Origin of the sequence: Zymomonas mobilis subsp. mobilis ATCC 10988, assembly GCF_000175255.2 — a bacterium.
Classification (GTDB): domain Bacteria; phylum Pseudomonadota; class Alphaproteobacteria; order Sphingomonadales; family Sphingomonadaceae; genus Zymomonas; species Zymomonas mobilis.
This window is the reverse complement of the sequence record NC_017262.1, coordinates 1326444-1384114: the sequence shown is the minus strand read 5'-3', so window position 1 is coordinate 1384114 and position 57671 is coordinate 1326444. Positions and strand designations below refer to the sequence as shown.

Here is a 57671-nt window from a genome sequence, read left to right as displayed (position 1 = left end):
GGATACGACGCAGCACCCACATTTTGGAAAGCGTGTCTTTATCAACCAGCAATTCTTCCTTGCGGGTACCAGATTTACCCACATCCATAGCTGGGAAGATCCGTTTGTCAGCGACTTTGCGATCCAGAACGACTTCGGAGTTACCCGTTCCTTTGAATTCTTCAAAGATGACTTCGTCCATACGGCTGCCGGTGTCGATCAAGGCCGTGGCGATGATAGAAAGCGAGCCGCCTTCTTCGATATTACGGGCTGCCCCGAAAAAGCGTTTTGGGCGTTGCAGGGCGTTGGCATCAACACCCCCCGTCAAGACTTTACCGGAGGACGGCACCACCGTGTTATAAGCACGGCCAAGGCGGGTCACGGAATCCAGCAGAATAACCACGTCTTTTTTATGTTCGACCAGTCTTTTCGCCTTTTCAATGACCATTTCGGCCACCTGCACATGGCGTTGTGCTGGTTCATCAAAGGTAGAGGAAATCACCTCCCCTTTAACTGAACGCTGCATATCCGTGACTTCTTCAGGACGTTCATCAATCAGCAGCACAATCAGGAAAACTTCGGGGTGATTTTCCGAAATCGCCCGCGCGATATTCTGTAATAAGACCGTTTTACCGACCCGTGGTGGCGCAACGATCAAGGAACGCTGCCCTTTACCCTGTGGGGCAACAATATCAATAACGCGTGCCGATTTATCCTTGTTGGTCGGATCACTGATATCGAGATTGAGTTTTTCGGAAGGATAAAGCGGCGTCAGATTGTCAAAATTGACGCGATGACGGACATTATCGGGATTGTCGAAATTAACCGAAATCAGCTTGGTCAGGGCAAAATAGCGTTCGCTATCTTTGGGCCCCCGAATTTCGCCTTCTACGGTATCGCCCGTCCGTAGGCCAAATTTTCTGACCTGATTGGGAGAAACATAGATATCATCGGGACCGGCTAGATAGTTAGCCTCGGGGCTGCGCAAAAAGCCGAATCCGTCAGGCAAAACCTCGATCGTCCCCAAGCCCATAATCTGGTCGCCTCTTTCGGCCTGAACCTTGAGAATGGCAAAAAGGAGGTCTTGCTTGCGTAATGTCGAAGCCCCCTCGATTCCAAGTTCTTCGGCCATTTTGACGAGTTCAGAGGGCGTTTTTTGTTTGAGATCTTTTAGATGCATGTCGGGGAGTCCCGTAGGGGCAAGATGAAAGTTATTGCCTGAGAAATGATAGAAAGGATCAGAATAGTGATGTGAAAAAGATTACCCTTTGGATAGAAAAGCGGGCACCGTTGGGAAACCCGCTTAAAGATATTATTTTTCAGAGTCAAGATCAGGAAGCCGGACTCTTTTTGCCTTTGGCGTCAAAAAGGTTTGATGATCGCCAAGATCACCGCAATGGCAGCGATAATGCCCGGGACTTCGTTCATCAATCGGAGACCGCGCTCACTGGCCGGACGAAAACCCTTGGCCAGCTTTTTGGCATAAGCGACAGACCAGCCATGATAGGCCGTTAAAATGATGACGGCCAGCAATTTGACATGAAACCAATGGCCGATCACGAAAGCACCGATATGCACAGCCAATAACAGGCCAAAAACCCAAGAGAGGATAAGCGAGGGTGTCAAAATGATATGGCGCAACCGAGTTTCACGATTTTGCCATTTCAAATCCTCGACAGAACCCGGGGTGGTTTGGCTGTGGTAAATGCAATAGCGCGGTAAGGTAAAAAGACCAGCCATCCAGAAAATCACAAAAATAACATGAGCCGATTTGATCCAAGGGTAAAGATTATCAAGAAAACCCATCCATTCAATCACAGGCTAATCCTCAAATTATACGTCTTTGTTTGGTCTATTCTTTACCAAAATTTGAAAAATTGGCATAGAGAACCGCCAGCCTCTTTTGGTTTTCAGGTTATCCCCGTATTTTTTCCAGAAGATGGCTGACATGGGTGAGCGGTGTTTGGGGAAGAATCCCGTGACCTAGATTGAAGATATGCGGCCTTTCGGAAAAAGCGTCAAGAATAGTCGTGATAGATTGATCCAAAGCCTCGCCACCTGCAAGAAGCACCAAGGGGTCGAGATTGCCCTGAACCGGAAAATCAGCGGGTAGATATTGATCTGCCCAATAAGGGTCGATAGTTTCATCAAGACCGATCGCCGTGACTTGGGTATCGGCAATATAAGCCTTGATCCGGCTAGCGGCACCTTTGGGAAAGCCGATGATCGGAATATTGGGGTGCTTTTCCCGTAATTTTTCAACCAGACGTGCCGTTGGGTCGATGACCCAGCGTTCAAATTGTTGTGGCGATAAGGTTCCTGCCCAACTGTCAAAAAGCTGCACCGCATCGACACCGGCTTCGATCTGACCATCGAGATAGAGAACCGTCAGATCAATGATCGCTTCGATAATTTCTGAAAAAGCCTGTGGGTCACGATAGGCCATTGCCCTTGTGACCGCTTGATCGCGGCTACCTTCCCCTGCGACCATATAGGTGGCGACAGTCCAAGGGCTGCCCGCGAAGCCGAGAAAGGTTGTTTCAGGAGAAAGTCTATGGGCTACCCGACGGACGGTTTCATAAATCGGAGTTAGGCGATCGGGAAGCTTTGTCAGAAGATCCAGACGATGATTGACCAAAGCCGGGGTAAGCTTGGGCCCTTCCCCTTTGACGAAAGTAAGATCCTGTCCAAGGGTATAGGGAATAACCAGAATATCCGAGAAAAGAATAGCGGCATCGAAATGAAAACGGTTGATCGGCTGCAAAGTCGCTTCAGCGGCGGCTTCGGAATCTTCGACCAGCGGTAAGAATCCCGCCTTCTGTTCTCGTAATTTTCGGTATTCGGGCAAATAGCGTCCCGCCTGCCGCATAAGCCATATCGGAGGCGTTGTTAGCTTTTGGCCTGCGAGGAGCTTTAACAGGGGTGCGTCAGGCTTTTTTCGCGATTTACCCATAACTATCCTTAAGAATCTTTAAATGGTTGTTGCTGTTGTTGGGGCTGTGGATAATGGGGATAACATTTTTATCCACGGAGTTATCCACAATTTATGCTTGTTGCGACTCATTGAGTCTTACGGAGTCGTATGAGTTATACACATAATAGATTGTCTTTGTATAAAATGGCTTATCCTGTGGATAACTCTGTGGAATGGATGTGGATAGTTGGGATAACTTTGTGGATAACTGGGGAGTCAGTAGTTATCCCCATTTTTATACCTTAGTTATCCACAGGCTTATCCACAGAAATTGAGTGGATAAAAGGGCTGTCCTTTTTTCTTTCCGAAAGAGGATGAAATTGAGCACCTCAGGGCGTTCCATAGGGCTGAATGAAGGATAAATAACTGTCGAGTCGTCGCTATCCGACTCGAAAGAAGCGACTCGATAAGGGAAAGCTGTCTGTGGATTTGTCTCTTGTTAACGGCGGTATATTTTTTAGATGAAAATAATCTGAAAATTTTAGGTTATTGAATAGGTCTTTTTCAAAAAAACTCTTAATTCCAAATAAAGTTAATTTTTTATTTTTAAAATTACTGTAAAATAGATTTTGTTTTATTTTTTTATTTGTTTAATTATTTTAATTTTAATTAGTTTTTTATTTTTAATTTAGGGTGATGGCATCCTTTTTTATCCTTTATTGTATAGTCGATCTCTTTATTTTTCAAAAGATGAAATATAATATAACATTATTTAATAATTTATATCCAATAAATAAATACTTTATACCCATAAATTATATTTAAATTTTATCATTAAATAAAATAATTATATTAAAAATTATCGAGGAGAAGCAAAATTATCTAAAAATTAAAGAGGGGGCGTATGAAAAATTTTATTAAAAAAGGAGGTTTTCTTTTTTCCTTTTCATGGTTTTTCTTACAATATCCGGTAGAAGCCGCGACTGATACTGTTAGTAATACTTCTAATAATGATGCCATTATCGTTACCGGCACCCGTGAAACGCATAAGAAAATAAGGGATAGTCTTTCCCCTATTGAAGTTTTGAATAATCGAGAATTGCTGGAAACCGGCCAGACGAATGTTACCTCGGCTTTGGCGCAATTAGTGCCTTCTATTACGCAACCGGCTGTCGGGCAATTTGTTGCCGCACCTACCAATTTTGTCAGTTTACGGGGTCTTAATCCAAATCAGACCTTGGTTTTGGTCAATGGCAAGCGCCGTCATAATAGCTCTTTCCTCTATATTGATGGTTTTGCCGATGCGGCTACGCCAACCGATCTTGATTTGATTGCCCCCGAATTGATTGACCATATTGAGGTTTTGAAAGATGGCGCCGCTGCCCAATATGGTTCCGATGCCATTGCCGGAGTCGTCAATATCATTTTGAAATCTGACAATCATGGTGGCAGTGCCAGAAGTCAGATCGGACAGACCTATGCCGGAGATGGATTGGTCGGACAGGCCGGTTTTAATAAGGGATTCAAAATTGGTCATTCCGGTTTCTTTGATGTTGCCTTCGATTTTCGTCATCAAAATCATACCAGCCGTGATGGTATCGATAGCCGAACCCAGCGCCATAGTTTGAAAGTTGTCGGTGATCCGATGGCGACCCGCTATAATCTGGCGATCAATGCCGGTTATGATTTTGGAAATGGCATCGAAATTTATACGACTGATAGCTATTCGCATCGCAATAGTGAGGTTAATCAGGTCTATAGAACGGCTGATCGTTTTCCCGAAGCCTATCCTGATGGCTTTATGCCGATACAAAAATTGTCTGAAAACGACTTTTCGGCTTCTCTTGGGTTGCGTGGTGATAATGCCTTGGGAATCCATTGGGATGTCAATTCCACCTATGGCGGCAATTTCATTCGGAATGACCTCGATAAAACCGCCAATCTTGGCCTTTATGCCGCAACGGGTTCGACCCCTTTATCGGTGCATCTGAATAATTATTCGACCACTCAACTGAATAATACCCTTGATCTGAGCAAAGAATTGGCTTTGCCCATGATCTATAGCCCGCTGACCGTGGCGGCCGGTTTCGCCCATCGTTATGAAACCTATAAAACCGGAGCGGGTGATCCGGCCTCCTATTTATATGGCGGAACCCAAGCCCGAACCGGTATTATACCCGCTGTTGCCGGATCTCATTCCCGTAATGTCTATAGTGGTTATCTTGATCTTTCTGCCCATTTGACAAAGCGTTGGCAGGTCGATTTAGCCGGACGCTATGAATATTATAGCGATTTCGGTAGCACGCTGAATGGTAAAGCTTCGACCCGATATGACTTTACCGATCAATTCGCGCTTCGGGCGACCTTTAGCAGTGGGACAAGAGCGCCAAGCCTTGCCAATGAATATTTTAGCACCTTGTCAGTGGGGCCTGATAGTGCCAGCGGCACTTTGGGCGCTAATTCGGCTGCGGCCAAGCTATTGGGGGCGGTGCCATTAAAACCGGAAAAGGCTACCAATATTACGGCCGGACTGGTCTATTCACCTTTGAAAAATCTTCATTTTACCCTTGATAGCTATCAGATCGCTATCCGTAACCGGATTGTCAGTGGCCCCGGTATATCCGGTGAGGCGGCTTTGGCGGCTTTGAACGCACAAGGAGTGACCGTAGCTTCGACGCTTGAGGCTCAAAATATATCGGCATGGTTCTTTACCAATGGTGCCAGCACCCGCACCCGCGGTTTGGATTTTACCGCCAGTTACCATAGTCGTTTTGAGAATTTCGGTATTGTTGACTGGGATATTGCCTTGAATATCAATGCGACCACCATTCGGCATGTCAACCAACTGGCGAATGGGATGTCAGCCTTGAATGCCCAGACACGGGCTTATTTGACCAGTAGCACCCCGAAAAATCGGATTACTTTTGGCGGAAGATGGGAATCTTTTTCCAAAAAATGGGATGTCAGCCTGCATGAGCAGCGTTTTGGCCAGACTACCGATGAAATGACCTGGTATCAGGGCCCGAATGCCTATTCGATGACTGATTTTAACCGCATTCATAATCATCCGCGTTGGATTACCAATTTAGAAATTGGATATCGTCCTATTGAAAAATTACGGGTCGCTATCGGCGCCAATAATCTTTTCAATGCCCATACCACCCGTATTCCCGCCGCCAATGGCTATTATGGTTCCGGCAAATATGACGGGGCTGCCAGCCAGATCGGGGTGAATGGCGGATTTTATTATCTCCAGACTTCTTATCAATTCTGATTTTATCAGAGCTTTATCAGGATGAAGCCTTTGTCCAGCATCAATAAACGGCAATTTCTTTCGCTTTCTGCTCTGACTGCTTTTTTACCGATGGCAACCCAAGTCTTGGGTAAAAATTCCGGTAAAGAGGCCTCGAAGAATTTGGTCTATGCCAATTTGAACGAGAATCCTTTCCCGCCATCGCCCTTGGTGAAGCAGGCGATTGAGGCTGAGCTAGATCAGATTGGGCGTTATAGCGAACCAGCGGCGGCGCAAAAATTGGTCAACCAGATTGCTAGCCTGGAGAATATTGATCCCGATCAGATTATTTTGGGTGAAGTGTTGGGTAGCCTTGGTCTGTTCTTAGCCGGAATAAAGCCCGATCAGGGGAATATTGTCTATTCTGTTCCGGGCTATACTGCCCTCGTCGATGCCGGAAAACCTGCTGGTTTGAAGGGTATTGGCATAGCCTTGAATAAGGCGTTGCAGAATGACCTGCCTGCCTTGGAGAAGGCGATTACAGCGGAAACCAAAGCGGTCTATCTGGTTAATCCCCATAATCCCAGCGGAACCGTCAATCATCATACCGATTTTAGTGAATTTTTGGCGAGAGCCTCGCAAAAGACATTGATTATTGTCGATGAGGCCTATCTTGAATATGCCCGTTTTGCCCAAACCGCGGCCAGTTTTACCCAGAAGGGTGCCAATGTCGCTGTTTTTCGGACTTTGGATAAAATTTATGGTTTGGCCGGTATGCCGATAGGCTATCTTTTGGCACCGAAGGCCTTGGCGGCTTCCTTGCGGGAAGCGGGTTTAGGTGATCCCCATGATTTGGGTCGTTTGACGGTTGCCGCCGCGAGAGCGGCATTATCCGATCAAAAAAGGCGGTTGTTTATCCATGACTATACTGTGAAAAATAGAGTAAGGCTGACCGCTGCTTTGGATAAGTTAAAGCTAACCCATACAGAAAGTGAATCCAATTTTGTGTTTTTTAAAACGCCGATTCCGTTTTCTGAAGTACGAGAGAAATTCTATCAATCGGGTATTGTTGTGGCGCGGCCTTTCCCGCCTTTGAATGACTGGATCCGCTTGTCTTTGGGGCGTGATGAAGAGGTTAGCCGTATTATCACGGCGCTTAATCGGATTTTCGGGGCTTAATAGGAAAAAAGCCTTCCCGTTTAAGGCGGGAAGGCTTGGGATTTTATAAGGTGATTTTAAGATAGGGTTCCAAGGCTTCCAGTAATTGCGCGGTAAGCGCTGTTAAGGAATCTTGTCCGTTGAGGTGAATTTCAGGATGTTCCGGCGCTTCATAGACGGAATCAATACCGGTGAAATTTTTCAGCTCCCCTGCCCGCGCCTTTTTATAAAGACCTTTGGGATCGCGCGCTTCGCAAATAGCCAAGGGCGTATCGACAAAAATCTCGATAAAGCGGTCTTTGCCCATCATATCCCGCACCATTTGGCGTTCGGCCTTGTGAGGCGAGATAAAAGCAGTCAGCACCACGAGACCGGCATCCGCCATCAATTTCGCGACTTCGCCGACGCGTCGGATATTTTCTTTGCGATCGGCATCAGAAAAACCGAGGTCGCGGCACAGGCCATGCCGGATATTGTCACCATCTAGTAAATAGCTGCTGACATTCCGGCTATGAAGCACTTGCTCCAAGGCTCCGGCAACGGTTGATTTGCCCGACCCCGAAAGGCCGGTAAACCACAAGACGAGCCCTTTATGATGGTGCAATGCCTCGCGACTGGCTTGCGTTACCGGATGATGATGCCAGACGATATTATCATTATCGACGGGCTTGTTATCACGGGAGGACGGTTCAGTCATAATGTCCCCCCCTTAGCGTCCAGCGAGGAGGTCGCGGGCTTCCCAATGAGGGAAGTGGCGACGGATAAGGGCGTTTAATTCCAGTTCAAAAGCGCTGTATTCACTGGGCGTTGTCGTCTGGTCTTCGATCAGTGTTTCTACCAATCCGGCACCGACCGTAACATTGCTGAGACGGTCGATAAAGATCAGTCCGCCGGTTACCGGATTATCTTGATAGCGATCGAGCAGAAGCGGTTCGTCAAATAAGAGATCAACAAGACCAATCCCGTTTAACGGCAATTCTGTTGCCGGTTGTTGGGTCAGGTTATTGATGTCGAATTGATAATGAATTTGGGTAATGCGCGCGCGGCTTTTTTTGCCCGCAATCTTGATATCGTAGCTTTGTCCGACGGTGAGAGGCTTTTCAGCCATCCAGACGACATTGCATTGTGCCGATTGAACCGCTTGCATTGTTTCGCGGCTGTCGACGATCAGATCGCCACGGCTGATATCAATTTCGTCTTCCAAAACGAGGGTTACAGCTTCGCTGGCAACGGCCTCGGTCAAGTCCCCGTCAAAGGTAACAATGCGGGCAATGGTTGATTCAACGCCGGAGGGTAAAACCTTGATACCTTCGCCTACGCGGACAATACCGGATGCAACGGTTCCGGCATAACCCCGAAAATCCAGATGAGGCCGGTTCACATATTGCACCGGAAAACGCATCGGTTGTTGTTCGGCCGCTCTTGCGACCTCGACCGTTTCCAATATTTCCAAGAGCGACGCGCCTTTATACCAAGACATATGCGCGCTTTCATTGACAATATTATCGCCTTCCAAAGCGGAAAGCGGCACAAAGCGGATATCAAGATCAGGGACAAGTTTGCCCGCAAACTCAAGATAGTCTTTTTCGATCTGGCGGAAGGTGGCCTCGCTATATTCCACGAGATCCATTTTATTGACCGCAACCACCAGATGTTTAATGCCCAATAAAGTGGCAATAAAGCTGTGGCGGCGCGTTTGTGCCAGCACGCCTTTACGAGCATCAATTAATAAAACCGCGAGGTCGCAGGTTGACGCGCCTGTTGCCATATTGCGGGTATATTGTTCATGGCCGGGGGTATCGGCGATGATGAATTTCCGCTTTTCAGTCGAGAAATAGCGATAGGCAACGTCAATGGTGATGCCTTGTTCACGTTCCGCCTGTAAGCCGTCGACCAGCAAGGCAAGGTCGAGCTTTTCCCCCTGTGTCCCATGCCGTTTACTGTCGTTATGTAAGGAAGATAACTGGTCTTCGTAAATCTGGCGAGTGTCATGTAATAAGCGGCCGATAAGCGTGCTTTTGCCGTCATCGACGCTACCGCAGGTCAAGAAACGTAACAGCCCTTTATATTGCTGGGCTTTCAGATAGGCTTCAACCCCGCCCTTTTCGGCAATCTGTTTGGCAATACTATTATTCTGCATGGCTTGAATCCTAGAAATAACCCTGACGTTTTTTCAGTTCCATTGACCCTGACTGGTCGCGGTCGATAACACGGCCTTGGCGTTCACTGGTGGTTGAAACCAGCATTTCTTCGATGATTTCGGGAAGCGTTTGGGCTTGGGATTCCACGGCTCCCGTTAATGGCCAGCATCCTAATGTTCGGAAACGCACCATCCGTTCTTCGACTTTTTCGCCTTCTTTGAGATCAATGCGGTCATCATCGACCATCATTAACATGCCGTCACGTTCGATAACCGGGCGTTTGGCTGCGAGATAAAGCGGCACAATGTCGATATTTTCGAGATAAATATACTGCCAGATGTCGAGTTCCGTCCAATTAGAGAGCGGAAAGACGCGGATGGATTCACCCTTGTTAATCTGACCATTATAATTGTGCCATAATTCGGGGCGTTGGTTTTTGGGGTCCCAGCGGTGGAATTTATCGCGGAAAGAGTAGATTCTTTCCTTGGCTCTGGATTTTTCTTCATCCCGTCTGGCACCGCCAAAGGCTGCGTCAAAGCCGTATTTGTCCAAGGCTTGTTTGAGGCCTTCGGTTTTCATGATGTCGGTATGTTTGGCGCTGCCATGAATGAAGGGATTGATGCCTAAGGCCTCCCCTTCGGGATTTTTATAGACGAGCAAGTTGAAATCGTATTCTTTGGCTGTCCGGTCGCGGAATTCATACATTTCGCGGAATTTCCAGCCGGTATCAACATGCAAGAGCGGGAAAGGCAATGTCCCCGGGAAAAAGGCTTTTCGCGCCAGATGGAGCATGACAGAAGAGTCTTTGCCGATGGAATACAGCATAACCGGATTGCCGAATTCGGCGGCGACTTCGCGGATGATATAGATGCTTTCCGCTTCTAACTGCCGTAAATGGGTGAGCCGTTCTTCCTGCATCACTAATCCTTTAAGCCAGATTGATAAGAGAAGACTTGGTGTCTTCTTTGTCTGTTTTTGAAGAAAACCATGAAAGATCGGATTGTAATCCGCCGACCTCGCCAATGATTAATAAGGCTGGTGTTTCGGCCTGTTTGGCGAGGCTTTCCAACTGATCCAGCCGACCATTTAATATTTGTTGATTGGGAAGGGTTGCATGGGCAATAATCGCCACCGGTGTATCGGCTTTCCGGCCATGTTTAATCAGGGCTTCGCTGATTTTACCCGCATTCATGACCCCCATATAGATAACCAGCGTTTGATGGGGGCGCGCCAAAGTTGCCCAATCCAGTCCGTTGCCGTCTTTTTGGCAATGGCCAGTAATGAAAACAACATTTTGGGAATAATCACGATGGGTAAGCGGAATACCCGCATAAGCCGCCGCCCCTGACGCCGCCGTGATACCAGGAACGACTTGGAAAGGAATACCGGCCTGTTTTGCGGCCTGTAACTCTTCCCCGCCGCGCCCGAAAATAAAAGGATCGCCACCTTTCAGGCGGACAACTTTTTTTCCCTGCTGCGCCCATTCAATCAAGCGGCGGTTGGTTTCTTCCTGCGCTACCGAATGATGTCCGGCGCGTTTCCCGACACAGATTTTTTGAGCATCGCGACGGATCATTTCCAAAACGGCCGGACTAACCAGATAATCATAGAGCACAATATCGGCTTGTTGTAAGGCCTGTAAGCCACGCAATGTCAGCAAGCCTGCATCACCGGGCCCTGCCCCGACAAGGATAATTTCGCCTTGTTTCGGGTTGTCTTTTTCCAGTTGTTCGGCCAGCGTTTTTTCAGCGGCTTCCCAATCACCGCTAGCGACTTTATGGGCGAAGAGGCCATTAAAGGCTTTCTCCCAGAAAAGACGGCGGTCTTTGATTGCAGGTAATTTTTCTTTGATTCTTGGCCGCCATTTCCCCGCTATTTCGGCCATTTTCCCCAAAGATTGCGGTAATAAGGCTTCCAGCTTTTCACGGAGCATCCGCACCAGAACCGGAGACGTCCCCGCAGAGGATAACGCCAAAGTTATCGGAGCGCGGTCAACAATTGACGGGAAAATAAAAGAGCATTTTTGTTGGTCATCAACCACATTGACCAAGCGATGGCGTTGTTCCGCGGCTTGATAAATCTGTTGATTTAAAAGGCTGTCATTGGTGGCAGCGATCACTAGAAAGACGTGGTCGAGCTGTTCCGGTGAAAAACTTTTCGCCAGCCATTCTATTTCGTGACTTTCCTGTAAAATCTGTAATTCAGGGTGGATATTTTTCGCGACAATTTTGATGATTGCCCCTGCTTTTTTGAGCAAGGCCACTTTCCGAGCCGCCACTTCACCACCGCCAACGACTAAAACCGGACGTTGTCTGATATCTGCAAAAAGAGGAAGATAATCCATAACAACCTTTGGAACAGAGCCCCTAACCTATTATCCAGTTTTGTCGCAGATTGCAGCTCTATTCCTGTTCATTCAACGAAGCCTGAAAGTAAATAGAGAGGCAAGCCTTTGATTTTGAATAGGACTTAGCAGTCCCTATCTTTGAAAGGACAGTTAGCTTTTCTTTACTGCCCTAAAGTTTAGGTAAAACGCCTTTGGCCGGCATTTAAAATATTTAAAGCCGGCTGTCTTTTTCAGGTAATTTTTTAAAAGGCGGTTAGGCCAATTTACTTATCCTTCATGTAGCCCACATTCCCTTTTTAAACCGAAAAAGCGGGTTTCTTCCTCGCTCATCCCCTCTTCCCATTTGCGGGTTGTATGGGTGTCGCCGACAGAGAGATAGCCTTCATCCCAAAGCGGGTGATAAGGGAGGTCGTGCTCTTTCAGATAATAGTGGATTTTGCGGTTATCCCAGTCGATGATCGGCAGGAATTTGAAAACCCCGCGCTGGATTGCCAAAATCGGTAGATGTGACCGACTTTTCGACTGATCGCGCCGTAATCCGGCAAACCATGTTCCAGCTTCCAAGGTTTTTAAAGCGCGGTTCATGGGTTCGACTTTGTTGATGTCGTTATACCGTTCGATACCTTCGACACCCTGTTCCCATAATTTACCATAGCGAGCTTCTTGCCATGCCGGAGACAAAGCCGCCCGAAAGACTTGAAGATTCAAATCGAGTTTTTCGGTCAGGGCATCAATAAAGCGATAGGTTTCAGGAAAAAGATAGCCGGTATCGGTAAGGATAACTGGAATATCGGCTTTCTTTCGGGTCACCAGATGCAGCATCACAGCTGCCTGAATGCCGAAGCTGGATGACAGCACAAATTGACCCGAAAGATTGTCAAAAGCCCATTTGAGACGATCTTCTGCGCTCATCTCTTCCAATTGCCGATTGGCTTCGGACAAAGCCGCCTCTTGTTCGGCTTTGGGGAAGGATTTTAAAGTTTCGAGATGAAACGCAGACATGAACGCCTCCTTAGTCATAAAAGTCGATAGCAGGATCGGTAACGGCTTTGACGATACCGGCGCGGACAACAAAGTCGCCAAAGGCTTCTTTGCCATCGCGTTCTTTTGCCCAACGGCCAATCAGGCTATCAACTTCGGATAAAATTTCGTCTTCGGTGATATTTTCGCGGAAGAGGCGTGGAATACGGGTGCCGACCCGATCGCCACCGATATAAAGATTATAGCGGCCTATTGCTCTTCCGACCAAACCGATTTCAGCCAGAAGCGAGCGGCCACAATTATTCGGGCAGCCTGTTGTCCGGAAAACGATATATTCATCGGCAATATCGTATTTCGTCATGACCGCTTCGACCTTGGTCAAGAAATTCGGCAGGAAACGTTCCGCCTCGGCCATCGCCAAAGGACAGGTCGGGAAAGAAACGCAGGCCATCGAATTTTTGCGCAATTCGGAAATATTTTCCAAAAGGCCATGATCGCGGGCGATCTTTTCGATGGTATCTTTATCTTCTTCCGAAACGCCAGCGACAATCAGATTTTGGTTGGCTGTCAGGCGGAAATCGCCTTTATGCACCTTGGCAATTTCGGCAATGCCGCTTTTCAATGGTCGATGAGGATAATCCAATAGGCGACCATTTTCGACGAACAGCGTCAGATGCCACTGATTATCAATGCCTTTCACCCAGCCGAAACGATCACCACGCCCCGTCAATGTGAAGGGGCGTGAGGCTTCGAAAGTGACGCCTGCCCGTTTTTCGACTTCGGCTTTGAAAACATCAAGGCCGACCCGTTCCAGCGTGTAACGCAAGCGGGCATTTTTACGGTTGCTCCGATTGCCCCAATCGCGTTGGGTCGTCACCACCGCTTCTGCAACGGCGAGGACTTTCTCTTTCTCGATATAGCCGATGTCTTTCGCCACCCCCGGATGGGTGGTTTTATCACCGATCGTGATCGACAAGCCGCCGCCAATCAGAACATTGAAGCCAACCAATTGGTCATTTTCAGAAATAGCGATGAAGTTGAGATCATTAGCGTAGATATCAACATCATTCTGCGGCGGAATAACGACGGTGGTTTTGAATTTCCGTGGCAGATAGGTCGCGCCCAGGATCGGTTCCTGATCTGTCGTTGCCAGCTTTTCCTGATCGAGCCAGATTTCTGCATAAGCATGCGTTTGCGGCAGCAAATGTTCTGAAATCTTTTTTGCCCATTCATAGGCTTCGGCATGGAGATCCGATTCCACCGGATTAGAGGTGCAAAGCACATTCCGGTTAACGTCGTTGGCCGTTGCCAGTGAATCCAGACCGGAGTCATGCAAAAGATGATGAACCGTTTTCAGGTCTTTTTTCAAAATACCATGAAATTGGAATGTCTGGCGATTGGTTAGGCGGATGCTGCCATAGAGCGTTTTTTCGCTGGCAAAGCTGTCCATCTTTAACCACTGTTCGGGGGAGATAATGCCCCCCGGCAAACGGCAGCGCAGCATCATCGCATAGCGCGGTTCCAGTTTTTCCTCTGCGCGTTCGGCGCGGATATCGCGGTCATCCTGCTGATACATGCCGTGAAAGCGGATCAGGGTTGAATTGTCGCCGTTAAATCCGCCGGTCAGGCCATCATTCAGGTCTTCGGCAATGGTGCCGCGCAGAAAATTGCTTTCCCTTTTTAGCCTTTCAGCATCGGATAAGGGGGCATCGACCACCAGCGTCTGGGGATGTTTTTGGGTCATTAGTAGACATCTCGCTGATAACGGCGCTCTAGGCGCAGCTCGGTTAAAAATTCGTCGGCGGCTTCTTCATCCATGCCACCTTCTTGGCGGATGATATCAATCAAGGCTTTATCGACATCTTTTGCCATATGTGTCGCGTCACCGCAGACATAGAGATAAGCGCCGTCCTCTTTGATCCATTTCCAGATTTCGGCTGCTTTCTCGCGGAGTTTATCCTGCACATAGACTTTTTTTGCCTGATCGCGTGACCATGCAAGGTCAATATGGGTCAATAAGCCCTGTTTGACATAAGCCTGCCATTCGACCTGATAGAGGAAATCTTCGATAAAATGAGGATTGCCGAAGAAGAGCCAGTTTTTACCCTTTGCCCCGTCATTATCCCGTTGTTGCATAAAGGCGCGGAAAGGGGCGATCCCCGTGCCGGGCCCGATCATGATAACGGGAGCATCGGGATTATCTGGCAGCCGGAAATTGTCATTATGTTCGACAAAAACCCGAAGATTGCCATTTTCAGCAAGCCGGTCAGCCAAGAAGCTGGAGGCACCGCCTGCTCGTTTATGGCCGTCGATTTCATAACGGACAACGCCAACCGTCAGATGCACTTCGTTTTCGACTTCGGCCTGTGATGAGGCGATCGAATATAAGCGCGGCGTTAAGGGGCGCAAAAGGCTGACAAATTGTTCTGCCGTCAGTTTGCCGCCCGCTTGTCTAATCATATCGACAATAGGCGTATTCTGGGCATAATCCTGTAACGCGGCTTTATCGGAAATGATTTTTTCCAAAGCCTTGTTTTGCGTCAAGGTCGCGTAGCTTTCTACCAGTCGGGTATTGTTGACCGTCAGTTCGAAAGATTGCTGTAAGGCCTGTGCCAAGGGCAGGATTTTGTCATTGACCTTGATGCTTTCTTCGCCGGACAAGCCGAGAAGATCAAGAGATTCGCGGATAAGTGCCGGATCATTTTCATACCAGACACCCAAGGCATCGCCCGGTTTATAGTGTAATCCAGAATCCCCCAGATCAATTTCGATATGGCGGACATCTTTATCCGAATGACGACCGGTGATTTTCTGGTTCACCGAAAGCGTGGCCGTTAACGGGCTTTCTTTGTCATAAGGCGTGCTGGAAACTTCATCTACCGGACTAATGGCTGTGGCCGCTATCTGGGCAGAATTGGCCGATGGCACCCGTTTTTCGAGAAGTTCGGTGACTTCTTTCCGCCATGCTTCGGCGGCTTCTTCGTAATCGACATCAGCATCGACGCGAGGCAATAGGCGTTCACCGCCTAATTCCTCAAAACGACGATCGAAGTCGTTACCAGCCTGAGCAAAATGTTCGTAGGTGATGTCACCCAATCCGAAAACGGCAAAAGCGGTATGCGTCAGTTTCGGGGCTTTTTTCGAAAACAGGAATTTATAAAAAGCGACCGCTTCTTCTGGGGGTTCGCCTTCGCCTTGGGTTGACGTGACCATCAGAATGATCTTTTCGCGATCAATCTGTTTGAATTTGTAATCGCCCGTATTGATCAGATTGACCTTGAGATGCGCGGCCAGAAGGTCATCGCGCAATTCTTCGGCAATCCTGCGCGCATTCCCTGTTTGGGAAGCCGACAAGATCGTGATGACGGTCGGTTCAACGGGCTGTTCTGTGGCTGGAGAAGTGGGAAGCGATTGATTCGTCGTATCAGCGCCGCTGCTTCTGCCCCAGAGATAGCCTGAAATCCACGCTATCTGTGCGGTCGACAGGCCATTGGTAACTGTCTGTAATTGTGCCAGTTTTTCCGCTGGCAACGGAATAGGAGTGAGAGATGCCTCATTCGTCATTATACAAGGACTTTCAGTATCAGCGATCCGTTTTTATAACAGATAAAGAGGGATTAAAGATGAGGTGGCATCATAGACTTTGAAAGTTGACCTGTCGATCCACAAAGAATGTTTATCCTCTTTTTATCGTTATGGAGGGGGTGAATGATAACAATATTTTGTTTACACTCTAAAATATATTTTTTCTTTCCTAGGCTAAGGCCAGAGCGGCTGTCTTTCTAAAAAAGCTGTGATGAGATGGAAAGGCGGTAAAGCGCAAATTATCTCCAAGATTATTCGATAATGCGTCTTAAATACCGAGAAATGGGCGTGAAATTTTTTTTGAGTGTTAGATAAGAGCCTATGGCAAAAGAAGCGGCGAGCGATATTATTCTTGCAGGGGTTGTGATCCATATCCTGCGGAAAGAGATTAAAAATCTTTATATCCGGTTGTCCCCTGATGATGGTTCGGTTGTGGTTTCGGCACCCCGAAATATGAAAGAGGCGACGCTTCGTCATATTCTCGCTGGCCGCATGGCATGGATAGAAAAACGTCAAAAACGCTACCAAAAAGCAATCGAGATAAAAGCCCAAGATCGCGGTGAAGAAGCCTATTGGTTATGGGGTGAGAGATATCATTTGGAAATAGTGGCAGGTTCGTTGCAATCGAAAATTCTGCCGCTGTCACCCTCTCGATTGCAAATGCATACGGCGATTCCGCCTTCTGCCGAGAAGAAAGAGAAATGGTTAGCCTTGTGGTTTCGAGCGCAATTAGAGCAGGCTATCCCCGATTTAGCGGCGCGTTGGGAAAAAATTATCGGCGTGGAGGTCGCTGTTTGGCGGGTTAAGACCATGAAAACCCTGTGGGGTAGTTGTAACGTCAGGGCAGGGCGTATCTGGTTAAATAGCGAATTGGTGAAAAAACCGCCTGAATGTCTTGAATATGTTGTGGTGCATGAGATGGTGCATCTGTTGGAGGCTTCCCATAATCGCCGTTTTTATGCCTTTATGGATCGCTTTTTGCCCGATTGGAAAGAAAGGCGGAGGCGGCTTAATCATTTTCCGATTATGTGAGTTTTATTAAGGGACGGTTCTTTTTATTGTTTCGAAACCGCCATCAATTTTTGGTAATTTTATTTCTATATCTTTTGCATAGAAATTATCGCCGTTGACGAAAACAGATAAGAATTTTTTTATGCCTTCCATATTTTCTTTAGATAAAAGAGATATTTTTCCTGCTAATCCCAATGTTTCTAATATTAAAGGTTCTCTTTTTTGAATAAATTCATGAAATTCATTTTCATTTTGAGAAAAATAATCCAGATCAGCATCTCTCCAAAATAAATCGTGTTTATTAATATATTTTTTAATATAATTAAAATTATTATTTATTTGAAGAAATAAATTTTCATACATATTTGATGTACAAAAATCTGTAATATGAAAAATATCATATATTTCATTATCTGATATATCGCTTTCTTTAAAAGAAAATTCTATATCTTTTATTAAAGAAAAAATACGTTTAGGTATTATTTGTGGATTTTGGTAAATTTTTTGATTAAATTTATTATATAGTTCTAATGAAATATTATAATATATATTTAAATTTCTTATAATTTTTATTGATTTTCTATTAAGTTTTTCTTGTAATATTTTTTTCGCTTTTCGTTTTCAAAAAGATAGTTAGCAAAATAAGTTGCCCCTACACCAACGGTAGTGCTAATTAATGTAGTAAAGAAAGTAAAATAATCATGGTTAGCCATTATATTAATCATCACCATTCGAATAATGAAAGTAATAGGAAATATCATTATCAATAAAATCATAAACTAATTTCTCTTATTAAGGCATCTGTTAATAGAGCGCCTTGCTCGGTAATGCGTAATAAGCCGTTATTGAAGGTGAGTAATCCTTGGTCGCTGTAATATTGAATAGCGGCGATATCGAGAAATTCGGAGATATCCAAGCCTGTGCGTTTTTGGATATTTTTGGGATCGATGCCTTCAGTTAAGCGCAAGCCCATCAAGACGGCTTCTATGGCCTGATCTTTGGGTGATAGCGGGGTTTCTTCCTGAATACCCTGTTGCTGTTTTTGAACTGCAGACAGCCAGTTTTCTGGTTTTTTATGGCGGATAGTGACGTTATTCAGTCTTCTGCCATGGGCGCCTGCCCCGATGCCGATATAATCGCCATAACGCCAATAGGTGAGATTATGGCGGCTTTCCGAATTTTTGCGGGCATGGTTGGATATTTCATAAGCGGGGATGCCTGCCGCTTTGGTCATATCGCGGGTGAGATCGAAAAGATCGGCGGCTTTGTCGCCATCCATCGGGGTAAATTGGCCTTGTCTTACCAGACTGTGAAAGCGGGTGCCTTCTTCAATCGTTAATTGGTAAAGGGACAGATGGTCACTGCCAAAAGCCAAGGCCTGTTTTAATTCTTCTTCCCAATCTTTGAGGGATTGGTTCGGGCGGCCATAGATCAGATCAAAGCTGACACGGGAGAAGTTTTTCTGGGCGATATCGAGCGCGGATAAGGCTTCTTGGACATTATGGATTCTTCCTAGAAAATGCAGGCTGGTATCGTCTAAGGCCTGAATACCGAGAGATAGACGATTAACCCCTGCCAAAGCCAAGGATTGGAAACGGTCAGCTTCAACTGAAGAGGGGTTGGCTTCAAGTGTGATTTCGATATCGGGGGTCGGTTGCCAATAGCGGGTGGCGGCATCAATCAGCGCGGCTACCGTTTCGGGAGGCATCAGAGAAGGCGTGCCACCCCCGAAAAAGATCGAACTGAGCCGGCGGCCTTGGGTGAGGGCAGCTTCATGCGCCATGTCAGAAAGTAAAGCATCCTGCCAAAGGGCGGCATCAATATCTGGCCGAACATGGCTGTTAAAATCGCAATAAGGACATTTTGCAAGGCAGAATGGCCAATGGATATACAAAGCCAAAGGCATATCCTGTTTTTCCTGTCTTTTGTCCTTACCCAAGGCCTGTTCTGTCATGGCCGATTAACGGAGACAGGCGGCTAAAAGTTGTTTGAAGGCTTCGCTTCTATGGCTGATGGCTTTTTTGGCCTCGGCACCGATTTCAGCAAAGCTTTGCTGGTGACCATCGGCGACAAACATCGGATCATAACCGAAGCCCCGATCCCCCCGTGGCGGCCAGATCAGATTACCCCAGACATGGCCTTCGAAATTTTCGACATGGCCATCTGGCCAGCAAAGGGACAAAGCACAAACGAAATGCGCCCGTTTGGAAGCCTCTGCGCCCTTGGCCGTTAATTCCTGATGCACCTTTTCCATGGCCTTATCAAAATCACGCGGCTCACCTGCCCAGCGGGCGGAATAGATACCGGGGGCTTCGTCCAGCGCTTCGACGCAAAGGCCGCTATCATCGGCCAAGGCAACCGAGCCGGTTTTTTCCGCGACAAAGCGCGCCTTGATTTCGGCATTGGCGATAAAGCTGTTCCCGTCTTCGACAGGTTCGGGCAGTCCCAATTCCGCCGCTGAAACGGTTTCTAAGCCAAAGGGGGACAGTAGTTCGCGGATTTCCCGCAATTTGCCCTGATTATGGCTGGCAAGCACCAGCCGTCCCGGTTCGAGACGGCGGCGTTTTTCGGAAGAGTGCGTCTGGGTCATCTTAGGCGACCGCTTTCTTCTGTTCTGCGAAGATTTGTTGGCAGCCCATGCGCGCCAGACGCAACAGACCTTCTTCATCATAAGGTGCGCCCTCGGCGCTGGCCTGAACTTCGATCAGGCGGCTATCGCCCATCATCACGAAATTGGCATCAGCTTCGGCGGTTGAATCCTCGGCATAGTCAAGATCAAGCACCGGCACCCCTTGCGAAATACCGCAGGAGACGGCGGCCACTTGGGAAATGATTGGGTCTTCGGTCAGTTGGCCGGATGCCAGTAATTTATTGACGGCGAGGCGAAGGGCTACCCAGCCGCCGGAAATCGAAGCGGTGCGAGTGCCGCCATCGGCCTGCAACACATCGCAATCGATGGTGATCTGTCTTTCACCCAATTTTTTGAGGTCAATACCGGCGCGCAAAGAGCGACCGATCAAACGCTGGATTTCCTGCGTCCGGCCTGACTGTTTGCCGCGAGCCGCTTCGCGATTGGTGCGGCTGTGGGTAGAACGGGGTAACATCCCATATTCTGCCGTGACCCAGCCTTGGCCTTTACCGCGTAACCATGAAGGCAGGCGTTCTTCCAGTGAAGCCGTGACCAAAACGCGGGTGTCGCCAAAGCTGATCAGGCAGGAGCCTTCGGCATGGCGGGTAAAGCCGGTTTCGATGGAAAGTGAGCGTAATTGATCCGGCGTTCGACCTGAAGGACGCATGGGATAACCTTTCTTTGGGGAGTAACCCTTAAATTTATAACGGGGAAGTTTCTGCAATTCGGAAATTCCGGTGTCTGTCCAGAAAATACCGGCCGCAGAAAGAATAATCAAATGATAGAGCGTTCTCCTGCCACGAGGGCAGGCATCATTCAATCAAAACCGACAGATTTTCTTGTAAAAATGGCATGAAAACAGGATATTTATTCCTGTCCGAGGGGTGACGAAACGCCTTTTGATGCTTATTTATAGCCTATGTCATCCATACCGGTCATAGAATTATCATCGCGGGCGCGCGAGATTTTCCAACTGGTGGTGGAAAGTTACCTTGGAAGCGGGTTGCCGGTGGGGTCAAAAACACTGGCAAGGCAGGGGGTAAATCTTTCTCCCGCCTCCATTCGTTACGTGCTTCAGGAACTGGAAACCAAAGGCCTGTTGCTAAGCCCGCATATTTCAGCGGGACGTATGCCGACAGAATTGGGCTTGCGTCTGTTCGTCAATGGCATGATGCAGCTTTCGGAGCCGAGTGAGGAAGAACGTTCGGCCATCGAAGCCGATGTTATTCGCGGTCATTCGCCCAAAGAAAGACTGGTCAATGCCACGACGACTTTGTCGGGTCTTTCGGCCTGTGCCGGATTGGTTCTGGTTCCAAAACAAGAGCTGGTTTTAAAACAACTGGGTTTTGTGGTGCTGGATGATAATCGGGCTTTGGCCATTATTGTCGGTTCGGATGGGTCGGTTGAAAACAGGGTAATCGAATTATCATCGGGCTTTCCGGCTTCTGCTTTGACCGAGGCGAGTAACTATATCAACGCTCATTTTTCGGGATATAGTTTTTCCGAAGCCAAAAAACGTCTGTTTAGCCAGATTGATCTGGAGCGGAGCGAGCTGGATTCAGCGGCTTCCGATCTGATTAAGCGCGGTTTGGCTGTCTGGTCGGAAGATAGCCGGAAAAGGCCTGTCCTGATTGTCAGGGGGCAATCCCATCTGCTTCAGGATGCCAGCGAAGACCTTGATCGCGCCAAACAGCTTCTTGAAGAACTGGAAGATAAAAAGGAAATCGCAGGCTTGTTGGAAAAAGTTTCCGAAAGCGATGCGGCACAAATTTTTATCGGTTCCGAAAATAAGTTGTTTTCGCTTTCCGGTTCTTCCGTTATCGCCTCTCCCTATCACGGGGAAGACGGGCATATGGTCGGGGTAGTGGCGGTGATAGGCCCGACAAGGTTGAACTATGGCCGCATCGTCCCCATGGTTGACTTCACAGCAAAAACCTTATCGAGAATAATCGCATGACCGAAGAACAGAAAAAATACGAAGATGCCGAAAATCTGGAAAGCAAAAGCGAAAATCCAGAAGAGGCCTCGGCTGAAAAATCAGAAAATGGGGTAGAGGATTTGCAGGCTGAAAATGAAAAGCTGAAAAAAGACCTACTTTATAGTAAAGCCGAAGCCCAGAATACCCGCCGCCGTCTTGAAAAAGAAAAATCGGAAGCAATTGCCTATTCTGTGACCGGTTTTGCGCGCGACATGCTTTCAGTAGCGGATAATATGGAACGCGCTTTGGCGGCTATTCCTGATGACATCAAGCAGGATGAAAAGATCAAAAATCTGGTCACCGGTATTGAAATGACCGGCAAGGAGCTTTTGAACATCTTGCAGCGTCACGGTATCAAACGGGTCGAATCCGTTGGTCAAAAACTTGATCCTAATCTGCATCAGGCGATGATCGAAATCGAAAGCGAAAAGCCGGAAGGCACTGTCGTTCAGGAAATGCAGGCCGGTTATACCATTCATGACCGTTTATTGCGTCCGGCGATGGTGGGCGTTGCCAAGGCTCAATCTGGTGAGACGAAATCCGCGTGATCCAGTCTTTTCCTTGTCAACATAACCTTCGGTTGTCCATTCGGGCGGGAATTTTATGAATACTACACGGCCATCCCGTCCCAAAGGGAAAGACAGCCGGAATGAGGCGCGTTCTTTTAAAAAAGAGGGACGCGCCTCTGCCTCGTCAGCGAAACGTCCTCCGCAAAGAAAAAATGCCCAGCCTATCGGCCTTCCTGTCAGAAAAGCGGCTTTACAACTTCTTGAAGCGGTATTGCGGCAAGGCTTGCCACTTGAGCAGGTTATTGGCCGAATTACCCAAGGTCTGAAACAAAATGCTGATCGCGCCTTGGTGCATGCTTTGGCGGCGGCGGTGTTGCGTTGGTGTCATGATCTCGATCAACTGATTGATAGTGCGACCGCTAAGCCCCTTGCCCCCGATGTCAAAGCGCGGATGGTTTTGAGAATGGCTCTGGCTCAAAAGCTGGTTTTGAAACAGCCCGCCCATGTAGCGATTGCAACAGTTCTGCCTTTGGTGGATGGAGGCCCTCGCCGTCTGGTTCATGGTGTTTATGGCAGCCTTGATAGACGGGAAGGCGTGGCTTTGCCGGAATATCCGACTTTGCCGGATGAAACCGCCTATCGTTGGGAAAAAGCCTGGGGTGAGCCCATGTTGGCTGCCGCTAGTCGGGCTTTGGCAGACCAGCCGCCGGTTGATCTGACCCTGAAAAATCCCGAAGAGACCGCTTTCTGGCAAGAAAAATTATCCGGTGAAAGCCTGTTTCTAGGTCATATCCGTCTTCCAGAGGGGCATCCCCCGATTGCCGAATTGGCGGGCTATCAGGAAGGCGCATGGTGGGTTCAGGATATTTCGGCTTCCCTTGCTGCCCGATTATTGGGCAAGGGTAAAAATCGCACAATTCTTGATCTTTGCGCTGCCCCCGGTGGCAAGACCATGCAACTGGCTTCTCAAGGGTGGCAGGTCACGGCTGTTGATATTGCAGCCAAAAGATTGACCCGACTGCATGACAATCTGAAACGCATGGGCTTGTCTGCTGAAGTGGTGACGGCTGATCTGGCTGACTACACCCCCAAAGAAGCCGTTGATGCGATTTTGTTGGATGCGCCTTGTTCCGCTAGCGGGATTTTCCGCCGTCATCCTGATGTGCTTTATCGTGTCAGTTCCCGCATCATTATCGATATGGCTGAACAGCAGAAAAAGTTGCTTCACCGTGCATCGCAATGGGTCAAAAAAGGGGGGAAGCTCGTCTATGCCGTCTGCTCTTTGGAGCCGGAAGAAGGCGAAGCGGTTATTCGCGACTTTTTAGCCCATCATTCCGATTACCGGATTGATTCTTTGGAAAAAGAGACGCTGCCTGCCGGTTTGTCACCTTCTGAAGAAGGCTGGCTTCGGATTTTACCAGAAAATCTGGCCGAAAAAGGCGGAAATGATGGCTTTTTTATAGCGTATTTTACACGGTATGACGAAAAAGAAGCAAAATGATTGAATTCAGGCTATTTTTTCCAAATGGATTTATAATAGTCTGAAGCCTACTGGTTCGTCATTTCAAGATACGGTAAAGACTTAAGGTCGCTTTTGTCCCAGAAGGCGGCCTTAAAAGTTTTTGTCTCTATATTCTGTCTGGCTATATTTTATGAGTAAATTACCCCTGATTGCTCCCTCTATCCTTTCGGCGGATTTTGCCCATTTGGGAGATGAGGTCGCGGCGATAGATCAGGCCGGTGCCGATTGGATCCATATTGATGTGATGGATGGCCATTTCGTGCCGAATATCACCATAGGCCCCATGGTTGTGAAGGCTTTGCGTCCCTATAGCCAAAAGCCTTTTGATGTCCATTTGATGATTGCGCCTGTCGATCAATATATCGAGGCTTTTTCTGAAGCGGGTGCTGATATTATCAGTTTCCATCCCGAAGCGGGCGCGCATCCCCATCGCACTATTCAGCATATCAAATCATTGGGCAAAAAAGCGGGATTAGTTTTTAATCCGGCGACCCCTTTAAGCTGGCTTGATTATCTAATGGATGATCTTGATCTGATTATGGTGATGAGCGTTAACCCCGGTTTTGGCGGCCAAAAATTTATCAAAACCCAATTAGAAAAGATTAAAGATATCCGTCAAAGAATTACCGCCTCTGGGCGGGATATCCGCTTGGAAGTGGATGGCGGAATTGATGCCACGACTGCACCGCTTGCCGTCGAAGCCGGTGCCGATGTTTTGGTCGCGGGAACGGCCAGCTTTAAAGGCGGCGCAACATGTTACACCGATAATATCAGGATATTGCGTAAATCATGAGAGAAAAGGGAGATCCCGATCTTAACGGAGATGAAAACTCCGGCGAGCCGAAACCCGGTAAATGGTTGATCCGTGTCAATAGTGACAAGCAGCCTTCTTTAACCGAACGGATTGTTAACCGTTTGAGTCGCTTGTCATGGCACACCCCTTTTTATGCCCTGCGTTTGCGGGGGCGACCGCCTTTGCGGTTGATGGCGGTGCCACGCGATCCTTTTTCCGGTAATGCCGAAGCCGGTAATGCTATCCGTCATGGAGAAATTCGGTTTTTCCATGAAAAGATTAAGCTGGATCACCCTCTCTTCCCTGTTACAGGGATTTCGCCTGAATTTACGGATTATCTGCATAGCTTTATCTGGCTGCGCGATTTGGCGGCAGCCGGAAATCGGCAGGAAGTCGCCAAAATTGCGGAAAAACTGACCCGAAACTGGCTTGAAGTCCATGCTGATGAAATTGATGATAAAGCGTGGCAACCCGATATTTGGGGACGCAGGATTTTATTTTGGGGCGCTTATGCGCCACTTATTTTATCCTCGACCGATTTGGTTTACCGATCGAAATTATTAAACAGCCTTGCCCGTGGAGGGCGGCATCTGTCCCGCAGTGCTGATAAAATGCCAAACGGCCTTAACCGTGCCATTGCATGGATGGGTTTGGTGGCAGCAACCCTATTATTGCCGGATGAAAAAACCTTCCTACAGCGGCATGAGCAGGGTTTGTTAAAGGCTTTGAACCGTTGTCTTTTTGAAGATGGTGGTATCATCAGCCGCACCCCCTATGACCAGCTTGAGTTGGTTGAATATAGTGCGATGCTGTTGGCGGTGTATCATTCCCGCGATATGCAGCCCAACACCATGATTACCCGTATGATGGCGCGTGCTGTCAGGGCTTTGTTAGGTGTAACCTTGGGCGATGGTGGGCTTGCCAGTTTCCAAGGCGGTGTTCCAGTCGATAAAAAACGGGTCGATGCCGCTATCTATGCCGCGGGTATTCGCAGTCGCCCGTTAAGTCGTGCCGGTGAATGGGGTTATCAGCGTTTAAGTCATGGTCAGACGACTTTGGTGATTGATACGGCTCCGCCGCCGGTTATTCATCGTGCCGGATTGGCTTCGGCTTCGACATTGGCTTTTGAAATGTCGGATGGTGCCGATCGCTTGATTGTTAATTGCGGCGGCGTTTTGGGAAGTGATCTTGACCAAGGCGATACCAGCGAAGCCTTGCCGCCGGAATTAAGCCAATTATTGCGGGCAACCGCTGCCCATTCAACCCTTGTTTTGAAAGACAGCAATTCGACCGCTTTGATGGAAGATGGCAGTCTGGGGCGCGGTGTTAGTGAAGTCGAGCTGGATCGCCATGAAGGCCAGAATGGTAGCCTGTTAGAAGCTAGTCATGACGGCTATATGCGGCGTTTCGGTTTTATTCACCGCCGGAAGCTGGCTTTATCGGCCAATGGTTGGGAATTACGGGGTGAGGATATTTTGTTGCCTGCGGGGCGCAGAAGAGCCAGCGAGATGCCCTTTATTCTGCGTTTCCACCTCGCCCCTTGGGTAGAGGTGACCAATACGGCTGATGGCATGGGGGCTTTGTTACGAATTGAGCGGGGCGCCTTGTGGCAATTCCGTTGCCGTGGTGGGAAATTGGGATGCGAACCCAGCATCTGGATTGATCCGACAGGGTGGCCGCGTTTGACCAACCAGATTACGATATCCGGTTTAACCCCAGCTGGTGGCTGTAATATTGATTGGGTGTTGAAAAGAGCGGGATAAATTCGGCTGTTTTCGGATAGATTGATTGAAGCCTATCTCCGTATAGCCTGAATGATGGAATGCCCTATCAAAGGAAAGCCTTTTGGGTTGAGAGGCCTTCTTTTGATAGGGTGTTTTTTTAAGTTTAAAGCCTTTCAGCTTGCGGGGATAAAGATTTCTTCCGCCTTTTATCGGATTAGAAAAATTGATTTTACCCGTCTCTAATCTGGGAAGAGAGACGGGTAAGAAATTACGCTTGGCGCGGTTGCAAAATCACCAAAAGAGAACGGACACCTTGCGCACCGTGGATAAGAATCCCTTCGATGTCGGCCGTGGCGGAAGGCCCTGTATGGAAAACAGCATAGCCATGTTCGCGCCATTCTGGCCGTTGATAGGCATTATGCAGGTTAAACAGGATATCAGCCGGATCGACCAAAACAATCAGATGTTGCGGCAGATAACCCAATGTATTGATACCAAAATTGCTGTCTGTCAGGCAAAGTGAACCGGTTTCAGCGACCGCGAAAGACGCTCGGACAATGCCGAAATCAACATCTTTCAAATCGGTTGGTTGGGTGTCGGTGGTTAGCGGGAAATTGCCCTTTATTTCTTCGACATGGGAGCAGATGATTTTTGCGTCTTTGGTCTTTTTATCAACCAATTCCGCCAAGCTTTGACCTTCTAGCGCGGCAACCTCACCGCCCATATTGATAACCGCTTGGGTGAATTGGCTTACCAGATCGGTTGTCGCCGCTTTGTCATCGAAAAGCGGCACCTTCGGTAGAGGATGTTCGGCATCATGGCGGGCAAGCGCGATATTGTCGAGAATGCGTTGACGGCTGGTCATGCTTTTTTCCCTCTGTTTTTCTGATACCACTGATAGAAGGTTTCGCGTTTTACCTCCGGCATTTCCCGTCCGGTTGTCCAACTGTTCAAGCGGTTATAAATCGCAAAATGCGGTAAATGCCGCAGGATGCTGTTCGTGATCGGTAGGGCTTTCCGATAGAGTTTCGGACTGGAGAGTAAGGCTCCGGCTGATTTCATCATTGCCTTTTTCACAAAAGGTAATTCGTGATTTTCTGAAATAAATTGCCGCCAAGACGCGATCTGTTCATGGATATTGATTTTGACCGGACAGACATTGGCACAACTGCCATTCAAGGTCGAAGAAAACGGCAAGCGGCTATATTTATGGAGATTATAGGTCGGGTCGATAATCAGGCCAATGGGACCAGCATAGGTTGCCCCATAGCTGAGACCTCCCGAGCGGCGGAAAACCGGACAGGTATTCATGCAAGCGCCGCAGCGAATACATTTCAGTGAATGGCGAAATGTTTCGTTTTTCAGTCTTTCCGAACGGCCATTATCAACAAGAATAATATGCATTTCGCCGCCTTTTCTCGGCGCGCGGAAATGTGAGGTATATTGCGTAATCGGTGATCCCAAAGCGCTGCGTGATAACAGCCGGACAAAGACCGGCACATCTTCAAGGCGGGGGATGACCTTTTCAATCCCGACAGAAGCGATATGGAGTGGCGGGACATTCGCCGAAAGATCGGCATTGCCTTCATTGGTGCAGACCACAATGCTGCCTGTTTCGGCGACCGCATAGTTGCAACCGGTCATGCCGGCATCAGCCGAGAGAATAAGCGGCCGTGTCGCTTCCCTCTGACATTCGGCGAGATAATGGGCATCGGCGTTATGTTCGTCCGAGCCATAGCTTTTGTGAAAGACCTGTGCGACATCTTCGCAGAGTTTATGCACAGCCGGAACCACGACATGGCTTGGGTCTTCGTTATCGAGCTGTTGAATCCGTTCGCCAAGATCCGTTTCAACAACCTCGATATCCGCTTTTTTAAGATAATCCCGCAGGCCACATTCTTCGGTCAGCATGGATTTGCTTTTGATGAAGCGTTTGGCTTTATGGCTGTTCAGAATGTCGAGGACGATTTTGTTATGTTCTTCGGCATCTAATGCCCAATGGACATGCACCCCGTTGGCGGTGGCGTTCTTTTCAAATTCCAGCAGATATTCATCCAGCCGAGACAGAGTATGGCTTTTGATATCGGATGCCAGTTGTCGCAATTCTTCCCATTCTTCGATGGAATGCATCGCGTGATCGCGTCTTTTCCGCAATTCCCACAATCTTTTATCATGGGATTTTTCATGACGGGGCGCGGCAATGAAGCGGTTGGCTGCTTCTGATTGATCGACCGGATGGTTGCCTTTGATAACGGCACCTCGTGGTTGGGCTTCGGTTAAAGCGGTTGGATCCGATTTTTCCATTATTCACGCGCTCCGTTCAAGATTTGGGCAATATGAATATATTTTAACGGGAGTCCCAAGCGTTCAGCACAGCCCTGTTGATGCATCATACAAGAGCTGTCGGAAGAGGTGACATATTCTGCACCTGAGCGATATTGGTCTTGCACCTTGTCGTAGCCCATGGCGGTCGAGACCCCTTCTTCAAAGACAGAAAAAGTGCCGCCAAAGCCGCAACATTCGTCAGGGCGTTCCAATTCGGTAAAGGTCAGGCCTTTGACCTTTTCAAGAAGCGATTTGGGCTTTGAGAAAAACGGCACCCGCAATTCTGACATGCTGGCGATATTCAGGCCGCGAAGGGCATTACAGTTATTGTGCAAGGCTACTTTGTGAGGAAATTCCGCCCAAGGAAAGGCTTCGACTTTCAGAATATCATGGAGAAATTCGACCAGTTCAAAGCTACGGCTGCGGACTTCTTTCACCGCATCACTTTGTTCGACCGCATCCATATTGGCACGGACATGATGGGTACAGCTTCCCGAAGGGCTGACAATATAATCATAACCGGCAAAATTGCGGACAAAATTGGCTTCCGTTGCCGCCGATTCCTCATGACAGCCAGAATTGGTCATCGGCTGACCACAACATGTCTGTTCTGGTGGATATTCGACATCAACCCCCAGCTTTTCTAGCAATTCGAGGGTGGCGATGCCTACTTCTGGATGAAATTCGTCCACATAACAGGGAACAAACAAAGCAACCCGCATAATATTATTCCAAAATAAGTCTTGAGAGAATCAATGCTTTTTAGGCTTTGAAAAGAATAGTCTCAAAGACTAATTTTTTCCATTATGGGGTTTAATCAATATACTGATTTAAGAAAGCGTAATATTTTGGAAATGTGAATGATATTATTTCATCATTTAATAATATTGGTTTTGAATGAATATTAAGAAAGCCTTCTATATTATTTTTGATAGCGTTTTAATGATAAAGATTTTCATTATATATAATGCTTTTTATTTTTAGGATGCCTGAAAAATTGATCCTGTGAGCAATCTTATAAAACTAGGCTCAGGACCTGTTAATTTCTTGAGTTGAGCGGGCTGTTGTGATTCACAGGTTTACCGATGGAGGTGAAGCTGTGAGTGACGTGTTTTTGCTGTCTGAGCACCAGATGGAACGGATTAAGCCGTTTTTTCCACTGGCGCATGGTGTGCCGCGTGTCGATGACCGTCGTGTCCTGAGCGGGATCGTTTACGTGATCCGCAACGGCCTTCAGTGGAAAGACGCCCCGAAAGCGTATGGCCCGCACAAGACTTTATACAACCGGTTTATCCGGTGGAGCCGCCTGGGTGTCTTTGACCGGATCTTCGTCGCCCTGACGGAGCAGGCAGGCCGTTCGAAGCGTCTGATGATCGATGCAACACATCTGAAAGCACACCGGACAGCGGCCTCCCTGCTCAAAAAGGGGCTTTTCCCCGCCATATCGGACGCACGAAAGGCGGACTGAACTCAAAGCTTCACGCTGTATGCGATAGTCAGGGCCGCCCTGTCCGGCTGCATCTGACCGCAGGTCAGGTCAGTGACTTCAAAGGCGCGGATGTTCTGCTGGCAAATCTGCCGGAAGAAACACAAGAAATTCTCGGGGACCGGGGATACGACAGTAATAAAATCAGACAGTCTCTCGCAGACCGGAATATCACCGCCTGTATTCCGCCGAAGAAGAACCGGAAATCAAAGCCGCCTTACGACTGGCATCTGTATAAAAAGCGTCACCTCATCGAAAATATGTTCGCAAAGCTCAAAGACTGGCGGCGTGTCGCAACACGATACGACCGGTGCGCTCACACATTCATGTCAGCAATCCATATCGCAGCAAGTTTCATCTTCTATCTCAAAGAATGAGTCCTGAGCCTAGAAGGCTGTTCCGAAGTCGGCGGTTTATTTTTACATCCTGATCACCGTACCGGTGGCCTTGGTCTATTGCTGGCACGATCCCGCTATCTTTTTATCAAATTACATCGCGCCCGCTTTGCAGACCGTTTTCTGGCTGAATTACGCGGCGTTATTGATGAGAATGGCAAATCTCCGTTTTGGGACGGACTAGGTAACAAATTTTTCGGAATGTCTTTTCAGGAAGCAGACTATCTCAATTCTATTAAGGGTAATCATTTTATTTCGGATTTAATGCCTGACTACCCGATCTATACTGCCTTGTTACCAGAATCTGCACGCGAAGTTATTGGTCATCCCCATACAAGTGGCAGGCCAGCCATGCGGATGCTTCAAAAAGAAGGCTTCTCTTCAAATGGCTATGTCGATATTTTTGACGGTGGGCCCACAATGGTCGCTGAAACCGATCACATTATTTCTGTCGCCCATGCAAAAGAAGCCACGCTAGAAACCGCTGCCCTTAATGAGGGTGAAGGACAACTATCCGTCGTTGCAACAGGTCGCTTAAAAGATTTTCGAGCCAGCTATGCTTTTCTTAGCGAAGAGAAAAAAGATAGCACACAGATAAGACTTAACAAGGAAGCCATCGATAATTTACAGCTTACATCCGGCGATAATTTCGTTCATATCCCTCGCTGAATAATCCGACAAATCATGAAAAATAGGATATAGGCTTCCCTTTATGTATCATTTCCCTAAACGGAATATTGAGTATTATGGCGCAAATTGAATTTACCCATATCGATAATGAATCTTTTATCAGTGATGTAAAATCGCTGGCTAAAAAAGTAGAAAACAGCAACGAATATCCCGATTTTGTAGTCGGGGTAGGACGAGGCGGTTTGGTTCCAGCCGTTTACTTGTCCCACTGCCTAAATGTCCCAATGCTTTCGGTTGATCACTCGTCTAAAGTCTTTGATTTTGCTGATGAGTTGCTCTTAAAACTGGCGCAATTAACCATTGCAGGACGTAAGCTGCTTTTTGTTGATGACATCAATGATTCCGGCGGCACCATCGCCTATTTGCGCCAAATGATGGATAAAAATGGTGCCGTTACTCAAAATGTCCGTTTTGCGGTTTTATTAGATAATATCCGCTCAAAAGCGCGGGTTGACATCACTGCGCGCAGCATCGACCGTGATGTCGATAAAAGCTGGCTGATCTTCCCTTGGGAAGCCATGGGTAGTCAGGATACAATTAACGAAGAAGCCAATTCTATTCCAGAACGGCTGGCCTAATAGGCTTGGGGCAATAAATATTCACAAGATATGTGATCTTTATTGCCCCCTTAAAAACGATAATAGTCGTTTTAAACAGTCCGTTTTTAGGCAATTTGAGTACCTAGGTTCTGTTGACAAAGGGTATAATTTAAGATTTTTAGAGATAACTTGAGAACAAGTTTTGTAGGGTAGATAGGATGCGAGGAGATCTGACGGACGCGGAGTGGGAGATAATACAGGGTCTTCTTCCAAGCGAACGAGGCCGCTGCGCGCGTCCCGCCAAAAGTAATCGGTTATTTCTCAATGGTATGCTTTATGTGCTTCGAACAGGCTGCCCGTGGCGAGATATGCATGAACGTTATGGGAAATGGAATTCGGTCTATGTTCGGTTTCGTAGGTGGGCAGAACAGGGTGTGTGGGACGCTCTTCTTGAAACTCTCGTTGACCTTGGCCTGACAGATGACTGGCAACATATGATAGATAGTACGATTATTCGCGCCCACAGCCAAGCGGCTGGCGCAAAAGGGGGACGTATAAGGAAGGCTTTGGTCGCAGCCGCGGAGGCTTTACGAGCAAGATCCACGCCCGTTCCGATGGTCAAGGCCGCCCTCTAGCTTTCGCACTAACCGGTGGTGAGGTCTCTGATTATTCTGGCGCTGATAGCTTGATCGATATCCCTGTCACAACACCCCACTGTTTTCTCGCTGATAAAGGATATGATAGCGATAGGTTACGCGAAAAACTGCTTTTTCGAGGCATTCTTCCTGTTATCCCGCCTCGTTCCAATCGAAAAAAGCCTATTCCTTATAATCTCCAGCACTACAAAGATCGTAATCGTATTGAGCGGATGTTTAATAAGCTAAAGCAGTTCAGGCGCATTGCCACACGCTATGACAAAACCAGAAAATCTTTTCTCGCCTTCCTTCATCTCGCGGCCGTAAAATTGTGGTTACCTTTCTTTGTCAACATAACCTAGTCCGAAAAAATTGCCTTAACTTATAAAGCCCCTTCCCTGACCTGTTCTTCATAACGAATAAAGGCTGCTTCCAATTTCCACTGCAAGGCAGCTTTGTCATTCTTTACCAAGAAATCAGCGCATTTGCCTTGGGGCATAGCTGTAAATGCTATACCATTACAGACAGGCTTCACGCTCTCCCCCGTATTTTTCTGCCATAAGCTTTCTCCTGACAAGAAAGCATATTCCAAACTGTCACGGGAAAGCTTTTTCAAGTCACTATAAGAAACATGTTGCTCTTCTATCGCTCGCATATATTCCGTGGTCAGATCATTACGAGAGACACCGGCATCATCCGTCGAAATAACGACAGGTACATTATACTGACGATAAAGAGCAAAAGGATGCTGATTACCCTTGATATTCAAGATAGCATCATTGCTGGATAAATTGATTTCAACTGGCACAGGACGTTCAGCCATATGATGCAAAATTTCGACCGGATTCATTTCTGATCCAATATCAATTCCGTGACCGATACGGTCAGCACCTGCAACAAAAACCGCTTTCCGGATATGATCTCTCAAACCGGCAGTAGGCACTAATGGTAAAGCCAGCTCACCTGCATGGAGTGTGATTTTTACATCAGGATATAACTGCCTTAAAAAACGGAAAAACTGCATATGTAGGTCATAATCTTGCATAGAAACCGCACCGTCCTCTGGTGCGACAATATTCACCCCGACCCATCTTGGATCACTATGCGCCAAGGCAAAACCCAACGCTAATTGCGCAAAAACCATTTCAGGCGGCATCGCTCGTACAGCATAAACCATATAACGCATTGTAACCGAACAAGCAGGATCTGGCTGGCGACCATCGCATTGTAATATCTGACGAGATTGCGCCTCCGCTTCCGTGGTTTCAGCCTTTGCTGCCGCTACCGCCGCCGGAAGACGATTTTTCACGACTTTCCATAAATCCTCCGGCGAATTTTTGCCTTTTGCGTCTTGCAAAACACTTCGTGCAAAAGTCGACACCACCTTCGGATTCTGCATCGTTTCAATATAGAGCAGGTTATTCGCCGCTGCATCACGACGGCTATAGGCAATCATCCGGCCAAAATTATTATCTAAGGCTGCTGCAAAATGAAAAAAGCTAGAGAAAAAATGATCGTGACCAGAATGTTCTCCAGCGGCAACATCAAAATGATAATTCCGCATCGAGAAAACATCTATTAACTTATTCCATAGAATCGGATCTTGGCGCTCCAGATTTTTTGCTAGCTTTTTATTCACAGCCGCGTCACAAGGGGACGGAATTACAGATAGCTTTATAGTATCAATGCATAAATTTTGATCTCCAGCCCATTGAAGCATTGTTTCTGCATCAATAGCGCCAGCCAAATGGTGATGAAGATCGCCGCCTTTAGGAAAAGCAGACACAAGCATACGCAAACGAGGCATATTGCCTTTGGCTTCTTCTATTTTGGTGGCTGCTACGCTTTCATTTTTAGAATTACTCGATGTTTGGGGAACAAAAGCGTAACTTTGCGATACAGGGAACAAAGAAAAAATAAGAGAAAGAATGGTTGTCTTTGTTTTTAAAGGGGATAATGACATTTTTAAAAAATTCTGAAGAAACAACCTGCCAGTTCCTTTTCGTCACCAAATTGCATAAAGATTTTCTATAGAAATCCATCAATTTCCGATACATCATTTATCTTATAAGAACGTATCATTTTTATTAAAAAGATGCGCGTGAAATAAAAATATGAACAAAAAACCAGTATTTTATGATTCATCAGGGAAAAGAAGAAGGCGTTTTGCTCTCGCAATCGTTGCTTTTTTTGCTTTACTCTTTTTAGCTATAGCAACCCTTTTTGCGACAGTTGCGATTCCGTCAATCGGGCAAAATTTACCTTTTTCTATTGGCCGCGCCCCCATCAAAGCACAGCCTAACGGGATTACATCCCACACGCGTATCAATTTTCATCGGGCTTTATCTCGTATTGGTTTAGTAAAAACACCTCCTAAGCCTCTAAAAGATACTTTGAGCATGGCCTTCTATACGCCGTGGGATGATGCCAGCATTGCATCACTGTCACGGCACATCAATGACATTGACTGGCTATCGCCAGGCTGGCTATCTGTTACAGGAGCAGACCATCACTGGACAGAATTCCCGGATCCCCAAGGTCATGCGATTATCAATAATGCCAAGCAGAAACCTAAAATTTTGCCTATGGTGCAAAATGTTAGTAATGGCGAATGGGATGGCAAAAATGCAGCTATTTTAATGCGAGACCCAGCTGCACGACTACAATTTCTTAATAATATTGAAAAATTTTTAGTTAAGAATCAGGCTGACGGCGCTGTTTTTGACTTTGAATCTCTGAACAAGCAAACACTGCCTTTTTATTTACAACTTCTAAAAGAAACCCACGATCGTTTTTCTGCGCATCATTGGATTTTGACCGTCGCCGTGCCTGTTGCCGATGAGGCATGGAATTTATCAGCCGTTGCTAATGTAAGCGATAAACTCATTTTAATGGCTTACGATGAACATTATCCAGAAGGTGAACCGGGCGCAATTGCCTCAAATGACTGGTTTCTTGATGTTGTAGAACAAGCCACCCAAAATCTACCACCAGAGAAAGTGATCGTTGCCTTAGGCTCATATGCCTATAATTGGAAAAAAGGTAGCGATACCGATGCTATATCTATCGAACAGGCATGGCTTACCGCACATGAATCAGGGACAGTTCCAGTCTTTGATAAGGAGACTGGAAACACGCATTTTTCTTATAGTGAAGCCGGTATTTTACATGATGTGTGGATGCTAGATGCTGTCAGTTTTTATAACCAGACTAAAATGTCGCACCATCTGGGATTCAATGCTCTAGCCTTATGGCGTCTTGGTTCAGAAGATCCGTCACTGTGGAATATTTTTGGGAAAGGTCATTTAATCCATAATGGTGCTAATGACACAGCAATAGTTGCTGATCCCGTCAAGGCATTAAGTCATATTCCAGCAGGTACTGAAGTTGATATCGAAGGCACAGGAGAAGTCCTAAGAGTTGCCAGTCGTCCAGTTGCAGGAGAGCGCCAAATTGACCTCGACAAAGAAGGTCTAATTACGGATGAAAGATTCTCCTCTATTCCCCTTCCCTATGCTATTGAACGGGCGGGTTATCGTCCGGGCATGATTGCTTTAACTTTTGATGACGGCCCTGACCAGAAATGGACACCTAAAATTCTCGATATTTTGAAAAAGGAACATGCACCAGCGACCTTCTTCATTATCGGTGAAAATGCGCTTACCAATCGCAACTTATTATTACGAGAAATAAAAGAAGGCCATGAAGTAGGTAATCATACCTATACCCATCCTAATTTGGGTATGGCCAGCGCCAATAGTACAATTATTGAAGTTAATGCTACTCAACGCCTTTTCCAAGCTTTTACCGGACATTCATTGCGCCTTTTTCGCGCTCCTTTTTTCGGAGATGCTGAACCGACAACAGCCGACGAGATTGATCCCGTCTATGCGGCGCAAAAATTGGGCTATCTTTCTGTTGGACTCCATGTTGACCCCAATGACTGGCAACGGCCAAAAAAGGATGAGATCATTGAGAGAGTTATGGAACAGGTCAAACAGGCAACTAGCCAGCATAGTGCCCAGATCGTTCTTTTACATGATTCTGGTGGTGATCGCACACAAACCATAGCAGCTCTGCCTGATATCATTCATCAATTACGGGCAAATGGCTATAAACTGGTTTTAGTTTCAGATCTTATCAATCTCAAACGTGACGATGCGATGCCCCCCTTGAGTCCGGTTGAACGCGTTTCAGCAAGATGGAATTTTGCTCTTTTTTCTTGCCTTGGGGCCTCCGTTATTGCGCTTCGGTGGATATTCGCAATTGCAATCACCTTGGGTATTTTGCGTGCTTTATTTCTTTCCGCTTTTTCGATCATCCAAGCACGGAAAGAAAATCGGCTAATTTTCCCACCTATCGATCCAGATCGCACTATCAGTGTGCTTATCCCCGCCTTTAATGAAGAAGCTGTTATTGAAGCCTCTATCCGGCGTGTCCTAGCCAGTGCTGAGGTTAATAATATCGAGGTAATTGTTATTGATGATGGCTCTACCGATAACAGTTCTCAAATTGTTGAAAGCCAATTTGCTGATGATCCTCGTGTTCAGCTTATCCGGCTTTCCAATGGCGGGAAAGCGCGCGCATTGAACCACGGCGTTCAAAAAGCGAAAGGTGAAATTATTATAGCTCTTGATGCAGATACGCATTTTGAGCCACGGACAATTGCCCGTCTAACGCGATGGTTCTCTGATCCAAAATTAGGAGCAGTTGCTGGTAATGCCAAAGTTGGCAATCGGATTAATCTGATCACACGTTGGCAAGCACTAGAATATATCACAGCTCAAAATCTTGAGAGACGAGCAACGGTTCTTTTAAATGCTATGACGGTTGTGCCCGGTGCCGTCGGGGCATGGCGGGCAGAGACTCTGCGTCAGGTTGGAGGTTTCCCTGATCAAACTTTGGCTGAAGATCAAGATTTAACCATTATTATCCAAGAACATGATTGGGCAGTACGTTATGATCCCTATGCTGTTGCTTGGACAGAAGCGCCAGAAACCATTCGAGCTCTTGCACGTCAACGTTTCCGCTGGGCTTTTGGAACATTGCAATGTCTTTGGAAACACTGGTCGATTATCAAAAATCGCCGCCCGAAAGGATTGGCTTATATAGGGCTGCCACAATCTCTAATCTTTCAAATCGGGTTCGCAACTATATCGCCTATTATCGACCTTGCTTTAGTTATCAGCATTATGGCTACTGTTTTCGCAGTCTATCAACATGGCTGGGTGCAACAAGGGGACGATCTCCAAAAAATGGCGGCTTACTGGAGCGTTTTTACACTTATCGATTTAATGTCTGGAGTCGTCGCTTTTGCCTTGGAGCGGAAAGAGAAATGGTCTCTATTATGGCTCTTGATTCCACAACGGATCGGTTATCGTCAGATAATGTATTATGTTGTCATTAAAGCCTTAACACAAGCTATCCGAGGCCCCAAGGTCGGATGGGACAAATTGGAAAGGTCAGGTCATGTCCAGACAGAAAGTAATAAATAAATTACTAATATAAATTATATAAAAATTTACTGATTTTTTATCTCTCATATGGATTTCAATATGGCAAGCCGGCCTCAATATACTTTTAGATTTATTTTTTTTGCGGGCATTATAGGCTTAGGACTATGGACAATCCGTCATTTTTGGCCGGCTCTGATCTGGAGTATTGTGATTGCCATTGCCTTTTGGCCGCTATGGCTCAAACTCAAAGAGTCCATGGGATCAAAACATGAAAAAATACTGGCACCAGCTTTGGCAACCCTTGCAATTGGTGTCACACTTATTTTGCCGCTATTATTTTTTGCATTTGAAATCATGAATGATTTTCAGGCTGCTATTCATTTTTTCCAAGATTTAAAAAATCAGGATACAGCACCCCCAGACTGGCTTGGCAGGATACCTTTTTTTGGTGGGAATCTTGTTAATAAATGGCACCAGTTTTTTGCGCCTTCTTCTGATGGCAGCCAGATATCGCTGCATCAGCTATTAAATGGGAATGTAATTAACCATAGCCGTGCTTTCGGCATGAATGTAGCAAGACGTATTACCACTTTCTTTTTTACACTGATGAGCCTCTTTTTTCTTTTTCGTTCGGGCTCTGAATTACAAAAAATGTTCTTGAATGTTAGTCGTCGTTTAATGGGTCCGGATATGGAGCGTTTTGCCCACCAAGTTGTTTTATCTGTTCGTGGCACGTTAGACGGGCTGGTGCTGGTTGGACTGGGCGAAGGCGTTCTGCTGGGCATCATTTATGTTTTTACCGGCACACCTCACGCTGTTATGTTTGGAGGAATGACAGCTATTGCAGCCATTATTCCTTTTTGTGCACCAGTTATGTTTTGTATTGTTGCGGCTATTTTGGCCTCACAAGGTCATATAGGGGCAGCGATTACAGTTGTTGCTCTAGGAATGTTAATTCTGATGATTGCCGATCACGTAGTACGCCCGATTCTTATCGGTGGTGCAACCCGATTACCTTTTTTATGGGTTCTAATCGGAATTCTTGGTGGCATAGAAACTTTTGGATTATTGGGCTTATTCCTAGGTCCTGCACTGATGGCCGTCCTGATTATGATATGGCGCGATATTGCAGACCCGCCCCATTTAAATGAAGGCTAAAGAGCCGCGGACACATTCTCTCTAAAATATAAAAAGGCTCACTTCATTAGAAGTGAGCCTTTTTATTACAAAATTATCTTGTTAATCAAGCGCTACTGACCGATTTCTGTCCAAGCAGAAAGCAAATCAGCAACAGCTTTTTGGGCGTCTTTCAGCGGCACAGGATCTAAAGTCTTAATCGTCTGTCCAAAATTATGTCTTATATAAGCATAACTCCGAAAGAGGCTTCTTGCGACTTCGCCCCCCTTTTCAAAATCCAGAGAACTTTCAAGGTTACCAATCAGACGAAAAATCTTTGCCTGTGCTTGATAGCGTTTTTCCCGATCGCCCTGTTCCAAGGCCGATTTATAAACATTAAATTCACGGATCAACTCTTCATACAGCAATGTAATCAACCCATGAGGCGTTGCATTCATTACCTTTGAATCAATATCTACATCCCGATATCGGGCTGCAGCCCGTGAAAAAGGTGAATAACTCATCTTCTACGGTTTATAACCTCCCAAGCCCTTGACGTTTCCACTAGCTACTAGAACTGTCTTTCGTCCACAGAGAAATCTGCTGTTTCAGGAAACTCAAGGTCGATTTATAGCCAGAAACCGCCGTATTCATAGCTGTAAATTGTGTCGTCAATCTAGTCCGATACGTGCTCATTTTGGAAGTAAGATCGGTTTCCTTCTGAGTAATAGCGGAAGCTACCTTCGTATAAGTATTCTTACTGGCCGTTAGAGCTCCGCCAGAAGAGGTCATCTGAGTATAAAGCTGATTAACAGCACCTCCGACCCCAGCATCAATTGAAATCGTCGAATCAGTAACACTCGTACCACTAATTTTTAAGACCAAACCCGCGGCAGTGGAATCAGAAGAAGCAATCAAGCTTTTCCCCGAGACCAGCATGTCCTTACCATTCAACTTGGCACCGGTAATATTACCGGATTCATCATAAGTCACATCAGACAGTTTGTAGGTACCCGGTGTAACCTTACCAATGCTACTGGTAATAGAAACCGCTGAATTACTCGTACTTTGGGTCGGGTTGAATAGGGCTTCAACAGAATCGGGATCATTTGCCAGGGCTGTATCCAATTGCGTTGTATCAGCCGTCAACGTTCCATCACGATTGATAGAAACACCAATCTCGCCTAAAGTCGAATAGCTGCCAGTCGAAGACAGCTTCTGGTTAATCATACTGTTCAGAGAACTTTTAAGAGTACGTACCCCAGCATCATTAGCCAACGCACCAGCACTGCTTGAAGATGTTCCAATCGCGGTATTAGTGCTGATATCAGAATAAAGCTCGTTATAAGCATCGACAAAGTTAAGAACCGCCTGCCGAACATTGCTTGTCTGACGCGTTGATCCCAAAGTCACGGGTTGTGATGAAGCCGATTTCAAATTGATACTAACACCCGAAATCAAATCATCAAATGTATTAGAACTACGAGTAACCTCAACATTATTATAAGAAAGCTTGGCATCCTGCGCGGCAACATTGACAGTCATGCTACCACTATTGGCACTTTTATCATAATTGATATCAGAAGCACCACCTGAACCGGATACGCTAAAACCATAAGCGTCACCGGTCATACCGGTAATCATCAACTGTTGCTGGCCAGACGACTGGGTTAAAACTGTAGCCGTAAAACCAGCCTGCTTCTTGTTGATAGCTTTGGCTACATCTGAAAGCGATGAACCGGCATCAATTGGAACTGTTGCACTACCATAGCTGTTTGTAAAAGTGAGCGTGCCAGCATCAAAGGTCTTGCTGCTATCATAAGCTGTTGTGCTAATACTTTGTGCCTGTGCTAACTGCTCAACTTTAATAGATCCAGAAAGGTTGCTTAATCTCGATCCGCTTTCAGCAGTTGCGGTTAAAACAGAGGTATCAGAAACGCTAGGCTGCGTTAAAAGAGACCCCCCACTTACCAAAGAAGATAAAGAAGTGTTTAAAGCACTAAGATCAGAAGTAATAGTGCCTAAAGCTGATATCCGATTGGAGTTGGTTGTGCTTTGCGTATCCAATTGTTGTTGGATTGGATCTTGAGACGCAGCGACAAGCTCATTAACTAAATTTGTGGTATCAAGACCTGACCCAGCACCCAAAGTTGTCAAGATAGAAGACAAGGTAGACGTAGAAGACGAAGACGTTGTTGCCGCCGTGGTCGCTGCCGTCGATGAGGATGTAGATGTTACGCCAGAAGTTGAGCTTGTCATAAAACAATCCTTTCACCCTTCATAACGACAGAAGAGGCCTAAAGTTAAATATTACCAACCAATCATAATCTTTGGTCTGTTTGGTTCTTTGTTTTTTCGGTCTATTTTTTTGCCTGATGGCCATTTTCATCGAAACGGACTTCTTCTGGAACATCAATAACAGGCAGCGTTAGACCTTCCTCTCCAGCATTCAAGCGAAAGATAAAAGCTAAAATAGATGCAACAGCTTTGTATAACTCTTCCCGTATCAACTCACCAGAATTGGACGTAAAATAGATAGCTCTCGCCAAAAGCGGATAATGCAAAACAGGAACATCGCTTTCATCCGCCATTTCCCGTAAAGCTAGCGCCAGCTCATCTATGCCTTTTGCTGTCACAATAGGCGCAATATCTTCTCCAGCCTTATACTTTAAGGCCACAGCAAAATGAGTCGGATTCGTAATAACAACAGTAGAATCTTGCACAGCCTTACGATTAGAAGCCCGAAACACAGCAATTTGTCTTTGTCTAACTGCTGCTTTTATTTCAGGAGAGCCTTCTGTCTGTTTATGTTCATCTTTAATTTCTTGTTTACTCATACGGAGACGGCGATTACGTCGAAAAATCTGAATAGGGACATCAATTGCAGCAACGACAGCCAAAGCTACCGACATCACCAATACCAATATCAAAAATATATGCCCAATTTCGTTTATCGCTGCTTTTAAGTCGTGACGGCCCAATTGCATAATGACAGGCAGGCGTTGCCATAAAATCCAAAGTCCGAGGCTTCCTATCAGAAGGACTTTTACAATCGACTTGCCGAGCTCAAAAAGCCCTTGCATGCCAAAGACACGGGAAAAACCGGCAATAGGATTCAGTCTTTCAGGTTTAAAATTCAAGGCTTCCCATCTAAAGCCTAAAGATCCCAATACTGCTGGCGCTGCAATTGCAGCAAAAGCCATCAGAACAAACAGCATCGAAAAAGGCAGAATAATGCAAGTAATCAGACGGATAAAGACCGAGAAAGGATCAAATTTACTAAAAGCATTAAAATCGAAAGAGAGTCCCATTTTTAGCATGATGCCTAAGTCATAAACCATCCTATGACTAATCATTAAAAACCATGCCAAAGAGGCCAACATCGCAAAGGCAATCCCCAATTCCTTTGATTGGAGGACATCCCCTTTTTCAGCAACCTCTCTTAAACGTTTTTGAGTAGGTGCCTCGGTTTTTTGGTCTTGATCGACGTCACTATCCGCCATGTCCCGCCCCCGTTTTTGCTAGCTTATCGGCCATATCAAGACCAGAGCGAATAGCATCAATAACACCTTCACTAATCGCTGGGACAGAAATAGCGATTAATAAAATACCAATGATAAGCGCCATCGGCATGCCTACTGCAAAAAGATTAAGGGCTGGAGCTGTTCTCGACAGAAAACCCATCATGACTTGAATAAGAATAATTGAAAATGTCACGGGCAAAGCAATCAGCATGCCTATCGAAAAAAGCTGCCCCGCAAATTGGGTTAGCTTTAAGAAAAGCTGATTATTCAGTCCAGGACCTCCAACAGGCATTGTCTGATAACTTTCGACAATAATACGAATCAAAAGTAAATGGCCATCGGCAGCCAGAAAGAAGAAAGCCCCCAAAATAGTAAAAATTTGGGTTAAAACGTTAGAATTGCTACCGTTGACAGGATCGATCATAGAAGCGAATCCTAGCCCCATAGCATTACCAATTAACTCACTGGTGCAGTATCCAGCAGCGTAACCAATCTGAACAGCGAAGCCTATGGCAATACCTGTAATGATTTCCCCTACCACCAGAAATAATCCTGTAAAAGAAACCAGTCCAGAATCAGGTAAAATCAAATGGGCGTCCATAACTGACGGTAAACCTACTGCTAATGCAAGCATAACACGCACCGTTACTGGAAAAGCATTTGCCCCCAATAACGGTGCTGCTACAAAAGCAGCTCCAGGGCGTAGCAAAGCAATTAACCAGATCCAGAGATAATTCTCTATTTCTGCAAGATGCGCGGGTATCATCGCCAAGCACTCATTAGCGCACTAAATCTGGAATTCGACCATAGGTTTCATGCATGAAATCAACAATCAAGCCAAAGATGCTGCCACCGAATAAAGCTAAAACTAGAGCAATAACAACCAGTTTTGGTAAAAAGCTTAATATCTGCTCATTAAGAGAGGTTGCTGCCTGTATCATACCAATAAAGAGGCCAATTAACAAAGCCGGTATCAATATCGGCGCAATAGCCAAGGCTGTAATCCACATCGCCTGTTGGGCGACACCAATGAAATAATCGGGATCGCTGCTCATTGAATAAATGACCCTGCCAAAGAGCCGACTGTTAAAGCCCAACCATCGACCATAATAAATAATAGCAATTTAAACGGTGCAGAAATGATTTGTGGTGACAACATCATCATACCTAAAGCCGTTAATGTACAAGCCACGACAATATCAATAATAATAAAAGGCAAAAAAATCAGAAATCCGATTTCAAAAGCGGTCTTTAACTCACTGGTTACGAATGAAGGCACCAACACAGTAAAGGGAATAGATTCTGCATTTTCATAGCGTGGATGGTGAGCCAAATCTGTAAAAAGCTGCAGATCATTTTTACGGGTCTGCTTAGTCATAAAACCATGCAAAGCCGTACCAGAACGCATAATAGCTTCTTCTATTTGGATTTCGCCCCGACCATAGGGAGAAAAAGCCGTTGTATTGATCTGATCTAAAACTGGTCGCATCACAAAGAGTGAAAGAAATAAGGCTAATCCAATCAATACCTGATTAGGCGGCGTCTGTTGCAAGCCTATCGCCTGACGTAATAATGACAGCACAATAATAATGCGGGTAAAGCTCGTCATCATGAGGATGATAGACGGCAGCACCGTCATTAAAGTCATCAGCAATAAGATTTGCAGCGATAGAGTCAGCGGCTTCCCATTATTGAGGAAAGTATTCATTCCTTTACTAAATGCGGCACTACTGGCTCCCGCATTGCGATCATTTGCCGGTGAAGAAGGTGGCATTGGTGGTGCCGGAGGTTTTGGTTGAGAAACCACCGATGATTTTGCTGCAGCGGAAGCATGAGGCGCTGTTGGCGCATGTTGCGCCATTGCAGGTGCCAATGGGGATAAGAAAAATAATGAACCAATTAGAAAAAGCCGTATTTTTGAATTGCTCAATTTTTCAAACTGTTTTTTCTCCCATTGATCAGGAAAAACAGTGATAGGCTGTTTATAATTAGCGGCCGCCATTAGATTATTTATCCCCTATTTCGGGTATATCAGGTAAAGAGAAAGATGGTGATTTATCAGTTTCGGATAAACAACTGACTTTTGTATCTGTTACTGCCAATAATAATTTTTTATTAGAAAATTCAATGACAACCAGTTGCTGTCTACGACCTAACCGAAGGGTTTCAATCAGCTTTATTGCACTTCCCTTCTGCGGAAAATTTGCTTGCAAGGATGGCAATAGGTTGAATTTCTTCAGTAGCCAGAGAGACAGTATTATTAATCCGGTAACAATGATTAGCGGAATCATCATATGGAGGAGATAGCCGCCGATCATGGTGATCAATCATCCCCGACTGAATTGTTTTCGTTAGAAACAACATCAACAATCCGCACGCCAAAGCGACCATTAACCGTTACAACTTCACCTTTGGCAATTAGCTTACCGTTTACCACCACATCTAATAGTTCGTTAGCCTGACGATCTAGCTCAACAACACTACCTTCAGCAAGGTCTAACAACTCTGCCAAAGATAAAGACGTAGAGCCAACTTCAAGTGACATCTTGACAGGAATATCAGATAGAAGACCTAAATCTTTGGTACGATTAGATTTTGCTGATTTACTTCCTTTTGCTGTCGATTCATCACTCATATTTCCGGCTCCTCTTCAAGCTTTTCAATCAATAAAGCAGTTTTCCCGTCACGATCCCCTATGCTGCCATAAGCAATTTTTTTTGTGCCAGCAATCAAAGGGAGCTGCTCCGGCATTTCAATCGGAATAACTTCTCCGACCTTTAAATTTTTTAGTTGCCCCATAGTAATCTGAGGACGAGCCAAAATTGTTTTAATAGGAATAGGGATGGCAGAGGCCGCCAGCCGCATCCGCTTCGTCCAATTTTCATCAGCGGGCCCCGCATCATCATGCACTTTTGTGTCAAGATGCATTTCGAAAGGCCGAAGCGTCGCCCGAGGATAGACAATTGATATTCTGGCAGCACGACCATTACCGGGAACAATTGTAAAGCGTTGTACAACAACAGCTTCATCATTCCGTATCATAGTAACATAGGCACCGTTCGTCTCTCTCGATAGAAACTGAGACTGCAACTGCACAACATCAGACCAAGATTCAACAACGCTATCTGCAATCGTGTCAGATAGGCGGACGAGTAACCTCTCTTCTGCAGGTGTAAATTCCTTGGCGCGAGACGGGGTAACAATACCAGTGCCGCCATAAAAAGCATCAACCAATCCGGTAATAAACTGGGGATCCATAACGATCATAGCACCACCTTTCAGCGGGGCTAAACGGTACAGGCTAATGCTAACAAACTCTGGTAAATCCCGCCGCCATTTTTCAAAATGATGGATATCGACGCCGTCAACCGTTACTTGGGTACGAGCACGAGCAAAAGGCTCAATAATAAGCCTTAACCTACGTGCCAATTTTTCAGCGATCCGCTCCAGTCCAGCCATCCGGACGATAGGATTGAGGGTTTCCTGACCAAAGACGAACTCCGTTTTTTCCTGTGGAGATTCTTCTTCGATATCATCGCCCCCCAACTCGGCCAACAGGGCATCCATTTCTGCGCCGGACAAGGAAGTTGCTTCTTCCTGATCTTTTGGAGATTTCGAGGATTTACTCATTGGATAAGAAAACTTGTAAAATAGACGCTGTCAACACCACCAAAGCCTTCTTTATCCTTAAGAACATTATTGATAACATCCTTAATTTGATTCTGAAGTTGTTTCTTACCGGCTTCTGTCGATATTGTCTGGTTGTCCTGATTGGAGATAGTCATCAAGATGGCTGATCTAATCGGCAGTTCGTCTTTTTTGACGTTATTAATCACCCTATCATCATAATAGGTTGAAATGCCAATACCGATTTGCACCAGATTGCCGCTATTCTGCACATTTGAGATAAAGGGCTTATCAAAAGCAAAATAGCTGGCCTTAAATTGACCTGAAGAAGCATCTTTTTCATCCAAAGGTACTTTTTTAGGTAAATTTTCATCAGCCTTTGATGCTGCGGCTTTATTATTAGCCGTCGCGGGCGCAAAGATAGCTGGCATGTATCTGGGCAAGAAATACCCGCCTGCAACACTGCCCAAAGCAACTAGCACGACAATAATCACTACTAAAATCAGGATTTTCCCAATAGATTTTAATAAACCGCCTTTTTTGGGCAATTTCGCGTTATCTTCGCTCACTTACATCCCCTGTTAAGCGTAACGCGCACGATTTTTTTGCTCTTCAGCAAGATCATCGTCCGGTTGTTCATTTCTTGTATTGTTAGTTATCGGAGCCGTCACAGCAGATCGCTGTTGATCAGCCATTTGTTGATGAGACGGCTGGCCATTTTGCCCCGATTGTTGGGACATTGTCTGGCTGTTTAAATCAATCCGAGCATCTGTAATATGTACTCCTTGGGCATGAGCTTCATTCATTAAATCATGACGAGCCCCTGCGATAATAGACTGAGCAGCTTCGCTACTCGCTGTCATATGAACAGCTACACCATCACCCGCTGATTGGATGGATACATGTAGCATACCAAGATGATCCGGATGTAAATTAAAAGTCAGATTACTGTTAGATCCTGACGCAGTAGCAATATCACGCGTCAATTGATCGAGCCATAGGCCTTGATGTACCAAGTCAAGCTGGTTATTAATGCTAGCTTGATCTTGACTAGGCATTAAATTACCTAAGGTAATAGTATTACTATCCTGATTTACTGCATTATTGGAAGAAACAATATTGGCTGCCAATGCCATTACGTTAGAAAAATTATTCTTTTCACTTCCTGTTACATTGTCTTCAGAATGTAGATTCTCAATTTCCACATCCTTTTTAAGACGTGGCTGTGTTTCATTTACTTGATCTGTTGAGACAGAGCTTGTGGAATTGTTTGGTTGATAGATTTCTGTAAGCTGACGTCTACTCACCGGAGTATAGGCCGTGTTTTGCGTATTATCGCCTGCAAAAATACTGTTTGCATTGTCAGATTGGTTACTAAAATCAGCAGATCTATCCATAGTCTGATTGAGCGTTTGCAAGTTACCTTCTGCTAGTTTGCTACTGCGCTCCACAGTCTGTGTGCTATCTACCTTATTTGTATGACTATCATTCCCTTTAGTAAGAGATGCACTGACTGCCATCATATTTTGGACTGTATTGGATGGCGGAATAGACGAAGGCGCTGTCGTTTTTATCGTGGCAGCAGGTGTTACTGAATCACTAGCCATCAGACTTGGCTGTTGCCGATCAACCGCTTCAAGCACGGATGTTGCACTATCTTTCAGCTCTGTTGTTATAGGCGTGTTTGAAATATCGCTCCGACTTAGTGCTAAAGCATCAAGCTTACCACTCATCATAACATTACCAGCTACAGAAACAGGCTGATTATCCCTATCCGAAGACTGATTTTTGCTGCTATCATTCGCTTTGTCAGTAAGTACAGAGGTCAAGTTCGCAAGGACAGATGGTGAAGCATCAGCTTTTAAGGCTAAGGCAGGTTTATCTTCTGTTGTATGAGTTATTCCTGCAGAGTCTTTGACTCCGGTTGACATCAGCTCCGATGAAAAATTGGTCAGAGCTAATTTTGAATCATCATCAGTTAAAGTAGCTTTAGGTTTTAAACCAACAGATGTCGTTGCGGATAATTCCGTATTTGAAACAGAAGTCAGATACGCAGAGCCGTCACTAGCCAAAGATGACGATGGCACTTTTAAACTCTTCACTGGCTGTGGAAGTGAAGCATCCTCACTATCGACACGATTCTGTCCAGTAATGGTCGCTTGCACAGCAGAAGCCAACACAGGTGCGGCTGCCAAGGTAGCAGTTAAACCAATAGATGCGTTAGCTACAACATTATCAGCTGACTGCAGCTGGTCATCATTATCTGATAACTCATTTTTATTCGAATGAGAGTCGGAAACTTCGACATCATCAGATGACGCGACATCATTATCTCTAAGGCTATATAAACCCACTGATAAAGGAGTGGTTTTTTCACCCATATTCTCCTGTGGTATGATTTCTGGAGATTGAGAATATGACTCTTGCCCTGGTAACCAGTTAGAAGTTGAATCTACATTTTCTTGATCGACATACACTCCAACAAAAGCCAGTAAATCAGCTGAATTTTGAGACAGTTTTTTAACAGAAGGCAATGAGTCCGAGTCCTTGATCTCATCATTTGATGATGACGCAAGGGGAATGGCTTCACCGTTGTCTAAATCGTCCTTGCCTGAAACCTCCGGTAACGTAGGTTGGGCATCTACTATTTTTTTGGTATTGCCTTTAGAGCTAGCACTTACAAAATTTTGTTTCGAGACAGAAGACGTCATAGAATTAGAGGGCGTATCGGTTTCTACCCTTTTTATTGATGAAGCAGTAGAACTACCCTTATCTGTATTTGACGGCGCAGTGGCTGCTATTAGATTAGAAACCGTCGTTTTTTTATCCGTAACAATTTTTTTTGTATCAGGAACAGATACTGTCTGGACAGAGTTAAGCATATCATCAAACGGATTAGCTTTATCCGCTTTCTGTGCGCTACTGGCGGGTGAAGCAGATGAGGCCGAAGAAGATCCAGCGGAAGGTAGAATTGGCGTGACATCTGTCATAGTGCTTCACCTCTTTTAATGGGGCGCTGTCCGGTTATAGTCATCAGGCGACGCTCCTGCGTCTTCTGTATTTCTTCTTTTACGGCATCATGTAACTTTTTTGCGGTCTCATGCTGAATTTTTGTGTGAATTTTTTTCTGCCGTTGACGCTCTACGACTGTTTGCGCCTGATCTAACATAGCTGTTAGATCTTTATAAGCTGTATCCAGACGCAGCATCAGCTCTCCAGCATTGGCCATAGCCGCACCATTTACCCGACCCGTTACAGGCTTTAATGAGGATTGTATTTCAGTTAACCGGTCAACAGAAGCGGACAAACTATTAACCCGCCCTTGAGCGCGCATTAATTCATTCTGCGCCTGCAAATGTTGGACATGACGCACTTTGGCTATTCTCTTTCTGCGTGCAAGCTTCTGCGTCATACGGCAAACCTTTCCATCAAAGTCGCAATAGACGTGGCGAGGTCAATTCTTTCATTTTGCCCTTGGCGAATAAAGTCTAAAACATCATTGTGACGATTGATGGCTTCATCAATAGAAGCATCTGTGCCGCTACGATAGGCACCCATTAAGATAAGATCACGATTTTCTTCATAAACAGACCATAAACGGCGCAGATGGGCTGCTGCCTGTCTATGTCCAGGCGAAATAATATCGCTCATGACACGAGAAAGCGACTTACCGAGATCAATAGCAGGAAAAACGCCTTGTTCTGCCAGTGAACGAGATAAGATAATATGCCCGTCAACAATGGCTCGTGCGGTATCAACGATTGGATCGTCAGGATCATCACCGTCAGCCAAGACCGTATAAATAGCGGTAATCGCGCCTTTTGAATGAATATCGATACCCGCTCTTTCAACCAAACGAGGAATAAGCCCTAAAGCCGAGGGTGGATAGCCTTTGATCGTAGGAGGTTCACCAAGTGACAGACCTACTTCCCGTTGTGCATGCGCAATACGGGTCAAGCTGTCGATCAGTAAAAGAACATTTTTACCCTTCGCTCGAAAATATTCGGCAATCGCAGTTGCCCGCATTGCCGCCCTCAAGCGTAAAACTGGAGGATGGTCAGCAGGAACTGCCACGACAACACTTTTTGGTCGAACATCATCACTAATTTTGGTTTCAACGAAATCAGTTACTTCACGCGATCGCTCTCCGATCAACCCCGTTACAATAACATCAGCCTTCGCGCCGGCAATCATCTGCCCCATCAGGACAGATTTACCAACCCCTGACCCCGCCATGATAGCAATTCTTTGCCCGACACCAGCCGTTAGCAAGGCATTGATTGCCCGAACCCCCATATCAAAAGGCTGCGTTACACGCCCTCGATTGAGAGGATTCCCCATTTTTCCGACCAATGGCCAATATTCGTCAGTGATAATAGGGCCTAAGTTATCAAGAGGCTCGCCCAACGCACCTATAACACGTCCTAATAGACCATCGCCAACATGGACAATGCTTAACTGTCTATCCGGCTCAACTCTGGCTCCAGGATTATGAGGTGCATCAGCATCTAACGCCATAAGCAACGTTGTATTACCACGGAACCCAACCACTTCAGCACGTGATGATTGGCCATTAGCATCCATAATAAGAGCACCATGCCCAATAGGCATAGGAAAGCCTGTTGCTTCCAGCATCAAGCCATCATAAGCAACAAGTTTACCAATCCACCGAGGTGTTCCTTCATCAATCGAGACATGGCCAAGAATACGTCCGGCATAAGCGGCTAGGCTTTCACTCATGCCTCTGCCCCCACTTCGACCAAAATCGCATCCAATTTTTCTAAAAGACTTTTGGTTCCGTTTTCAATATAACCTTGGCTAGTTTCAAGACGCACGCTTCCTTCTTGCAAAGAAGAATCTTCTTTAATCTCTACCGGCAATTCAACGCCGCCCAATCTTGAGATGTCCGCAGGATTAAGAAACAGACAGCAAGGCTTCATTTCTTCAGGAATCATTGCTGCGACTGCATCGACTCGTTTTCTTAAACGGACAGCATCTATCGACACTTCACCTATAATCTGGTGAATCAGCCTATCAACGACATCCGCAAAGACAGAAGCCAAAGCTCGCGGAGGTTCGGCTTTTAACACTTCCAAAGAACGTGCCAACTGCCCCACAGCCTGCCGTTCTTCTTTGACTTCGATCAGCGCACTATTTCGCCCTTGCTGAAATCCTTGATCATAAGCTTCTTTTTTTATTGCTTCGATATCAATAGGTGGTGGCAGGTCAGCTTCGGCTTTAGGCTCGACTTTTTCCTGTTCTGTAAGTTCAGCCTCTTCTTTTTCTAACGAAAGTCTTTCTTTAGAAGATTCAGCTTCCTGCTTTTCTTTTTCCGTCGGTTCTTCTGGAACCAGGCCGAAACGAACGACCCAGGGGACAAAAGGAGGCTTTGCCTTTTTTATCGCAACAAAAGGCGTTTTTTCAGCAGAAGCCGTTTCTTCTGGAATAATCGCTTGCGCTTCATAGGGTTGGATGTCTTGTCTGGGGTCATCAGACATAGTCATCCCCCTTACCTAACATGATAGTGCCACTTTCTGCGAGTTTGCGGGCAATATTAAGAATTTGTTTTTGCGCATCTTGAACTTCAGATATCCGCATCGGGCCACGTTCAGCCATTTCATCTTCAATAGCTTCGGCAGCACGCTTAGACATACAACCAAGCATCCGCGATTTGAGTTCTTCCTGTGCGCCTTTAAGAGCAACAACCAGAATGTCGTTATCAATTGCTCTAAGCAGCGTGCCAAGGTTACGATCGTCAAGATCATTAAGATCATCAAAGACAAACATTTCGTCTTCGATAGCCCTTGCCAGCGACTTATCCATTTTAGAAACAGCCTTCATCAAGCGCTGTTCGCCATCGCTCATATTATTGACGATCTGAGCTGCCTCAGCGGCGCCACCACGATGAGCGCCACCAATAGCATTGGCACCACCACCATTTGTTGACCCCACTCTGGAGACTTGTCCCAAAAGCAGACGTTCAAGTTCTTCCAAAGCTTCCACTGAAACGGTATCAAGCGTCGCAATACGATAAATGATGTCCGGCTGGAGCGCATCGTCGAGCTGTTCCAGAACATCCGCAGCGACTACAGGGTCAAGGCAAGCCAAGACCAAAGCTGCAATCTGTGGATGCTCATTTTCAATCAATGTCGCGATAGTCCGCGCATCCATCCATTTCAGGGTATCGAGAACTGTCGTATGGGCGACTGGCGTTATGCGCGCCATCACATTCTCAGCGCGTTCTTCACCTAATGCTAATTCCATGATGCTACGGATTTGCTTGTCGGCATCAAAACCAAGCGTTGTTCTGGCTCTTGCCCGCGTGGTAAAATTATCAAGGACGGTTTCGATCTGCTGTTGCGAGATATCTGAAACCGCAAACATGGCTTCACCCAAACGCTGGACTTCGTCGGGATCGAGACGGCTTAAAATCGAAGCCGCCTCTTCTTTTGACATCAGCATCATCAGAATGGCTGCGGACTGAGTGCCGCTCAGTTCTTTTCTGCTTTCGTTGTCATCAGCCATTGTGATTCTCCAGCGATTTGAGGTCGGAACGCATCATGTCATGGACAACCAAGGCGGCACGGGCGGGGTCTTGTTTGACAAAATGTCGCACCAGATCAACCCTCGCTTTATAGCCCGGAGCGGCATCAATCATATCAAGCGTAATGGCTTGGCTTCCGGCTTCTTCGGCGGGTTGTTCGCCTTCGGCGATCAGATTATCAATGTTGGTCTGTTCCAACTGTGGCAACGGATTTTCAGCTAGCCGTCTTCTTTCAGCCGCTTCCGCACGGGCTTTCAGGAAAGGTCGTGCAAAGCCGAAGATAACCAAAGCGGCGACCAATAGGGCAGACAGATTGCGCGCCAGTAATGGCACCCAACTGTTCTGATACCAAGGCATACTGAAGACACTGCCACCCATGAAGTCGGAAGAGCTAATAGCGACCACGTCACCACGGGAAGCATCAAAACCGATTGCGCCTTTAATCAGCTTTTCGAGCTGGGCGACCTGTTCAGGGGACGGTGGTTTGCCATGATTGATTTGGCGAAGCGCAATAGCGACAGAAACCCGTTTAACAGAGCCAGTCGGATTGCGAATAACCGAGACTTCGCGTCCTAATTCATAATAACGGTTGAAATTTTCAGATGTTCTGGCCTGTGCCTGCTGTGCCGTTTCTGCCGGAACAGATCCCGGTGCACGGGCATTTTGCCCTTGCTGAGCGTTTTGACCGTTCGGCTGGCCTTGTGCATTCTGCCCCTGCTGGCCATTCTGCGCATTTTGCTGGTTATTCGGTTGAGCCGGTGGCTGTAAATTCGGCGGCGGGTTTTGGGTTGGGTTGGCGGGTGTTGGCGGCATATTGGACATAGCCCCCGGAATACCGCCATTCTGGTCGGGCCCACCGTCTTTGTTCCAGCTACCACTTTCGGAACGCAGAGAGCCTTCTTTTGGATAGCTTTCTCTGGTCGCCTGACTTTCGGTAAAATCAAGGTCGGTATGGACTTCGGCCGTATAGTTATTTTCGCCCAGCAACGGCACCAGCAATTTATTCAAAGCATCCATATAACGGGCTTCGAGGGTTTGCTGTAATCGTAGCTGACGATCATTGATGTCATTATCAGCGTTAGAGGTCGCGGATAAAAGATGCCCTGCCTGATCGACAACGGAAACTGCCTCTGGCGCCATTCCCGGCAACGAAGCGGCCACCAAATTCTGAATAGCTTGAACCTGTGCGTTTGATAGGTTGCGACCCGTCATCAGTTTCAGCATAACCGAAGCCGTGCCATGAACCTGTTCCCGAACAAAGGGGCTGGGTTGTGGCTCGGCAATATGGACTCTCGCCTGATTAACGACATCTATGGTTTCGATAGTACGGGCAAGATCAACTTCACGTGCAGCCCGTAATCTTTCGCCTTCAACGGCGCGGCTGGCACCGAGTGGCAAAGAGCTGATAACATGATCGCCATCAGGTGCCGATTTCGGCAAGCCTTGCTGTGCCAACAGCATCCGCGCCTTATAATAGTCCTTTTCAGAGACTGTAATAACGCCGTTACCGCGGTTAATATTATAATGGATACCGCCGGTTTCTAACGCGCTGGCAATAGATGCCCGATCAGCGTCCCCTGCCCCCGGATAAAGATCACGCTGGGGTGGTGCAGACAACAAAAACCAGATCAGCGCACCGATAGCCGTCAAACTAATCAGCCTCATTAAAGGTAAGCTGCGTTTGATAGCGGGTTGCTGGACAAAGTCTTTCACCCGTTCGTAAACTTTGTTTACGCGGTCATTATTGGCAAGAAAATTCGCCAAAGCGCCCGAGGGTGCCGGAACGGCGACACTGCCCGCCGCATCATCCGGTGTAGGAACAACATCTGCCATTTATTACACCGACATATTCATAATAGTTTTATAGGCATCCATCAGGCGATTACGCATTTGCAAAGTGGCCTGAAAAGCGACGGAAGCTTTTTGGCGGCTCAACATCACCGAAGCGATATCGGTCGTTTCGCCTTTCTGATAGGCATCCTGTGCTTCTGTGGACTGAATGTAGGAATCGTTTACACTCGACATCGCTTCGTTAAGGGCATCGTTAAAACTGAGGATACCCCCGCTTTTGCTGCCATCAACGACAGAGGAGACGCCCCCGACATCCTGCGCCGCAGAAGTTGATAATCCGGCGGCATTTTTTAACGTGCTGGCACGCTGCAAAATGGCGTTTTGCATCTCTGTAAGGCTGGATGTATCAAGCGTGGTCATAATTTTCCCCGAAGATATCGGTTATAATCCGATTTTATTTTAATAGTTGAATAGCGACGAATAGAATGGAGTGTTATGAAGCGGCGCGCATATCCGCGAGCCGATACCGCAGGGTTCTTTCACTGATCCCCAGCCTTTGAGCGGCTTGACGACGGTGACCATTGGTAGCCAGCAGGGCTTCTTCAATTACTTTATGTTCTGCCGCGCGGGCGGCATCAGCCAGACCAAAAGAGATATTCTTCTTGCTGTGATTTTCAGCGGGCGGTGACATCATACCGACCAGCTTATTATCAGATAAAGGTAGCGTCATATCAGCAGAGTCAATCAAGAGATCGCTGGCTTCAATCCGCATACCCCGATGCAATAGAATAGCCCGTTGCAAACAATTCTCTAGTTCGCGAACATTCCCCGGCCAGCTATGTTTTTGCAAAAGATCAAGGGCAGCATTCGTGAGCCACGGGAAATCTGTATCAGCCGGAGCATGGCGCAACAAAAGAGCCGCCGCCAAAACGCGGATATCCTGTTTCCGATGTGCCAACGGCAACAAAGTTACCGGCACAACATTGAGCCGCCAATAAAGATCCGCACGGAAATTTTTTGCTGCCACTTCTTGCGCCAAGTCACGATTAGCCGCCGCGATAATTCTGACATTGATCGGACAAGGTTCAGAAGCCCCGATAGGGAGAACTTCTTGTTCTTGGAGAACACGCAATAGCTTGGCTTGCAATCCAAGCGGTAATTCCGAGATCTCGTCCAATAGAAGCGTGCCGCCATTAGCCGAGCGAAAGAGGCCTTTGTTATCGGCCAATGCCCCCGTAAAGCTACCCTTCGTATAACCGAAGAGCATTGCTTCCAGCATCGTTTCAGGCAAAGCCGCGCAATTAACCGGAATAAAGGCCTGATTAGCGCGGGGCGACATTTGATGAATGAAGCGGGCGAGACCTTCTTTTCCGGTACCGGTTTCACCCTGTACCAAGATAGTCGCATTACTATCAGCAATACGGGCAGCGATATTTAACAGGTCGACGGTTTGTTTATCCCCGACAGCAGGCCGTCCAGCCGGTCTGACCAATCCAGCGATCAGAGCAAAGCCAAAAGAGCAATCCGAAGAACCAAAGCTGATTTCAGCAGGTTTCCCTGCCCGATGGAATTTCAGTTTGGGTAAATCTTCTCGGAAATGGATGAGAACGTCGCGTTGACCAGCTAAATGCCGCTCTTGTGGTGAAAGCAGACGGATAATAAAGGCTGAAGGTGTTTTCCCCAATGGAGCGCAGCTTAGTCCCAGACTATTCAGCCATGGTGCCAATGCAGGCATTTGTTCAGCCACAATGGGGCTGACACCTATAGCCGCATCTGCCAGACTTTCGATCTGGCCTTGTTTTCCCCTGTTTTTTTCCATCAGGATTTCCGCCTTCTTAAAAGGATGCTTCCATCCGCCGAATGCTGTTTTTACAGTCACCCGACCGTGATTGTTGGAAAAGCAAAAACTATGCCATTTTATTTTTATTGTTTCGGCTTTACCGTCAAAAAACCTTTTGCAGCCTGAAATCCAGGAAGATTTTTTGACGAAATGTTGCTGACTTATTGGGGTATATAACCCGTAATCGGGGCTATTTTAGAATATTTTCAAAGACTTGGATGTCTCAAAAGGACGCGATCAGTCAGAATCCGCTAAGGGCGTTTAGGCAGTTATGATTGTAAAGGCTTTTTAAAAGATAGCTCTATTTTGGATAAGGCTGATTAAAAAATGACACCTAGCTCTGATAAGGCAAGAATGGGTTAGTAGAAGCCTGTCAAAATTCCGACAGTATTTGGGTAGAGTATTTTTATAGTAAAGTTGCCCCTCTTTTTATTTTAAAATTAGCCATCTGTTATTTTTCTATGGCTTGGGCTTTTGTCCTTAAAATCGAAATTAAAAAAATAAAATCATTAAATTACAGTTAGTTACGATAAATTTCCTTCTAAAAATTAAAAATAGTGAAAGCATAAATTTAAAAAAAATCGGGATAAGCCGTTACTCAATTTATGGCGGTCACGGACAACAAATTTAGTCCTGCTGCCCCTCTCTAACGGCTCTAATTTTTGAGAAGGAATTTATTTGTGACCGTTATTAATACCAACACCAGTGCTCTTCGCGCCCAGAATGCTTCCCGTTTAGCTGACAACAACCTGAACACCTCCATGACGCGTTTGTCCAGCGGTAAGAGCATCAACAGTGCTTCCGATAACGCTGCTGGTCTTGCTATTTCAAGCTCCATGACCGCCCAGATCAATGGTATGAATCAGGCTATCAAGAACTCCAATGATGGTATTTCTTTGGCTCAGACCGCTGACGGTGCTTTGGGTGAAATCACCAACATGGTGCAGCGTATCAACCAGCTGGCCGTTCAGTCTGCCAACGGCACCTATCGGGACACTGATCGCACTGATATGGACATTGAAGTTAAGCAGCTTCAGGGTCAGATCAAACAGGTTGTCACGGGCACAAAATTTAATGGTTCGGCTCTCTTTGCCAGCGCTGTAGTTACAGTGGGTAGCGACGGTACTACTACAGCAGTTGCATCTAAACCTGCTACAAGCTTTAAAATTCAGACTGGTGCAACCAATGCTACGTCAACCG

The 57671-nt window shown here is 46.4% G+C and carries 47 protein-coding genes and 3 pseudogenes (2 of these 50 cut by a window edge); 15 read left to right on the top strand and 35 right to left on the bottom strand.

The features are described from left to right. From rho to hemE, 3 genes are all read right to left on the bottom strand, one after another. Positions 1-1159, bottom strand: the 5' portion of a protein-coding gene (rho, locus tag ZMOB_RS06220; RefSeq protein WP_011241711.1) for a transcription termination factor Rho. It extends 98 nt beyond the left edge of the window; the window shows 1159 of its 1257 coding nt (coding positions 1-1159); its start codon is at positions 1157-1159; its stop codon lies off the left edge, out of view. 182 nt (positions 1160-1341) lie between these two features. Next, on the bottom strand, positions 1342-1797 hold the full coding sequence (locus ZMOB_RS06215; RefSeq protein WP_014500922.1) for a CopD family protein: 456 nt from the start codon (positions 1795-1797) through the stop codon (positions 1342-1344). 97 nt (positions 1798-1894) lie between these two features. Beyond that, positions 1895-2932, bottom strand: a complete 1038-nt coding sequence (gene hemE / locus ZMOB_RS06210; RefSeq protein WP_014500921.1) for a uroporphyrinogen decarboxylase — start codon at positions 2930-2932, stop codon at positions 1895-1897. Between the two features lie 865 nt (positions 2933-3797). On the opposite strand from hemE, the gene ZMOB_RS06205 reads away from it, so the two are divergent. Together ZMOB_RS06205 and ZMOB_RS06200 are read left to right on the top strand one after the other, a co-directional pair. Continuing rightward, positions 3798-6167: a TonB-dependent receptor plug domain-containing protein gene (locus ZMOB_RS06205; protein WP_014500920.1), complete on the top strand. Its 2370-nt coding sequence runs from the start codon at positions 3798-3800 to the stop codon at positions 6165-6167. A gap of 21 nt (positions 6168-6188) precedes the next feature. Further along, positions 6189-7304: a pyridoxal phosphate-dependent aminotransferase gene (locus tag ZMOB_RS06200; RefSeq protein WP_014500919.1), complete on the top strand. Its 1116-nt coding sequence runs from the start codon at positions 6189-6191 to the stop codon at positions 7302-7304. 43 nt (positions 7305-7347) lie between these two features. On the opposite strand, the pseudogene cysN reads toward ZMOB_RS06200, so the two are convergent. The 6 genes and pseudogenes from cysN to cysJ form a co-directional block, all read right to left on the bottom strand. Continuing rightward, positions 7348-9423: pseudogene (gene cysN, locus ZMOB_RS06190) on the bottom strand (sulfate adenylyltransferase subunit CysN). A gap of 10 nt (positions 9424-9433) precedes the next feature. Further along, on the bottom strand, positions 9434-10342 hold the full coding sequence (gene cysD, locus ZMOB_RS06185; protein WP_011239993.1) for a sulfate adenylyltransferase subunit CysD: 909 nt from the start codon (positions 10340-10342) through the stop codon (positions 9434-9436). Positions 10343-10352: 10 nt separating this feature from the next. Further along, positions 10353-11768, bottom strand: coding sequence for a siroheme synthase CysG (gene cysG / locus ZMOB_RS06180; RefSeq protein WP_014500917.1), 1416 nt, complete (start codon positions 11766-11768; stop codon positions 10353-10355). A gap of 270 nt (positions 11769-12038) precedes the next feature. Further along, entirely contained in the window at positions 12039-12773 is a 735-nt protein-coding gene (locus tag ZMOB_RS06175; protein WP_014500916.1) for a phosphoadenylyl-sulfate reductase, read from the bottom strand. Between the two features lie 10 nt (positions 12774-12783). Then, a complete protein-coding gene (gene cysI / locus ZMOB_RS06170; protein ID WP_012817545.1) occupies positions 12784-14496 on the bottom strand; it encodes an assimilatory sulfite reductase (NADPH) hemoprotein subunit in 1713 nt (570 codons plus the stop codon). Further along, positions 14496-16316, bottom strand: a complete 1821-nt coding sequence (gene cysJ / locus ZMOB_RS06165) for an NADPH-dependent assimilatory sulfite reductase flavoprotein subunit (protein ID WP_014500915.1) — start codon at positions 16314-16316, stop codon at positions 14496-14498. Before cysJ ends, cysI begins: the two co-directional genes overlap by 1 nt. A gap of 342 nt (positions 16317-16658) precedes the next feature. Between cysJ and ZMOB_RS06160 the strand changes: the two genes are divergently transcribed. Then, on the top strand, positions 16659-17369 hold the full coding sequence (locus ZMOB_RS06160) for a YgjP family zinc-dependent metalloprotease (protein WP_014500914.1): 711 nt from the start codon (positions 16659-16661) through the stop codon (positions 17367-17369). Positions 17370-17375: 6 nt separating this feature from the next. Here the strand turns inward: ZMOB_RS06160 and ZMOB_RS06155 are convergent, their stop codons facing one another. The 4 genes from ZMOB_RS06155 to rph form a co-directional block, all read right to left on the bottom strand. Further along, a complete protein-coding gene (locus ZMOB_RS06155; protein WP_014500913.1) occupies positions 17376-17711 on the bottom strand; it encodes a hypothetical protein in 336 nt (111 codons plus the stop codon). A 409-nt stretch (positions 17712-18120) separates the two neighbouring features. After that, a complete protein-coding gene (gene hemW, locus ZMOB_RS06145; RefSeq protein ID WP_014500911.1) occupies positions 18121-19302 on the bottom strand; it encodes a radical SAM family heme chaperone HemW in 1182 nt (393 codons plus the stop codon). A gap of 6 nt (positions 19303-19308) precedes the next feature. Further along, positions 19309-19938, bottom strand: coding sequence for an RdgB/HAM1 family non-canonical purine NTP pyrophosphatase (rdgB, locus tag ZMOB_RS06140; RefSeq protein WP_011240001.1), 630 nt, complete (start codon positions 19936-19938; stop codon positions 19309-19311). A gap of 1 nt (position 19939) precedes the next feature. Next, the gene (gene rph / locus ZMOB_RS06135) at positions 19940-20644 is read right to left on the bottom strand and encodes a ribonuclease PH (RefSeq protein ID WP_014500910.1); all 705 of its coding nucleotides are present in this window, start codon (positions 20642-20644) and stop codon (positions 19940-19942) included. A gap of 252 nt (positions 20645-20896) precedes the next feature. Between rph and hrcA the strand changes: the two genes are divergently transcribed. From hrcA to ZMOB_RS06110, 5 genes are all read left to right on the top strand, one after another. Next, complete coding sequence (hrcA, locus tag ZMOB_RS06130; RefSeq protein ID WP_011240003.1) at positions 20897-21934, top strand: heat-inducible transcriptional repressor HrcA; 1038 nt, start codon at positions 20897-20899, stop codon at positions 21932-21934. Continuing rightward, the gene (grpE, locus tag ZMOB_RS06125) at positions 21931-22503 is read left to right on the top strand and encodes a nucleotide exchange factor GrpE (protein ID WP_011240004.1); all 573 of its coding nucleotides are present in this window, start codon (positions 21931-21933) and stop codon (positions 22501-22503) included. The genes hrcA and grpE overlap by 4 nt, the downstream gene beginning before the upstream one ends. Positions 22504-22558: 55 nt before the next feature. Next, a complete protein-coding gene (locus ZMOB_RS06120; protein ID WP_014500909.1) occupies positions 22559-23965 on the top strand; it encodes an RsmB/NOP family class I SAM-dependent RNA methyltransferase in 1407 nt (468 codons plus the stop codon). Between the two features lie 151 nt (positions 23966-24116). Further along, complete coding sequence (rpe, locus tag ZMOB_RS06115) at positions 24117-24779, top strand: ribulose-phosphate 3-epimerase (RefSeq protein WP_011240006.1); 663 nt, start codon at positions 24117-24119, stop codon at positions 24777-24779. Further along, positions 24776-26542 (top strand): heparinase II/III family protein, encoded by a 1767-nt coding sequence (locus tag ZMOB_RS06110; protein WP_012817538.1) that lies wholly within the window; start codon positions 24776-24778, stop codon positions 26540-26542. Before rpe ends, ZMOB_RS06110 begins: the two co-directional genes overlap by 4 nt. Positions 26543-26771: 229 nt before the next feature. Here ZMOB_RS06110 and ZMOB_RS06105 read toward each other — a convergent pair whose 3' ends face one another. Genes ZMOB_RS06105 through ZMOB_RS06095 form a run of 3 tightly spaced genes read right to left on the bottom strand, consistent with a single transcriptional unit; the run spans position 26772 to position 29550 of the window. Then, positions 26772-27368, bottom strand: coding sequence for a LutC/YkgG family protein (locus ZMOB_RS06105; RefSeq protein WP_014500908.1), 597 nt, complete (start codon positions 27366-27368; stop codon positions 26772-26774). After that, positions 27365-28807, bottom strand: a complete 1443-nt coding sequence (locus ZMOB_RS06100) for a lactate utilization protein B (protein ID WP_011240009.1) — start codon at positions 28805-28807, stop codon at positions 27365-27367. The genes ZMOB_RS06105 and ZMOB_RS06100 overlap by 4 nt, the downstream gene beginning before the upstream one ends. After that, positions 28807-29550, bottom strand: a complete 744-nt coding sequence (locus tag ZMOB_RS06095) for a (Fe-S)-binding protein (protein ID WP_014500907.1) — start codon at positions 29548-29550, stop codon at positions 28807-28809. Before ZMOB_RS06095 ends, ZMOB_RS06100 begins: the two co-directional genes overlap by 1 nt. A gap of 377 nt (positions 29551-29927) precedes the next feature. On the opposite strand from ZMOB_RS06095, the gene ZMOB_RS09890 reads away from it, so the two are divergent. From ZMOB_RS09890 to ZMOB_RS10580, 4 genes and pseudogenes are all read left to right on the top strand, one after another. Continuing rightward, positions 29928-30691 (top strand): IS5 family transposase gene (locus ZMOB_RS09890; protein ID WP_099045773.1). Its coding sequence is split into 2 segments (ribosomal slippage): positions 29928-30261 and positions 30261-30691, totalling 765 coding nucleotides; the frame shifts between segments, so codons are not numbered across the junction. Positions 30692-30700: 9 nt separating this feature from the next. After that, positions 30701-31378: pseudogene (locus ZMOB_RS06085) on the top strand (arginine N-succinyltransferase); the annotation flags it as partial. Positions 31379-31455: 77 nt separating this feature from the next. Continuing rightward, entirely contained in the window at positions 31456-31977 is a 522-nt protein-coding gene (locus ZMOB_RS06080; protein WP_011240549.1) for a phosphoribosyltransferase, read from the top strand. 179 nt (positions 31978-32156) lie between these two features. Beyond that, positions 32157-32935 (top strand): annotated as a pseudogene (locus ZMOB_RS10580) (IS5 family transposase). 20 nt (positions 32936-32955) lie between these two features. Here the strand turns inward: ZMOB_RS10580 and ZMOB_RS06065 are convergent. Further along, positions 32956-34560, bottom strand: a complete 1605-nt coding sequence (locus tag ZMOB_RS06065; protein ID WP_014500905.1) for an adenosine deaminase family protein — start codon at positions 34558-34560, stop codon at positions 32956-32958. Positions 34561-34687: 127 nt separating this feature from the next. Here ZMOB_RS06065 and ZMOB_RS06060 point away from each other — a divergent pair, with 127 nt between their 5' ends. After that, positions 34688-38068 (top strand): glycosyltransferase, encoded by a 3381-nt coding sequence (locus ZMOB_RS06060; protein ID WP_014500904.1) that lies wholly within the window; start codon positions 34688-34690, stop codon positions 38066-38068. Positions 38069-38116: 48 nt separating this feature from the next. Then, entirely contained in the window at positions 38117-39187 is a 1071-nt protein-coding gene (locus ZMOB_RS06055; protein WP_345786566.1) for an AI-2E family transporter, read from the top strand. A gap of 92 nt (positions 39188-39279) precedes the next feature. On the opposite strand, the gene ZMOB_RS06050 is transcribed toward ZMOB_RS06055, so the two are convergent. From ZMOB_RS06050 to ZMOB_RS05965, 18 genes are all read right to left on the bottom strand, one after another. Next, positions 39280-39669, bottom strand: coding sequence for a flagellar export chaperone FliS (locus tag ZMOB_RS06050; protein ID WP_011240545.1), 390 nt, complete (start codon positions 39667-39669; stop codon positions 39280-39282). Positions 39670-39709: 40 nt separating this feature from the next. Continuing rightward, entirely contained in the window at positions 39710-41404 is a 1695-nt protein-coding gene (fliD, locus tag ZMOB_RS06045) for a flagellar filament capping protein FliD (RefSeq protein WP_014500902.1), read from the bottom strand. A gap of 101 nt (positions 41405-41505) precedes the next feature. Continuing rightward, positions 41506-42648, bottom strand: a complete 1143-nt coding sequence (gene flhB / locus ZMOB_RS06040; protein ID WP_012817214.1) for a flagellar type III secretion system protein FlhB — start codon at positions 42646-42648, stop codon at positions 41506-41508. Further along, positions 42638-43435, bottom strand: a complete 798-nt coding sequence (gene fliR / locus ZMOB_RS06035) for a flagellar biosynthetic protein FliR (RefSeq protein WP_014500901.1) — start codon at positions 43433-43435, stop codon at positions 42638-42640. Before fliR ends, flhB begins: the two co-directional genes overlap by 11 nt. Positions 43436-43448: 13 nt before the next feature. Then, positions 43449-43724 (bottom strand): flagellar biosynthetic protein FliQ, encoded by a 276-nt coding sequence (locus tag ZMOB_RS06030; RefSeq protein WP_011240541.1) that lies wholly within the window; start codon positions 43722-43724, stop codon positions 43449-43451. Next, complete coding sequence (gene fliP / locus ZMOB_RS06025) at positions 43721-44671, bottom strand: flagellar type III secretion system pore protein FliP (protein ID WP_014500900.1); 951 nt, start codon at positions 44669-44671, stop codon at positions 43721-43723. Before fliP ends, ZMOB_RS06030 begins: the two co-directional genes overlap by 4 nt. Positions 44672-44675: 4 nt before the next feature. After that, a complete protein-coding gene (gene fliO, locus ZMOB_RS06020) occupies positions 44676-44963 on the bottom strand; it encodes a flagellar biosynthetic protein FliO (protein ID WP_252507013.1) in 288 nt (95 codons plus the stop codon). A 29-nt stretch (positions 44964-44992) separates the two neighbouring features. Further along, on the bottom strand, positions 44993-45304 hold the full coding sequence (fliN, locus tag ZMOB_RS06015) for a flagellar motor switch protein FliN (RefSeq protein WP_011240538.1): 312 nt from the start codon (positions 45302-45304) through the stop codon (positions 44993-44995). Further along, entirely contained in the window at positions 45301-46299 is a 999-nt protein-coding gene (locus tag ZMOB_RS06010) for a flagellar motor switch protein FliM (RefSeq protein WP_011240537.1), read from the bottom strand. Before ZMOB_RS06010 ends, fliN begins: the two co-directional genes overlap by 4 nt. Continuing rightward, on the bottom strand, positions 46296-46865 hold the full coding sequence (locus ZMOB_RS06005) for a flagellar basal body-associated FliL family protein (RefSeq protein ID WP_011240536.1): 570 nt from the start codon (positions 46863-46865) through the stop codon (positions 46296-46298). The genes ZMOB_RS06010 and ZMOB_RS06005 overlap by 4 nt, the downstream gene beginning before the upstream one ends. 12 nt (positions 46866-46877) lie before the next feature. Next, a complete protein-coding gene (locus tag ZMOB_RS06000) occupies positions 46878-49286 on the bottom strand; it encodes a flagellar hook-length control protein FliK (protein ID WP_014500899.1) in 2409 nt (802 codons plus the stop codon). Further along, complete coding sequence (locus tag ZMOB_RS05995; protein WP_011240533.1) at positions 49283-49708, bottom strand: flagellar FliJ family protein; 426 nt, start codon at positions 49706-49708, stop codon at positions 49283-49285. Before ZMOB_RS05995 ends, ZMOB_RS06000 begins: the two co-directional genes overlap by 4 nt. Next, entirely contained in the window at positions 49705-51036 is a 1332-nt protein-coding gene (locus ZMOB_RS05990) for a FliI/YscN family ATPase (RefSeq protein WP_011240532.1), read from the bottom strand. The genes ZMOB_RS05995 and ZMOB_RS05990 overlap by 4 nt, the downstream gene beginning before the upstream one ends. Further along, on the bottom strand, positions 51033-51794 hold the full coding sequence (locus tag ZMOB_RS05985; RefSeq protein ID WP_014500898.1) for a FliH/SctL family protein: 762 nt from the start codon (positions 51792-51794) through the stop codon (positions 51033-51035). The genes ZMOB_RS05990 and ZMOB_RS05985 overlap by 4 nt, the downstream gene beginning before the upstream one ends. Next, on the bottom strand, positions 51787-52821 hold the full coding sequence (gene fliG / locus ZMOB_RS05980) for a flagellar motor switch protein FliG (protein ID WP_011240530.1): 1035 nt from the start codon (positions 52819-52821) through the stop codon (positions 51787-51789). The genes ZMOB_RS05985 and fliG overlap by 8 nt, the downstream gene beginning before the upstream one ends. Further along, the gene (fliF, locus tag ZMOB_RS05975) at positions 52814-54673 is read right to left on the bottom strand and encodes a flagellar basal-body MS-ring/collar protein FliF (protein ID WP_014500897.1); all 1860 of its coding nucleotides are present in this window, start codon (positions 54671-54673) and stop codon (positions 52814-52816) included. Before fliF ends, fliG begins: the two co-directional genes overlap by 8 nt. Positions 54674-54676: 3 nt before the next feature. Beyond that, positions 54677-55051, bottom strand: a complete 375-nt coding sequence (gene fliE, locus ZMOB_RS05970; protein WP_014500896.1) for a flagellar hook-basal body complex protein FliE — start codon at positions 55049-55051, stop codon at positions 54677-54679. 73 nt (positions 55052-55124) lie between these two features. Continuing rightward, complete coding sequence (locus tag ZMOB_RS05965) at positions 55125-56450, bottom strand: sigma-54 interaction domain-containing protein (RefSeq protein ID WP_014500895.1); 1326 nt, start codon at positions 56448-56450, stop codon at positions 55125-55127. A gap of 701 nt (positions 56451-57151) precedes the next feature. On the opposite strand from ZMOB_RS05965, the gene ZMOB_RS05960 reads away from it, so the two are divergent. Continuing rightward, on the top strand, positions 57152-57671 hold the 5' portion of the coding sequence (locus tag ZMOB_RS05960; protein ID WP_014500894.1) for a flagellin N-terminal helical domain-containing protein. The gene runs 404 nt beyond the window's last position; the window shows 520 of its 924 coding nt (coding positions 1-520); its start codon is at positions 57152-57154; its stop codon lies off the right edge, out of view.

Excerpts from the sequence above, each read along its gene's own strand:
- rdgB (WP_011240001.1), bottom strand. The coding sequence starts at position 19,938 with ATGACCCAGACGCACTCTTCCGAAAAACGCCGCCGTCTCGAACCGGGA.
- cysG (WP_014500917.1), bottom strand. The coding sequence starts at position 11,768 with ATGGATTATCTTCCTCTTTTTGCAGATATCAGACAACGTCCGGTTTTA.
- ZMOB_RS06105 (WP_014500908.1), bottom strand. The coding sequence starts at position 27,368 with ATGACCAGCCGTCAACGCATTCTCGACAATATCGCGCTTGCCCGCCAT.
- ZMOB_RS06000 (WP_014500899.1), bottom strand. The coding sequence starts at position 49,286 with ATGACAGATGTCACGCCAATTCTACCTTCCGCTGGATCTTCTTCGGCC.
- grpE (WP_011240004.1), top strand. The coding sequence starts at position 21,931 with ATGACCGAAGAACAGAAAAAATACGAAGATGCCGAAAATCTGGAAAGC.
- ZMOB_RS06175 (WP_014500916.1), bottom strand. The coding sequence starts at position 12,773 with ATGTCTGCGTTTCATCTCGAAACTTTAAAATCCTTCCCCAAAGCCGAA.
- ZMOB_RS06095 (WP_014500907.1), bottom strand. The coding sequence starts at position 29,550 with ATGCGGGTTGCTTTGTTTGTTCCCTGTTATGTGGACGAATTTCATCCA.
- fliD (WP_014500902.1), bottom strand. The coding sequence starts at position 41,404 with ATGACAAGCTCAACTTCTGGCGTAACATCTACATCCTCATCGACGGCA.
- ZMOB_RS06120 (WP_014500909.1), top strand. The coding sequence starts at position 22,559 with ATGAATACTACACGGCCATCCCGTCCCAAAGGGAAAGACAGCCGGAAT.
- ZMOB_RS06055 (WP_345786566.1), top strand. The coding sequence starts at position 38,117 with ATGGATTTCAATATGGCAAGCCGGCCTCAATATACTTTTAGATTTATT.
- ZMOB_RS06205 (WP_014500920.1), top strand. The coding sequence starts at position 3,798 with ATGAAAAATTTTATTAAAAAAGGAGGTTTTCTTTTTTCCTTTTCATGG.
- ZMOB_RS05995 (WP_011240533.1), bottom strand. The coding sequence starts at position 49,708 with ATGACGCAGAAGCTTGCACGCAGAAAGAGAATAGCCAAAGTGCGTCAT.
- rpe (WP_011240006.1), top strand. The coding sequence starts at position 24,117 with ATGAGTAAATTACCCCTGATTGCTCCCTCTATCCTTTCGGCGGATTTT.
- ZMOB_RS06100 (WP_011240009.1), bottom strand. The coding sequence starts at position 28,807 with ATGGAAAAATCGGATCCAACCGCTTTAACCGAAGCCCAACCACGAGGT.
- ZMOB_RS06060 (WP_014500904.1), top strand. The coding sequence starts at position 34,688 with ATGAACAAAAAACCAGTATTTTATGATTCATCAGGGAAAAGAAGAAGG.
- fliF (WP_014500897.1), bottom strand. The coding sequence starts at position 54,673 with ATGGCAGATGTTGTTCCTACACCGGATGATGCGGCGGGCAGTGTCGCC.
- ZMOB_RS06160 (WP_014500914.1), top strand. The coding sequence starts at position 16,659 with ATGGCAAAAGAAGCGGCGAGCGATATTATTCTTGCAGGGGTTGTGATC.
- hemW (WP_014500911.1), bottom strand. The coding sequence starts at position 19,302 with ATGACAGAACAGGCCTTGGGTAAGGACAAAAGACAGGAAAAACAGGAT.
- ZMOB_RS06030 (WP_011240541.1), bottom strand. The coding sequence starts at position 43,724 with ATGAGCAGCGATCCCGATTATTTCATTGGTGTCGCCCAACAGGCGATG.
- ZMOB_RS05990 (WP_011240532.1), bottom strand. The coding sequence starts at position 51,036 with ATGAGTGAAAGCCTAGCCGCTTATGCCGGACGTATTCTTGGCCATGTC.
- fliG (WP_011240530.1), bottom strand. The coding sequence starts at position 52,821 with ATGGCTGATGACAACGAAAGCAGAAAAGAACTGAGCGGCACTCAGTCC.
- fliN (WP_011240538.1), bottom strand. The coding sequence starts at position 45,304 with ATGAGTGATGAATCGACAGCAAAAGGAAGTAAATCAGCAAAATCTAAT.
- ZMOB_RS06155 (WP_014500913.1), bottom strand. The coding sequence starts at position 17,711 with ATGTATGAAAATTTATTTCTTCAAATAAATAATAATTTTAATTATATT.
- ZMOB_RS06110 (WP_012817538.1), top strand. The coding sequence starts at position 24,776 with ATGAGAGAAAAGGGAGATCCCGATCTTAACGGAGATGAAAACTCCGGC.
- ZMOB_RS06010 (WP_011240537.1), bottom strand. The coding sequence starts at position 46,299 with ATGAGTAAATCCTCGAAATCTCCAAAAGATCAGGAAGAAGCAACTTCC.
- rph (WP_014500910.1), bottom strand. The coding sequence starts at position 20,644 with ATGCGTCCTTCAGGTCGAACGCCGGATCAATTACGCTCACTTTCCATC.
- fliR (WP_014500901.1), bottom strand. The coding sequence starts at position 43,435 with ATGATACCCGCGCATCTTGCAGAAATAGAGAATTATCTCTGGATCTGG.
- hemE (WP_014500921.1), bottom strand. The coding sequence starts at position 2,932 with ATGGGTAAATCGCGAAAAAAGCCTGACGCACCCCTGTTAAAGCTCCTC.
- fliO (WP_252507013.1), bottom strand. The coding sequence starts at position 44,963 with ATGATGATTCCGCTAATCATTGTTACCGGATTAATAATACTGTCTCTC.
- ZMOB_RS06080 (WP_011240549.1), top strand. The coding sequence starts at position 31,456 with ATGGCGCAAATTGAATTTACCCATATCGATAATGAATCTTTTATCAGT.
- fliE (WP_014500896.1), bottom strand. The coding sequence starts at position 55,051 with ATGACCACGCTTGATACATCCAGCCTTACAGAGATGCAAAACGCCATT.
- cysJ (WP_014500915.1), bottom strand. The coding sequence starts at position 16,316 with ATGACGAATGAGGCATCTCTCACTCCTATTCCGTTGCCAGCGGAAAAA.
- ZMOB_RS05985 (WP_014500898.1), bottom strand. The coding sequence starts at position 51,794 with ATGTCTGATGACCCCAGACAAGACATCCAACCCTATGAAGCGCAAGCG.
- fliP (WP_014500900.1), bottom strand. The coding sequence starts at position 44,671 with ATGGCGGCCGCTAATTATAAACAGCCTATCACTGTTTTTCCTGATCAA.
- cysD (WP_011239993.1), bottom strand. The coding sequence starts at position 10,342 with ATGCAGGAAGAACGGCTCACCCATTTACGGCAGTTAGAAGCGGAAAGC.
- cysI (WP_012817545.1), bottom strand. The coding sequence starts at position 14,496 with ATGACCCAAAAACATCCCCAGACGCTGGTGGTCGATGCCCCCTTATCC.
- hrcA (WP_011240003.1), top strand. The coding sequence starts at position 20,897 with ATGTCATCCATACCGGTCATAGAATTATCATCGCGGGCGCGCGAGATT.
- ZMOB_RS06200 (WP_014500919.1), top strand. The coding sequence starts at position 6,189 with ATGAAGCCTTTGTCCAGCATCAATAAACGGCAATTTCTTTCGCTTTCT.
- ZMOB_RS06050 (WP_011240545.1), bottom strand. The coding sequence starts at position 39,669 with ATGAGTTATTCACCTTTTTCACGGGCTGCAGCCCGATATCGGGATGTA.
- ZMOB_RS05965 (WP_014500895.1), bottom strand. The coding sequence starts at position 56,450 with ATGGAAAAAAACAGGGGAAAACAAGGCCAGATCGAAAGTCTGGCAGAT.
- flhB (WP_012817214.1), bottom strand. The coding sequence starts at position 42,648 with ATGGCGGATAGTGACGTCGATCAAGACCAAAAAACCGAGGCACCTACT.